General features: G+C 66.3%; 59 protein-coding genes and 1 tRNA gene (1 of these 60 cut by a window edge). 16 read left to right on the forward strand and 44 right to left on the reverse strand.

Annotated elements, in window-relative coordinates:
• Positions 1-88 precede the first annotated feature (88 nt).
• The gene (locus ASF31_RS04890; protein ID WP_055753601.1) at positions 89-1,474 is read left to right on the forward strand and encodes an alkaline phosphatase PhoX; all 1,386 of its coding nucleotides are present in this window, start codon (positions 89-91) and stop codon (positions 1,472-1,474) included.
• Here the strand turns inward: ASF31_RS04890 and ASF31_RS04895 are convergent.
• Entirely contained in the window at positions 1,443-2,543 is a 1,101-nt protein-coding gene (locus ASF31_RS04895) for a COX15/CtaA family protein (RefSeq protein ID WP_055753602.1), read from the reverse strand. The genes ASF31_RS04890 and ASF31_RS04895 overlap by 32 nt on opposite strands.
• Before the next feature lie 134 nt (positions 2,544-2,677).
• Between ASF31_RS04895 and ASF31_RS04900 the strand changes: the two genes are divergently transcribed.
• Both ASF31_RS04900 and ASF31_RS04905 read left to right on the forward strand, forming a co-directional pair.
• The gene (locus ASF31_RS04900) at positions 2,678-2,929 is read left to right on the forward strand and encodes a hypothetical protein (protein ID WP_017503900.1); all 252 of its coding nucleotides are present in this window, start codon (positions 2,678-2,680) and stop codon (positions 2,927-2,929) included.
• Complete coding sequence (locus tag ASF31_RS04905) at positions 2,929-3,123, forward strand: DUF2842 domain-containing protein (RefSeq protein WP_017503901.1); 195 nt, start codon at positions 2,929-2,931, stop codon at positions 3,121-3,123. The genes ASF31_RS04900 and ASF31_RS04905 overlap by 1 nt, the downstream gene beginning before the upstream one ends.
• Before the next feature lie 78 nt (positions 3,124-3,201).
• On the opposite strand, the gene ASF31_RS04910 is transcribed toward ASF31_RS04905, so the two are convergent.
• The 7 genes from ASF31_RS04910 to ASF31_RS04940 form a co-directional block, all read right to left on the reverse strand.
• Positions 3,202-3,278: transfer RNA gene (locus tag ASF31_RS04910), tRNA-Pro, on the reverse strand.
• Between the two features lie 59 nt (positions 3,279-3,337).
• A complete protein-coding gene (locus tag ASF31_RS04915; RefSeq protein WP_055753603.1) occupies positions 3,338-3,745 on the reverse strand; it encodes a MerR family transcriptional regulator in 408 nt (135 codons plus the stop codon).
• Between the two features lie 5 nt (positions 3,746-3,750).
• Positions 3,751-4,059, reverse strand: a complete 309-nt coding sequence (locus ASF31_RS04920; protein WP_026108237.1) for an integration host factor subunit alpha — start codon at positions 4,057-4,059, stop codon at positions 3,751-3,753.
• A 77-nt stretch (positions 4,060-4,136) separates the two neighbouring features.
• Positions 4,137-5,114, reverse strand: coding sequence for a beta-ketoacyl-ACP synthase III (locus ASF31_RS04925; protein ID WP_055753604.1), 978 nt, complete (start codon positions 5,112-5,114; stop codon positions 4,137-4,139).
• Entirely contained in the window at positions 5,111-6,154 is a 1,044-nt protein-coding gene (gene plsX, locus ASF31_RS04930) for a phosphate acyltransferase PlsX (protein ID WP_055753605.1), read from the reverse strand. Before plsX ends, ASF31_RS04925 begins: the two co-directional genes overlap by 4 nt.
• 139 nt (positions 6,155-6,293) lie before the next feature.
• On the reverse strand, positions 6,294-6,812 hold the full coding sequence (locus tag ASF31_RS04935; RefSeq protein WP_055753606.1) for a DUF177 domain-containing protein: 519 nt from the start codon (positions 6,810-6,812) through the stop codon (positions 6,294-6,296).
• A 5-nt stretch (positions 6,813-6,817) separates the two neighbouring features.
• Complete coding sequence (locus ASF31_RS04940; protein WP_055753607.1) at positions 6,818-7,342, reverse strand: ubiquinol-cytochrome C chaperone family protein; 525 nt, start codon at positions 7,340-7,342, stop codon at positions 6,818-6,820.
• Positions 7,343-7,433: 91 nt separating this feature from the next.
• On the opposite strand from ASF31_RS04940, the gene ASF31_RS04945 reads away from it, so the two are divergent.
• On the forward strand, positions 7,434-7,913 hold the full coding sequence (locus ASF31_RS04945; protein WP_017503908.1) for an outer membrane protein assembly factor BamE: 480 nt from the start codon (positions 7,434-7,436) through the stop codon (positions 7,911-7,913).
• A gap of 76 nt (positions 7,914-7,989) precedes the next feature.
• On the opposite strand, the gene ASF31_RS04950 is transcribed toward ASF31_RS04945, so the two are convergent.
• The 13 genes from ASF31_RS04950 to ASF31_RS05010 all read right to left on the reverse strand — a co-directional run bounded on the left by ASF31_RS04950 (position 7,990) and on the right by ASF31_RS05010 (position 19,376).
• Positions 7,990-10,137 (reverse strand): sodium-translocating pyrophosphatase, encoded by a 2,148-nt coding sequence (locus tag ASF31_RS04950; protein ID WP_055753608.1) that lies wholly within the window; start codon positions 10,135-10,137, stop codon positions 7,990-7,992.
• A gap of 177 nt (positions 10,138-10,314) precedes the next feature.
• Positions 10,315-10,746, reverse strand: coding sequence for a hypothetical protein (locus ASF31_RS04955; RefSeq protein WP_055753609.1), 432 nt, complete (start codon positions 10,744-10,746; stop codon positions 10,315-10,317).
• Positions 10,747-10,788: 42 nt separating this feature from the next.
• On the reverse strand, positions 10,789-11,778 hold the full coding sequence (thiL, locus tag ASF31_RS04960; RefSeq protein ID WP_055753610.1) for a thiamine-phosphate kinase: 990 nt from the start codon (positions 11,776-11,778) through the stop codon (positions 10,789-10,791).
• Positions 11,778-12,302, reverse strand: a complete 525-nt coding sequence (gene nusB / locus ASF31_RS04965; protein ID WP_055753611.1) for a transcription antitermination factor NusB — start codon at positions 12,300-12,302, stop codon at positions 11,778-11,780. The genes thiL and nusB overlap by 1 nt, the downstream gene beginning before the upstream one ends.
• Entirely contained in the window at positions 12,299-12,760 is a 462-nt protein-coding gene (gene ribH / locus ASF31_RS04970) for a 6,7-dimethyl-8-ribityllumazine synthase (RefSeq protein WP_055753612.1), read from the reverse strand. Before ribH ends, nusB begins: the two co-directional genes overlap by 4 nt.
• Positions 12,757-13,893, reverse strand: a complete 1,137-nt coding sequence (ribB, locus tag ASF31_RS04975) for a 3,4-dihydroxy-2-butanone-4-phosphate synthase (RefSeq protein WP_055753613.1) — start codon at positions 13,891-13,893, stop codon at positions 12,757-12,759. The genes ribH and ribB overlap by 4 nt, the downstream gene beginning before the upstream one ends.
• Entirely contained in the window at positions 13,893-14,483 is a 591-nt protein-coding gene (locus ASF31_RS04980) for a riboflavin synthase (protein ID WP_055753614.1), read from the reverse strand. Before ASF31_RS04980 ends, ribB begins: the two co-directional genes overlap by 1 nt.
• Before the next feature lie 66 nt (positions 14,484-14,549).
• Complete coding sequence (locus tag ASF31_RS04985) at positions 14,550-15,170, reverse strand: RibD family protein (protein ID WP_055753615.1); 621 nt, start codon at positions 15,168-15,170, stop codon at positions 14,550-14,552.
• The gene (nrdR, locus tag ASF31_RS04990) at positions 15,170-15,640 is read right to left on the reverse strand and encodes a transcriptional regulator NrdR (RefSeq protein WP_039245113.1); all 471 of its coding nucleotides are present in this window, start codon (positions 15,638-15,640) and stop codon (positions 15,170-15,172) included. Before nrdR ends, ASF31_RS04985 begins: the two co-directional genes overlap by 1 nt.
• 7 nt (positions 15,641-15,647) lie before the next feature.
• Positions 15,648-16,931: a serine hydroxymethyltransferase gene (gene glyA / locus ASF31_RS04995; protein WP_055753616.1), complete on the reverse strand. Its 1,284-nt coding sequence runs from the start codon at positions 16,929-16,931 to the stop codon at positions 15,648-15,650.
• 68 nt (positions 16,932-16,999) lie between these two features.
• Positions 17,000-17,185, reverse strand: a complete 186-nt coding sequence (locus ASF31_RS05000; RefSeq protein WP_055753617.1) for a hypothetical protein — start codon at positions 17,183-17,185, stop codon at positions 17,000-17,002.
• Positions 17,182-18,408: a 5-aminolevulinate synthase gene (hemA, locus tag ASF31_RS05005; protein ID WP_055753618.1), complete on the reverse strand. Its 1,227-nt coding sequence runs from the start codon at positions 18,406-18,408 to the stop codon at positions 17,182-17,184. Before hemA ends, ASF31_RS05000 begins: the two co-directional genes overlap by 4 nt.
• A 131-nt stretch (positions 18,409-18,539) precedes the next feature.
• Complete coding sequence (locus ASF31_RS05010; protein WP_235551248.1) at positions 18,540-19,376, reverse strand: class I SAM-dependent methyltransferase; 837 nt, start codon at positions 19,374-19,376, stop codon at positions 18,540-18,542.
• Between the two features lie 126 nt (positions 19,377-19,502).
• Here ASF31_RS05010 and hemB point away from each other — a divergent pair, with 126 nt between their 5' ends.
• Positions 19,503-20,501 carry a porphobilinogen synthase gene (gene hemB / locus ASF31_RS05015; protein ID WP_055753620.1) on the forward strand — a complete coding sequence of 333 codons (999 nt, stop codon included), beginning with the start codon at positions 19,503-19,505 and terminating at the stop codon, positions 20,499-20,501.
• Entirely contained in the window at positions 20,501-20,992 is a 492-nt protein-coding gene (locus tag ASF31_RS05020; protein WP_055753621.1) for a GNAT family N-acetyltransferase, read from the forward strand. The genes hemB and ASF31_RS05020 overlap by 1 nt, the downstream gene beginning before the upstream one ends.
• A gap of 3 nt (positions 20,993-20,995) precedes the next feature.
• On the opposite strand, the gene ASF31_RS05025 is transcribed toward ASF31_RS05020, so the two are convergent.
• The gene (locus ASF31_RS05025; RefSeq protein ID WP_055753622.1) at positions 20,996-21,856 is read right to left on the reverse strand and encodes an NAD(P)-dependent oxidoreductase; all 861 of its coding nucleotides are present in this window, start codon (positions 21,854-21,856) and stop codon (positions 20,996-20,998) included.
• A gap of 116 nt (positions 21,857-21,972) precedes the next feature.
• Between ASF31_RS05025 and ASF31_RS05030 the strand changes: the two genes are divergently transcribed.
• Positions 21,973-22,863, forward strand: coding sequence for a flagellar motor protein MotB (locus ASF31_RS05030; RefSeq protein ID WP_055753623.1), 891 nt, complete (start codon positions 21,973-21,975; stop codon positions 22,861-22,863).
• A gap of 114 nt (positions 22,864-22,977) precedes the next feature.
• Positions 22,978-23,715: an arginyltransferase gene (locus ASF31_RS05035; RefSeq protein WP_055753825.1), complete on the forward strand. Its 738-nt coding sequence runs from the start codon at positions 22,978-22,980 to the stop codon at positions 23,713-23,715.
• Between the two features lie 15 nt (positions 23,716-23,730).
• Here ASF31_RS05035 and parC read toward each other — a convergent pair whose 3' ends face one another.
• On the reverse strand, positions 23,731-25,932 hold the full coding sequence (gene parC, locus ASF31_RS05040) for a DNA topoisomerase IV subunit A (protein ID WP_055753624.1): 2,202 nt from the start codon (positions 25,930-25,932) through the stop codon (positions 23,731-23,733).
• Positions 25,933-26,065: 133 nt separating this feature from the next.
• Between parC and ASF31_RS05045 the strand changes: the two genes are divergently transcribed.
• Positions 26,066-27,796, forward strand: a complete 1,731-nt coding sequence (locus ASF31_RS05045) for a cytochrome c biogenesis protein DipZ (RefSeq protein ID WP_055753625.1) — start codon at positions 26,066-26,068, stop codon at positions 27,794-27,796.
• On the opposite strand, the gene recO is transcribed toward ASF31_RS05045, so the two are convergent.
• The 13 genes from recO to folK form a co-directional block, all read right to left on the reverse strand.
• Positions 27,793-28,524, reverse strand: coding sequence for a DNA repair protein RecO (gene recO / locus ASF31_RS05050; RefSeq protein WP_055753626.1), 732 nt, complete (start codon positions 28,522-28,524; stop codon positions 27,793-27,795). The two genes, ASF31_RS05045 and recO, sit on opposite strands and share 4 nt — an antisense overlap.
• On the reverse strand, positions 28,524-29,000 hold the full coding sequence (locus ASF31_RS05055; RefSeq protein WP_156355873.1) for a nuclear transport factor 2 family protein: 477 nt from the start codon (positions 28,998-29,000) through the stop codon (positions 28,524-28,526). Before ASF31_RS05055 ends, recO begins: the two co-directional genes overlap by 1 nt.
• A 47-nt stretch (positions 29,001-29,047) precedes the next feature.
• Positions 29,048-30,286 carry a serine hydrolase gene (locus ASF31_RS05060; protein WP_235551249.1) on the reverse strand — a complete coding sequence of 413 codons (1,239 nt, stop codon included), beginning with the start codon at positions 30,284-30,286 and terminating at the stop codon, positions 29,048-29,050.
• A gap of 15 nt (positions 30,287-30,301) precedes the next feature.
• The gene (gene era, locus ASF31_RS05065) at positions 30,302-31,249 is read right to left on the reverse strand and encodes a GTPase Era (RefSeq protein ID WP_017503839.1); all 948 of its coding nucleotides are present in this window, start codon (positions 31,247-31,249) and stop codon (positions 30,302-30,304) included.
• On the reverse strand, positions 31,246-31,956 hold the full coding sequence (gene rnc, locus ASF31_RS05070) for a ribonuclease III (RefSeq protein ID WP_055753629.1): 711 nt from the start codon (positions 31,954-31,956) through the stop codon (positions 31,246-31,248). The genes era and rnc overlap by 4 nt, the downstream gene beginning before the upstream one ends.
• Positions 31,956-32,849 carry a signal peptidase I gene (lepB, locus tag ASF31_RS05075; protein ID WP_055753630.1) on the reverse strand — a complete coding sequence of 298 codons (894 nt, stop codon included), beginning with the start codon at positions 32,847-32,849 and terminating at the stop codon, positions 31,956-31,958. The genes rnc and lepB overlap by 1 nt, the downstream gene beginning before the upstream one ends.
• Positions 32,850-32,904: 55 nt before the next feature.
• Positions 32,905-33,306 carry a holo-ACP synthase gene (gene acpS, locus ASF31_RS05080; protein WP_055753631.1) on the reverse strand — a complete coding sequence of 134 codons (402 nt, stop codon included), beginning with the start codon at positions 33,304-33,306 and terminating at the stop codon, positions 32,905-32,907.
• On the reverse strand, positions 33,303-34,043 hold the full coding sequence (locus ASF31_RS05085) for a pyridoxine 5'-phosphate synthase (RefSeq protein WP_055753632.1): 741 nt from the start codon (positions 34,041-34,043) through the stop codon (positions 33,303-33,305). Before ASF31_RS05085 ends, acpS begins: the two co-directional genes overlap by 4 nt.
• 4 nt (positions 34,044-34,047) lie before the next feature.
• The gene (pyrE, locus tag ASF31_RS05090) at positions 34,048-34,632 is read right to left on the reverse strand and encodes an orotate phosphoribosyltransferase (protein ID WP_055753633.1); all 585 of its coding nucleotides are present in this window, start codon (positions 34,630-34,632) and stop codon (positions 34,048-34,050) included.
• A gap of 50 nt (positions 34,633-34,682) precedes the next feature.
• A complete protein-coding gene (locus tag ASF31_RS05095; RefSeq protein ID WP_055753634.1) occupies positions 34,683-35,441 on the reverse strand; it encodes a TIGR00730 family Rossman fold protein in 759 nt (252 codons plus the stop codon).
• Positions 35,438-37,597 (reverse strand): bifunctional (p)ppGpp synthetase/guanosine-3',5'-bis(diphosphate) 3'-pyrophosphohydrolase, encoded by a 2,160-nt coding sequence (locus tag ASF31_RS05100; protein ID WP_082465025.1) that lies wholly within the window; start codon positions 37,595-37,597, stop codon positions 35,438-35,440. The genes ASF31_RS05095 and ASF31_RS05100 overlap by 4 nt, the downstream gene beginning before the upstream one ends.
• Positions 37,598-37,731: 134 nt before the next feature.
• Positions 37,732-38,091 (reverse strand): DNA-directed RNA polymerase subunit omega, encoded by a 360-nt coding sequence (gene rpoZ, locus ASF31_RS05105; protein ID WP_017504892.1) that lies wholly within the window; start codon positions 38,089-38,091, stop codon positions 37,732-37,734.
• An 84-nt stretch (positions 38,092-38,175) separates the two neighbouring features.
• Positions 38,176-38,739 (reverse strand): 2-amino-4-hydroxy-6-hydroxymethyldihydropteridine diphosphokinase, encoded by a 564-nt coding sequence (folK, locus tag ASF31_RS05110; protein ID WP_055753636.1) that lies wholly within the window; start codon positions 38,737-38,739, stop codon positions 38,176-38,178.
• Here folK and ASF31_RS05115 point away from each other — a divergent pair.
• Positions 38,738-39,274 (forward strand): NYN domain-containing protein, encoded by a 537-nt coding sequence (locus ASF31_RS05115; RefSeq protein WP_017504890.1) that lies wholly within the window; start codon positions 38,738-38,740, stop codon positions 39,272-39,274. The two genes, folK and ASF31_RS05115, sit on opposite strands and share 2 nt — an antisense overlap.
• Positions 39,271-39,909 (forward strand): uracil-DNA glycosylase, encoded by a 639-nt coding sequence (locus tag ASF31_RS05120; protein ID WP_055753637.1) that lies wholly within the window; start codon positions 39,271-39,273, stop codon positions 39,907-39,909. The genes ASF31_RS05115 and ASF31_RS05120 overlap by 4 nt, the downstream gene beginning before the upstream one ends.
• 3 nt (positions 39,910-39,912) lie before the next feature.
• Here the strand turns inward: ASF31_RS05120 and smpB are convergent, their stop codons facing one another.
• Together smpB and dapA are read right to left on the reverse strand one after the other, a co-directional pair.
• Positions 39,913-40,386, reverse strand: a complete 474-nt coding sequence (smpB, locus tag ASF31_RS05125) for an SsrA-binding protein SmpB (protein WP_055753638.1) — start codon at positions 40,384-40,386, stop codon at positions 39,913-39,915.
• Positions 40,386-41,270, reverse strand: a complete 885-nt coding sequence (gene dapA / locus ASF31_RS05130; protein ID WP_055753639.1) for a 4-hydroxy-tetrahydrodipicolinate synthase — start codon at positions 41,268-41,270, stop codon at positions 40,386-40,388. Before dapA ends, smpB begins: the two co-directional genes overlap by 1 nt.
• Positions 41,271-41,395: 125 nt before the next feature.
• Between dapA and ASF31_RS05135 the strand changes: the two genes are divergently transcribed.
• Positions 41,396-43,456: a lytic transglycosylase domain-containing protein gene (locus tag ASF31_RS05135; RefSeq protein WP_235551250.1), complete on the forward strand. Its 2,061-nt coding sequence runs from the start codon at positions 41,396-41,398 to the stop codon at positions 43,454-43,456.
• Here ASF31_RS05135 and ASF31_RS05140 read toward each other — a convergent pair.
• Genes ASF31_RS05140 through ASF31_RS05155 form a run of 4 tightly spaced genes read right to left on the reverse strand, consistent with a single transcriptional unit; the run spans position 43,450 to position 46,614 of the window.
• Entirely contained in the window at positions 43,450-44,205 is a 756-nt protein-coding gene (locus ASF31_RS05140) for an ABC transporter ATP-binding protein (protein ID WP_055753641.1), read from the reverse strand. The two genes, ASF31_RS05135 and ASF31_RS05140, sit on opposite strands and share 7 nt — an antisense overlap.
• Positions 44,202-45,191, reverse strand: a complete 990-nt coding sequence (locus ASF31_RS05145; protein WP_055753642.1) for an iron ABC transporter permease — start codon at positions 45,189-45,191, stop codon at positions 44,202-44,204. Before ASF31_RS05145 ends, ASF31_RS05140 begins: the two co-directional genes overlap by 4 nt.
• Positions 45,188-45,988: an ABC transporter substrate-binding protein gene (locus tag ASF31_RS05150; protein ID WP_055753643.1), complete on the reverse strand. Its 801-nt coding sequence runs from the start codon at positions 45,986-45,988 to the stop codon at positions 45,188-45,190. Before ASF31_RS05150 ends, ASF31_RS05145 begins: the two co-directional genes overlap by 4 nt.
• Positions 45,985-46,614: a TetR/AcrR family transcriptional regulator gene (locus ASF31_RS05155; protein ID WP_055753644.1), complete on the reverse strand. Its 630-nt coding sequence runs from the start codon at positions 46,612-46,614 to the stop codon at positions 45,985-45,987. Before ASF31_RS05155 ends, ASF31_RS05150 begins: the two co-directional genes overlap by 4 nt.
• A 204-nt stretch (positions 46,615-46,818) precedes the next feature.
• Here ASF31_RS05155 and ASF31_RS05160 point away from each other — a divergent pair, with 204 nt between their 5' ends.
• Genes ASF31_RS05160 through ASF31_RS05170 form a run of 3 tightly spaced genes read left to right on the forward strand, consistent with a single transcriptional unit; the run spans position 46,819 to position 49,859 of the window.
• Positions 46,819-48,135, forward strand: coding sequence for a glycosyltransferase family 2 protein (locus tag ASF31_RS05160; protein WP_055753645.1), 1,317 nt, complete (start codon positions 46,819-46,821; stop codon positions 48,133-48,135).
• A gap of 18 nt (positions 48,136-48,153) precedes the next feature.
• Positions 48,154-49,065 carry a class I SAM-dependent methyltransferase gene (locus ASF31_RS05165; RefSeq protein ID WP_055753646.1) on the forward strand — a complete coding sequence of 304 codons (912 nt, stop codon included), beginning with the start codon at positions 48,154-48,156 and terminating at the stop codon, positions 49,063-49,065.
• Positions 49,062-49,859: an RNA methyltransferase gene (locus ASF31_RS05170; RefSeq protein ID WP_055753647.1), complete on the forward strand. Its 798-nt coding sequence runs from the start codon at positions 49,062-49,064 to the stop codon at positions 49,857-49,859. Before ASF31_RS05165 ends, ASF31_RS05170 begins: the two co-directional genes overlap by 4 nt.
• Here the strand turns inward: ASF31_RS05170 and ASF31_RS05175 are convergent.
• Together ASF31_RS05175 and hrpB are read right to left on the reverse strand one after the other, a co-directional pair.
• Positions 49,856-51,133 (reverse strand): MFS transporter, encoded by a 1,278-nt coding sequence (locus ASF31_RS05175; protein ID WP_055753826.1) that lies wholly within the window; start codon positions 51,131-51,133, stop codon positions 49,856-49,858. The genes ASF31_RS05170 and ASF31_RS05175 overlap by 4 nt on opposite strands.
• Before the next feature lie 56 nt (positions 51,134-51,189).
• On the reverse strand, positions 51,190-53,616 hold the full coding sequence (gene hrpB, locus ASF31_RS05180) for an ATP-dependent helicase HrpB (RefSeq protein WP_055753648.1): 2,427 nt from the start codon (positions 53,614-53,616) through the stop codon (positions 51,190-51,192).
• Positions 53,617-53,761: 145 nt separating this feature from the next.
• Between hrpB and ASF31_RS05185 the strand changes: the two genes are divergently transcribed.
• Positions 53,762-54,760, forward strand: the 5' portion of a protein-coding gene (locus tag ASF31_RS05185; RefSeq protein ID WP_055753649.1) for an amino acid permease. 576 nt of this gene lie beyond the right edge of the window; the window shows 999 of its 1,575 coding nt (coding positions 1-999); it begins with the start codon at positions 53,762-53,764; its stop codon lies beyond the right edge, outside the window.

The raw sequence follows: 54,760 nt of genomic DNA on the forward strand, positions 1-54,760 counted from the left end.
GTGTGAGCAGCGTTACGTCGTAACACAAAACGTCATCAAACCATGATTATAGGCGGGCATCGCAACGGCGACAGCTTTGGAGCCCTTTATGATCCTTCATCGTCGCGGTCTGATCGCCACGGGCGCAGCCGCCGCCTTCTCGGGACTGGCGCATCACGCCGCCGCTCACACGGCGGGTGAAGAGACCTACGTCAACGAGGTCCATGGCTACGGCCCGCTGCTGCGCGATCCCAATCGACTGCTCGATCTGCCCGAAGGCTTTTCCTATCAGGTCGTGGCCCAGAGCGGCGACACGATGGACGACGGCCTGTTCGCTCCGGGACAGCCCGACGGCATGGCGTGTTTCCCGCTTGAAGGGTCTCGCGTGGCCCTGGTCGTCAATCATGAGCTGAAGGGCTCCAGCGGCCTGCACCGCAACCTGGGTCCAGGCGGCCTGCGGGAGGAACGGCTTGACCTGTTGGACGCCAGCCGGGGCTACGACACCTACAAGAATGGCCGCCCCCTGCCCGGCGGCTGTTCCACCATCATCTATGATCTGGCGACCCGCCAGATGGTCAGCCGGCATCTGACGCTGGCCGGCACCTCGACCAACTGCTGCGGCGGCCCGACGCCGTGGGGCAGCTGGCTGACCTGCGAGGAGACGCTGGAGACGCCGGCCGACGCCGATGTGACCAAGAGCCACGGGTGGGTCTTCGAAGTGCCGGCGACCGCGACCGGCCTGATTGATCCCGAGCCTCTCAAGGCGATGGGCCGGTTCGATCACGAGGCCGTCTGCGTCGATCCCCGCACCGGCGTCGTCTATCTGACCGAAGACGACAACGCCGGCCTTTTCTATCGCTTCATTCCCAATGCGCCCGGCAAGTTGATCGAGGGCGGCCGGCTTCAGGCAATGGCCTGGAAAGGCGCGCCCTCGGCCGACACGCGCAATCAGGACGGTCGCACCTGGGCTGTCGGCGACTGGAGGGAGATCGAATGGATCGATCTGGACGACGTCGAGTCTCCCAATGGCGACCTGGCCAAGCGCGGTCATGCAGCCGGCGCGGCCTGGGTTGCGCGGGGCGAAGGCGTCTGGTGGGGCGACGACGAGCTGTATTTCACCGCGACCTCTGGCGGGCCGATCCGCCGCGGTCAGGTCATGCGGTTGGTTCCCGGCATGAACGGCGCCGCCGATCGTCTTCAGCTGTTCGTCGAGAGCACTGATCCAAAGATGATGAACATGGCCGACAACATCACCGTCGCGCCCTGGGGACACCTGATCCTGTGCGAGGACAACTATTCCTCGGACGTCCGCAACCACCTGAAAGGCGTCACGCCAGAGGGCAAGGTCTATACGATCGGCCGCAACGTCTTCACCGGCAACTCGGAGTTCGCCGGCGCCTGCTTCTCGCCGGATGTCGAGGTGCTGTTCGTAAACATCATGTACCCCGGCATGACGCTGGCGATCAGAGGCCCATGGTCCTCGGTCCGGACATGAAGATGCGCGGCTGAGCCCGCAGCACCAACCAAAGGTTCACGGTGGCCGTCGCCAGCACGATCGCGGCGCCCGCCTGGTGCAGCACGCCCAGCCACACCGGAACGGCGTGCACCAAGGTCACGATTCCCAGCAGAGCCTGGAACCAGATCGCACCCGCAAGCGTGAAGGCGCCGAGCCCCATTCCCTCCGCCACGCGCCAGCGCCAGGCCTGGAAGGCATAGACGCTGACGGCGATCAGCAGAGCATAGGCGACCAGTCGGTGATTGAACTGCGTCAGCGCCTGATCATGCAGGAAGGCGGCCGCGCCCAGGCTCCAGTCCGCAGGCGGCAGAACGGCGCCGTTCATCAGCGGCCAGTCGGTATAGACCAGTCCCGCATGACCGCCCGCAACCAGAGCGCCCAGCAGACATTGCAGAAACACCGCGCCCAGCAGCAGGCCGGCGCCCCTCGCCCAACCCGACGGCGGCCGGCCGTGATCCTCACCGTTCCAAGCCTCTAGCCCCGTCCAGATCAGGGCGGCGAACAGAACGAACGCCAGGCCCAGGTGCGTCGCCAGACGCTCCGGCGCGACGCTAACCCGCTCCGACAAGCCGCTGGACACCATCCACCAACCGATCAGACCCTGAAGGCCGCCCAAGGCCAGGAGCAGGACACAACGCCAGATCAGGCGGTTGGGCATAGCCCACTGATGAAATACCGACCGGGCCGGCGCCAGACGGCACAGCAGGAAGATGATCAGCGGCAGGGCGAATACCATACCGACCAGACGACCGATCAGCCTGTGCAGCCATTCCCACCAGAAGATGCCCTGAAACTCGCCCAGGCTCATGCCGGCATTGACCTGCGCGTACTGCGGGATCTGCTTGTATTTCTCGAAGGCCTCAGCCCACTGCGCGTCGTTCAGAGGCGGAATGGCGCCCATGATGGGCTTCCACTCCGTGATCGACAGGCCCGAGCCCGTCAGCCGCGTGATGCCGCCGATCACCACCATCAGGAAGACGACGGCGGCCGTGGCGAACAGCCACACGGCGACGGCGCGGTTACGATCTGGATTTCCGAAACGGTTCATTCGACGCCTGACACTGACCCGGATATGGTGTCGCGTCGAACAAAGACCAGACGCGACCGGTGCGGTATGCCCGCCCCAAGCGACAAGATCGAGTCGGATTGAGTTAACGGCGCTGTCGCCGCAGGAGATCAGGGTTGCAATACGCCGATATCGCCGCCGCCGTCGCAGGCGGCCTGCTGCTGGCCTGGATCGCGGACCTTCTGACAGGCCGGCGCGGCTTCGGCGGCACAAGCCTGGTGTCCGGGATCGGCCTGGCCTGTGGATGGTTCCTGGCGGTCCGGGTCTTCGCGGTCAGCACGATGGACAGCTGGGTCTGGGTGCCGTGGGCGCTCGTTGGATCGGGCATCTGTCTGGTCGCCTTCTTCCTGTTCCGGAACAAGCGCTGATGCCGCCCCGTCTGCGTCGCTTCGTCGCCGCGATCGGCGTGCTGCTCTTTCTCGTTTTCTGGGTCTGGGGCCTGATCGCCCTGCGCGGAATGCTGCCGCCGTCGCAGTGGATCGACTTCCTGTTCTTCGGCATCGGCGGGACCGCCTGGGGCCTGCCTCTCATCCCGTTGCTGCGATGGGCCGAGCGCGGCTGAGCGCCGAACCTGCCCCCCAGATACGGCGATGGGGCCGCCCGCAAGGACGACCCCACCATCATCATTCTTTTTCAAGAATGGTCGGAGCGACAGGATTCGAACCTGCGACCCCTTGACCCCCAGTCAAGTGCGCTACCAGGCTGCGCCACGCTCCGAAGGCGCTCCCTATAGACGGGGGGACCGCTGTCCGCAAACGCTAAAACGACTTTTCCACCTACCGTGAAAGAACGGCGTCCAGACGCGCTTTGGCCTGCTCGAGATCGGCCAGAACCCGATGCAATTTCGAGGTTTCGGCCCGCGCGACATCGGAAGTCGCCGCAGAGATCGTGACATCGCCGTCGTCGATCAATGCGGCGGCCTCCGCCCCGATCAGCTTTTTCAGCCCCTGCTCCTTGTGCAGACGCTGGACGCCGCGAATCGTCAGTCCGTCATCGTGCAGCAGACGTTTGACCGCCTTCAGCACCGCGATGTCCTGAGGCCGATAGAAGCGCCGACCGCCGGCCCGTTTCACAGGCGTGACGAAATCGAACTTCGTCTCCCAGAACCGCAGCACATGCTGGGGCGCGCCGACCTCGTCGGCCGCTTCGGAAATGGTTCGGAAGGCGTCGGCGCTCTTGGCCACCGCGATCAGGCCTCGACGACGGCGTCGTGAACCCGGCTTTTCATGATTTGCGAGGCGCGGAAGCTGATGACCCGGCGCGGATTGATCGCCGCCGGTTCGCCCGTCTTGGGATTGCGGCCCATCCGTGCACGCTTCTCACGCACCTGGAAAACGCCGAAGCCTGACAGTTTCACCGTCTCGCCGCGTTCCAGCGATTCGACGATCAGTTCCAGGGTGCGCTCGACCAGGCTGGAGCATTCCTGACGCGACAGGCCAACCTCTTCATGCACGGCTTCGCACAAGTCGGCGCGCGTCACGGTCTGTTGGCCTGCCATCGTATCCCCGCTGTGCTGCGATCCGCTCGCATCCATAGGGGCGCAAAGCCCCCGAAAAATCAATGCCTCGATGTCGATTAGAGCCGAAGCGCGCAGGCGCCCCAGGTCAGGCCGCCGCCCATGGCTTCAAGCAGCACCATATCGCCCTTCTTGATCCGCCCATCCTGGATCGCAGCATCCAGCGCCAGCGGGATCGAGGCGGCCGAGGTGTTGGCGTGGGTGGCGACGGTGGAGATCACCTTGTTCTCATCCAGACCCAGCCGGTCGCCGACGCCCTTGATGATTCGCTGGTTAGCCTGGTGCGGCACGAACCAGTCGACATCCGCGATCTCGATGTTGGCGGCGGCGCAGGCGGCGGTGATGCCTTCTGCGATGTTCACGACGGCATGACGGAAGACCTGGTTTCCGGCCATGCGCAGATGGCCAACGGTCCCCGTCGTCGCCGGGCCGCCATCGACGTAGAGCAGATCGGTCTTGGATCCGTCAGCGCGCAAGGCGAAGCCCAGCATACCCTGGTCGTCCGATGTCCCCTGCCCTTCGCGCGGTTCCAGCACCACGGCGCCGGCCCCGTCCCCGAACAGGACGCAGGTGGTCCGGTCGGTCCAGTCCATCAGCCGCGTCATCTCCTCGGCCCCGATCACCAGAGCGCATTTCGACAGACCGCGCGCCACGAAGCCGTCAGCGACGCTCAGCGCATAGACGAAACCGGAGCAGACGGCCTGCACGTCGAAAGCGATGCCGACGCCCGCGCCCAGCTTGGCCTGGACGATCGACGCGACCGCCGGGAAGGTCATGTCCGGCGTGGTGGTGGCCACGATAATCAGGTCGACGTCGGACGCCGCCTTGCCCGCGTCGGCAAGCGCCTTCTTGGCGGCCTCGACCGCCAGATCGCTGGTCGGCTGGTCATCACGCGCCTTGTGACGCTGCTTGATCCCGGTGCGCTCCTGGATCCATTCGTCGGAGGTGTCGATGAACTTAGCCAGGTCGGCGTTGGTGACGATCTCGTCCGGCAGGTAAGAGCCGACGCCTGTCACGGCGCTGCGGGTGACGGTCACTGCAGGGATTCTCCCACGGCTGCGGCGGGCTTGGCGGCATGATCGAACACCGCATCCAGCTTGCCCAGGTTGTCCCCCACCTTGCTCATATAGTCGCTGCGGGCCAGATCGACAGCGATGCGGATGGCGTTACCGAATCCCTTGGCGTCCGCGCCGCCATGGCTCTTCACCACAATACCGTTCAGGCCTAACAGGGGGCCGCCGTTGATGGCGCTGGGGTCGATCTTCTGGCGCATTTTCTTCAACGCCGGCATGGCGATGACGGCGCCCAGCTTGGATTGCAAGTTGGAGGTCAGGGCCTCTTTCAGCAGGGCCGAAATATAGCGCGCTGTGCCTTCGGCGGTCTTAAGCGCGATGTTCCCGGTGAAGCCGTCTGTCACCACCACGTCCACCGTGCCCTTGGCGATGTCGTCGCCCTCGACGAAGCCGTGATAGTTCAGGTCGAACGGCCCGTCGCGCAGGATGGCGTGAGCCTCCTTGACCTGTTCGTTGCCCTTCATGTCCTCGGACCCGACGTTTAGGAGGCCGATGGTCGGGCGGGCGATGCCGCGCACTGCGGACTGGAACGCTTCGCCCATGATGGCGAACTCGATCAGCTGCTCCGCATCGCTGCCGATGTTGGCGCCGACGTCCAGAACCGCCGTGTGGCCCTTGAAGGTGGGCCAGCTGGCGACGATGGCCGGACGTTCAAGCCCGGGCGCAGACATCCGCAGAATCAATTTCGAGATCGCCATCAGGGCGCCGGTATTGCCGGCCGAGACAACGCCGCCGGCCTGACCCGTCTTCACCGCCTCGATGGCGTTCCACAGGCTGGAGCCCTTGCCGCGGCGCATGGCCTGGGCCGGCTTTTCGTCCATGGCCACGACCTTGTCGGTGTGGCGTATCTCGCAGACGTCCGCCGCCAGCCCGCAACGCGCCAGTTCCGGCGCGATCTTGGCCTCGTCGCCATGCAGCAGGAAGCGAACCCCCTCGCCGTCATGGGTGCGGATATAGCTGCGGATGCCGGGAACGACGACGGAGGGCCCGTGATCGCCGCCCATGGCGTCAAGCGAGATCGTAACTGGGGCTGGCAAATGGACCTCTTGTGGCCGCGTCGTCTTGTCGCGCGACGCTTGGCAGGATGCGCTGGACGATAGCGCCGACGCCGGGGGATGCAACCACCCGGCCCCTACGTCAACCTCAGCCTTGGTCGTCTTTGGATTTGAGCGCCCTCAGGGCCGCGAACGGAGAAATCTCCGTTGGCTCCTCAGGTTGCACGAACTCCGCGCCCGGCTTGCGCGGGAACGGATCAAGCGACAGCACCAATTGCTCGACCGCATACTGGCCCAGGTCGATCTTGCCGTCCTCGATCACGTCGGCGTCTTCTTCATCCAGCGTGACCTCAATCTCGTCGGTTTCCTCGGGCTTGGCTTCGACGAGCTGAATGGAGAACCGGCGATCCACATCGACTGGCAAGGGCTCCAGCGTCAGGCCGCAGGTCTGCACCGCATGTGCGGTCACCCTGCCCTTCATCGTCCATTCGCTGGTTGACGGCGTCGGCTTGATTTCCAGATCGACGGCGAAATCGTCCAGCCCCTGAAGATCGAGGCTGCGGGCGATTCGCTTGCGAGTGTCTGCATCCGGCTCCAGCCGGCGGCTCAGGCCCGCGCCGATCTGATTGACCCGCACCGTTTCGCTGTAGGGGAGCGTCGCGCTCATCTCGTTCAAACTTCCGCCCAGGCCGGCGTCGCCAGCACCTTGTTGAAATCCTGCGCCGCCAAGGCCGCGCGTGTCGTCAGCGCATAGCGCGCCAATGTGTCCGCATGGGGCGCTTGCGGATCCGCATAGACATTCTTCGCCATCGCCTCCGCCAAAGCCGCCGCATCGCCGGCGCGCAACGGCTGCTCATAGGCGTTCATCCGGCCGTAGAGGGCTTCGCCCAGCTTGCGCATCTTCTTGCCGACGGCGACGTCGCCCACGCCTTCTTCGCGCAGGACGTGATCCAGCGCCGAGACATAGACGTCGAACACCGCCTGAGCCGCATCCTGGCCCTGAGCCGTGTTCTCATCGCGCAGCCGCAGCACCAGCAACAGCACATGCAGCGTGTAGAGCTCGAATCGCGCGTCGATGCGGTCGTCGACCGCCAGGTGCGTGTAGAAGGCCGGATTGCGGGCCTGGCTGACGGCCTTGGCGTAGAGATCGTCGCCGAGACGGACGCCGGACCGGGGTTTGAACAGGTTTTTCAGCATGGGTTCCAACGGCCCCTTTTCCGCCGCGCCGTTGAACTAGGACGCAGGTCCGTCTAGGTCAAAGACCTTGTTCTCTCGCAGGCGCCCGACCATGTCCCGTTTCGTCCCGCTTTTTGTCGCTGTTTCTCTGGCCGGCCTGTCCGCCGCCTGCGCCCCGACCATCGGCTCCAACGGCTTCCAGGCCATCGACGCCAAGCCGCAAGACGTGGTCGCCGGCACGGACACCAAGGAAACCGTCCTCGCGAAGCTGGGTTCGCCTTCGACCACCTCGACGTTCGAGCCGGATCAGGTCTGGTACTACATCAGCCAGACGACCGAGAAATACACCTACAACCTGCCCAAGGTTTCGACGCGCACCGTGACCGAAATCACCTTCGTCCCGCAGGGCGATCAGGTGGCTTCGGTGCGCACTCTCGGCCTGACGGACGGCGAGCAGATCGCCATGAACCGCAACGAGACGCCGACGCGCGGTCGTGAGCTGACGGTTCTGGAACAACTGCTGGGCAACGTCGGTCGTGGCCAACTGCCCCGCACTGAAGACGACACGCCCGGCCAGCGCCGCCCCGACTAAGGCGGCTCTTTCCCCAAAACACAGGCGCCCCGGAGATCGCTCTCCGGGGCGTTTTCGTAAATGGCTGTGGTTTCGCCTAGCCGATGGTCCCGCTCGCCAGCACCGCCAGCAGCAGCAGGGCGACGATATTGGTGATCTTGATCATCGGGTTCACCGCCGGACCCGACGTGTCCTTGTAGGGATCGCCCACCGTATCGCCGGTCACGGCCGCCTTGTGGGCTTCGGAGCCCTTGCCGTGGACGACGCCGTTCTTGTCGGTGAAGCCTTCCTCGATCACCTTCTTGGCGTTGTCCCAGGCGCCGCCGCCTGATGTCATCGAAATGGCGACGAACAGGCCGGTGACGATCACGCCCATCAGCATGGCGCCGAGAGCGGCAAAGGCGTTCGCCTTGTCCGAAATGGCCAGCACCGCGACGAACAGGACGATCGGCGACAGCACCGGCAACAGCGACGGCACGATCATCTCGCGGATCGCCGCCTTGGTCAGGATGTCGACCGCCCGGCCGTATTCCGGCTTCACCTCATAGGTCATGATGCCGGGGTTCTCGCGGAACTGGCGTCGGACCTCCGCGACGACCGATTCGGCGGCCCGTCCCACCGCCATCATCGACATGCCGCCGAACAGGAACGGCAGCAGTCCCCCGAACAGCAGCCCGACGACGACGTAGGGATTGGTCAGATCGAAGGCGATCGGACCCATGTCGGCGAAGAACGGATAGTCCGCCGGATTGGCCGAGAAATACTGCAGGTCCGACGTATAGGCGGCGAACAGCACCAGCGCGCCGAGGCCCGCCGAACCGATGGCGTAGCCCTTGGTCACGGCCTTGGTGGTGTTGCCCACGGCGTCCAGCGCATCCGTCGAATGCCGCACGTCGCTGGGCAGACCGGCCATCTCGGCGATGCCGCCGGCGTTGTCGGTCACGGGTCCAAAGGCGTCGAGCGCCACGATCATTCCCGCCACGCCCAGCATGGTCGTCGTGGCGATGGCGATGCCGAACAGGCCGGCCAGCTGGAAGCTGGCCACGATGCCGACGATGATCGTCAGCGCGGGCAGCGCCGTCGCCTCTAGCGAGACGGCCAGGCCCTGAATGACGTTGGTGCCGTGCCCGGACACCGAGGCGTTGGCGACCGATCGCACCGGACGGAAGCCGGACCCGGTGTAGTATTCGGTCACCACCACGATCGCCGCCGTCACCGCCAGACCGACCATGCCGGACCAAAACAGCGCCATCGGCTGGATCTCCAGACCGCTGGCCGTCACGATCGGCCCCGTCACCATCTGATCGATCACCCACCAGACCGCGCCGATGGACAGGACGCCGGTGACGATAAGCCCCTGATAGAGGGCGCCCATGATGTTGTTGGACTTGCCCAGCCGCACGAAGAAGCTGCCGATGATGGAGGTGACAATACACACCGCGCAGATCGCTAGCGGCAGCACCATCATCAGATCCACATAGGGCTGCCCCCTGAAGAAGATCGCGGCCAGCACCATGGTCGCGACGGTCGTCACGGCATAGGTCTCGAACAGATCGGCCGCCATGCCGGCGCAGTCGCCGACGTTGTCGCCCACATTGTCGGCGATGGTGGCGGCGTTACGAGGATCGTCCTCGGGAATGCCCGCCTCGACCTTGCCCACCATGTCGCCGCCCACGTCGGCGCCCTTGGTGAAGATGCCGCCACCCAGGCGCGCGAAGATCGAGATCAGGGAGGCGCCGAAGCCCAGCGCCACCAGCCCGTCGATCACCTCGCGGCCTGTCGAGGCCAAGCCCAGATGCTGGGTCAGCACGATGTAGTAGCCTGACACCCCGATCAGGGCGCCGCCCGCCACGAACATGCCGGTGATGGCGCCCGAGCGGAACGCCAGGTTCAACCCCTTGGACAGACTTTCGGACGCGGCCTGCGCCGTGCGGACATTCGCCCGCACCGAGATCAGCATCCCGGCATAGCCGGCTGCACCGGACAGGACGGCCCCGATAAGAAATCCGATGGCGGCATAGATTCCGATAAGGAAGTAGGCGGCGATCAGGATCACGATCCCGACGATGCCGATGGTTAGATATTGCCGCTTCAGATAGGCCGAGGCGCCTTCCTGGATCGCGGCGGCGATCTCTCGCATCTTGTCGTTGCCAGTGCTCGCCTTCATCAGCACGGCGGTCTGCGCGGCGCCATACAGCACCGCCAGCACACCGGCCGCGAAGACCAGCGTAAGTGAGTTCGTCATTGGCGTTTCCATGCCCTTGCAAACAGGCGCGCAGGCCTTGGCGCGGTCGGGCGTTATCGCCTCTGTCCGCCTTCCGGTCCCCCCGCACGCGGCGAACGCGTCAGTGCGTTCTTTGGGATTTGCCAAGGGAGCCTGTCATGGCAGGCGGAGTGACGCAACAGCGGTCGGTCAGCCCGTTCAGCGAGCGGTCTGCATGCCCGTGCGGCGACGCGGCGACTGGCTGACGACCTCGACGCGTCGGACGGAACCGCGACCCGAGATCGCCGCAGACGCCGCCACCAGCGACGCGGACAGGGCCCGCTCGTCCAGCCGTGTCCAGTCGCCGGGCACGGTGAAAGGCGTCTTGTGAGCCGCGCGGACGACGGCGTCGCGGAAGAAGGCTTCCTTGGGCTTCATCTGTTCGACGGTCTTGCCGGCGCCCAGTTCAAGCCTGAGGGCGACGAACACGTAGTTCCGCAAACGCCCGCCCTCGATGACAGGCAGGCCGAGGCCTGCGATGCTCAGGGCCGCAGGCGCAGACTCGGTTTCGCTGGCGGAGGCGGCGGCGCGACTGGCGGCGGCGCCGGTCAGGGCGGCGGTTCCGGAGGCGATCAGGGTTCTACGGTCCATAACGACACCCTGCCGGACGGGCGTTAGGATTCCCTTGCCGCGTCAGCCGTGGGTCCAGCCGTTTCTGGCCATCGGCACGGGCTGACCGTCGTAAAGAACCGTCAGGCCCTGCCCAGCGGTGACTTCGCCGACGCGGGTCAGGCGAATCAGCCGGCGCTCGGCCTCGCGACGCAGGGCGTCCTCGTGGCGCGGATGTGCGGTGAAGGCGATCTCATAGTCATCACCGCCGCTAGCCAGGTCTTCCAAAGACAGCTGCGGATCGACCCGATCGTCGAACCAGGCCTGGGCCGCCGCGGACAGGGGCAGGACGTTGAGATTGAGCGACACGCCGACCCTGCTAGCTTGCGCGACGTGGGCCAGATCGGCAGCCAGGCCGTCCGACACGTCAACGGATGCGGTGGCGAACTCGCGCACGATGTCGGCGAAGTCGGTCCGTGGCGTCGGCATCCGGTAGTGGCTGACCAAAGCCTCTATCCGCTCAGGCGCCAGAGCCAGTTGTCCTTGCGCCGCCTTGAGCCCCAATAGCCCGTCCCCGATCACGCCGGTGACGAAGACGAGGTCGCCGACCTGCGCGCCTGCGCGAGAAACGACTTTGCCCGTCGGCGCCCAACCCAGGGCCGTCAGAGAGAAGGACAGCGGGCCAGGAGTCTTGACCGTGTCCCCGCCGAGCAGATGAACGCCGAACCGCGCCTGATCCTCGGCCAGCCCGGAAGCAAAGGCCTCGCGCTCGGGCCAGCCGCAGCGTTCCGACCAGAAGCAGGCCAGCAGATAGCCGAACGGCTCAGCGCCCTTGGCGGCAAGGTCCGACAAGTTCACTCGCAGCAGCTTCCTGGCGACCGTGTCCAGCGGATCGTCGGGCAGAAAATGCACGCCCTCGACGATGGCGTCCTTGGTCAAGACGAGGTCACAGCCGGGGCGTGACGGCAGCACCGCCACATCGTCGGCCAGCCCCCTGCCCCATTCGGGATGGGCCAGGGGCTTGAACAGCCTCTCGATCGTCTCGAACTCGCCCGCGACGTCGAGCGCCGGCATTATTTGCGCGTGTCTCTGGATACGCCGTCCAGCGCCGCGTTGACGAAGCGCGCCTCAGCGTCGTCGAAGAAAGCCTTGGCCAGTTCGACATATTCGTCGATCACGACCTCGCGCGGCGTCTCGGGATGCTTGATCAGCTCCCAGGCGCCCGACCGCAGCAGGGCGCGCAGGGTGGCGTCGATCCGCTCAAGCTTCCAGTTGGAGGCCAGACGCGCCTTGATGGCGGCGTCGATGTCGCGCTGGCTTTCGATCACGCCGCGCACGATGTCGGCGAAATAGGCCTCGTCGGCCTCGGCCAGGGCCTCGCCCTCGATGTCGGTGTCGAAGCGGAAGTTCGAGAATTCGGTGATCACCGTCTCGACGCCCTCGCCCGCAAGTTCCATCTGATAGAGCGCCTGGACGGCGGCGAGACGCGACACGGTGCGGGCGCGACGCTGTTTGGAGCTCAGATTGGGCTCGGCGCGCTGCTTTTCGGCTTCGGCGAGTTGTTCTAGGACGGCTTTGACGCTGTTCGGTTCAGTCATGCGCCGACGCCATGACGCAACCGCTTCTTCAATGCAATGAGGTCCAGGCACGCCTTGGCGGCGCCGCCGCCCTTATCCCCTTCCGAAAGACGAGCCCGATACCAGGCCTGGTCTTCGTCTTCGGTCGTCAGGATGCCGTTGCCGATGATGACGCCCTTGACGCCCAGCGCCATGATGCCGGCCGCCGACTGATCGGAGACGATCTCGAAATGATAGGTTTCGCCACGGATCACCGTGCCCAGCGCCACATAGCCGTCATAGCGGGGCGCGGTCGGGAAACGGCCGGCCTCCTCGGCCAGGGCGATGGCCGGCGGCACCTCCAGCGCGCCGGGCACGGTGATGACGTCGAAGTCGGCACCGCGCGCCTTCAGCGTCTCCTTGGCCCCTTCCAGAAGGGAGTCGGCCAGGTCGTCGTAGAAGCGCGCCTCAACGATCAGAATACGGGGGGCTTCGGTCACGCCTTGGTTTCTCCATCCATGTCGCGCCAGCCGACGATGCGCAGGCCGTAGCCTTCCAGCGCCGTCGGCTCGGGTCGCGTCGAACTCATCACGATCATGTCTCTGACGCCCAGGTCCAGCAGGATCTGGGCCCCCACGCCATAGGCGCGCAGCGATCGATCCATCGCCGCCGGCTTGTCCGCGCCCGCCAGCCGTTCGGCCAGCGAGTTCAGCGACGGATCGCGCAGGAAGACGACCACGCCGGGGCCGTCATGCTCCGTAATCTGTTTCAGGGCGCTGGGCACATAGTCCTGGCGCGCCTCGACGTGGCCCAGCAGGTCGCAGGCGAAGTCCACCTGGTGCATCCGCACCAAGGTCGGTTTGGCCGGATCGATGCGCCCCTTGACCAGGGCCACATGCTCGGCGCCCTCAATGGTGTTCTTGTACAACATCAGGCGGAACGGTCCGCCGTGAACGCTCTCGAACGGCGTATCCATGATCCGTTCGACGAAGCGTTCGGTGCGGCGACGATAGGCGATCAGGTCGGCGATGGTGCCGATCTTCAGCCCATGCAGCTGGGCGAAGGCGACCAGATCGGGCATCCGCGCCATCTCGCCGTCGTCCTTGATGATCTCGCAGATCACCCCGGCGGGGGTCAGGCCGGCCATGCGGCTGATGTCCACGGCCGCCTCAGTGTGGCCGGCGCGGACCAGAACGCCGCCGTCGCGCGCGACCAGCGGGAAGATGTGTCCCGGCGAGACGATGTCGTCCATGCCCTTTGACGCATCGGTCGCGACATGGATGGTACGCGAGCGGTCGGCGGCCGAGATGCCGGTGGTGACGCCGTCCTTGGCCTCGATCGAAACGGTGAAGGCGGTCTTCATGCTCTCGCGGTTGTCGGCGGCCATCGGCGGCAAACGCAGCTGCTGCGCGCGCTCGGCAGTCAGGGCCAGGCACACCAGGCCGCGCGCCTGGCGGATCATGAAGTTGATCTGGTCCGGCGTCGCGAATTGCGCGGGGATGATGATGTCCCCTTCGTTCTCGCGATCCTCGGCGTCCACCAAGATGTAGGGACGGCCGTTGCGGGCGTCTTCCAGAATGTCCTCGATAGGACTGATGGGGCTGTCGTTCATGTTCGCGGCCTGGGCTTGCATCACGCGGTCTCCTGCCACCGCGCGAGGTATCGCGCCAGCATGTCGATCTCCAGATTGACGGGATCGCCCACTTTCAAGCGGCCCAGGGTCGTCATGTCCCAGGTGTGGGGGATAATGTTCAGCGAGAAGACCTGCCCCTCGACGGCGTTTACGGTCAAAGACACGCCGTCAACCGTGATCGACCCCTTTGCGGCGATGTAGCGATGCAGGGGTGCGGGGGCCTCGACCTCGATCCGGTGCGATCCGCCTTCGGGCGTGATCGAAACCACCCACCCAAGACCATCGACGTGGCCGGATACGACGTGGCCGCCCATCTCATCGCCCAGCTTGGCGGCCCGCTCCAGATTGACGCCGTCGCCGGTCTTCCAGGCGCCCAGGGTGGTCTTGGACAGGGTCTCGTTCGACACCTCGACGGCGAACCAATCGGCGCCCTTCTCGGTCACCGTCAGGCAGCAGCCCGCGTGGCTGATGGAGGCGCCCAGGTCGATGCCGGCGGTGTTCCAGGCGGTCTCGATCTCGTAACGGCGGTCGCGATCGGTCTCGCGGACCTCGCGGACGCGGCCGATGTCGGTGACGATGCCGGTGAACATTTGGACTCTGGACCCCTTGGGAGAAAAATACCGTCTAATTCGTCTAATCGTCTAAATTGGACGGCGTCAGAGACGGGCGTAGCGTTCCCACAGATCGTCCCCGACGGGCTCGGCGCCCAGGCGACGGAACTTGGGGGCGTCGGTCAGCTTTGCAAGAGCCAGGGCGGCGACGCAGGGCCGCCCCTCCCCGCCCAGCAGGACCGGGGCGCGGAACCATTCCAGCACATCGACGGCATTGGCGCGCAGGAAAGACGCCGCGACCTGACCGCCACCTTCGATCAGAAGCGAGGTTGCGCCGGCGGCTTCCAAGGCTTTCAGCACGGCCGGGATGGTGGGACGACCGTCCTCGACGGCGACCTGCACCACCTTGGCGGCGCCGATACTGCGCGGTTCTGCGGCGGTCAGGATAAGGGTGTTTTCGCCCGCGACCTTCGCCGCCTGCGGCGTGCGCAGCCGGCTGTCCAGCACGACGCGCAAGGGCTGATCCACGCTGCGTCCCGGCAGGCGGGCGGTCAGTTCAGGATCGTCGTGCAGAACCGTCTCGACACCGACCAGGATCGCGTCGTGGGCGGCGCGCAGGCGGTGACCCTCCAGCCGCGCCGCTTCGCCGGTGATCCACTGGCTTTCACCCGAGGCCGTGGCGATCCGCCCGTCCAAGGAGGTCGCCAGTTTCAGCGTGACCCGCATCAGGCCTTGCCGGACGGTTCGTCGAACCCTTCGTCGCCCAGGAACTTGGCGAAGTCGCCGGTGTGGCGGAAATCCTTGTAGACCGAGGCGTAGCGGACATAGGCTACCTCATCCACGCCCTTCAGCGCCTTCATGATGAAGTCGCCGACCGTGCTGGACGGGATTTCGGTCTCGCCCAGGCTTTCCAGCTGGCGGACGATCCGGTTGACCATCTGCTCGACCTGATCGGCCTGGACCGGGCGTTTGCGCAGGGCCACGCCCAGCGAGCGTTCCAGCTTGTCGCGGTCAAAGGGCGTGCGCCGTCCGTTACGCTTCAGGATGACCAGTTCACGCAGTTGCACGCGCTCGAACGTCGTGAAGCGCCCGTTGCAGTTCGGGCAGGACCGGCGGCGTCGAATGGCCGAGCCGTCGTCCGACGGCCGGCTGTCCTTCACTTGAGTGTCCTGATGACCGCAAAAAGGGCACTTCATCAGGCGGTTATCCGTAGATCGGGAAGCGGTGCGTCAATTCTCGCACCTGGGCCGCGACGCCTGCGACCACGGCCGGATCGGCTTCGTCGCCGCCGTTCATCGACGAGACGACGTCGGCGATCCAGTGACCGATCTGCTTGAACTCTTCCTCGCCGAAGCCGCGCGTGGTGCCGGCCGGGGTGCCCAGGCGGACGCCCGAGGTGACGGTGAACGGAGCGGTGTCGAACGGCACGCCGTTTTTGTTGCAGGTCATCAGCGCCTTTTCGAGCTCGTGCTCGGTCGCCTTGCCGGTCACGCCCTTGGGCCGCAGGTCGACCAGGGCCAGGTGGCTGTCGGTGCCGCCCGAGACGATGGCCAGGCCGCGCTCGATGAGGACGCCGGACAGGGCCTGGGCGTTCTTGACCACCTGTTGGGCATAGCCCTTGAACTCGGGCTTCAGCGCCTCGCCGAAGGCCACGGCCTTGGCCGCGATGACGTGTTCCAGCGGGCCGCCTTGCAGGCCGGGGAAGACGGCGGAGTTGATCTTCTTGCCCAGATCGACGTCGTTGGACAGGATCATGCCGCCGCGCGGGCCGCGCAGGGTCTTGTGCGTGGTCGTGGTGACGACGTGGGCGTGCGGGATCGGGTCCGGATAGGCGCCGCCGGCGATCAGGCCGGCGTAGTGCGCCATGTCCACCATCAGATAGGCGCCGACGCTGTCGGCGATCTGGCGGAAGCGCTTGAAGTCGATGTGGCGGCTGTAGGCCGAGGCGCCGGCCAGGATCAGCTTGGGCTTCTCACGCTCGGCCATTTCGGCGACGTGATCGTAGTCGATCAGGTGAGTGTCTTCGCGCACCTTGTAGGTCACGGGGCGGAACCACTTGCCCGATTGGTTCGCCGGCGAACCGTGCGTCAGGTGTCCGCCGCACGCCAGATCCATGCCCAGGAAAGTGTCGCCGGGCTGCAGCAGGGTGAAGAAGACCGCCTGGTTCGCCTGGGCGCCCGAGTGGGGCTGGACATTGGCGAAGGCCGCGCCGAACAGTTGCTTGGCCCGCTCGCGCGCCAGATCCTCGGTCATGTCGACGAACTCGCAGCCGCCGTAATAGCGCCGACCGGGATAGCCTTCGGCGTATTTGTTGGTCAGGACCGAACCCTGCGCGTCCAGCACCGCCTGAGACACGATATTCTCGGACGCGATCAGCTCGATCTGTTCGCGCTGACGGCCCAGCTCGCCCTGAATGCCCTTGAAGACATCCGGGTCGGCGTCAGCGAGCGTCTTGGTGAAATAGGCGTCGTGGGTGAAGGCCGTCACGCTGGAATCCCCGAAATCAGAAGCTGGCCTATCTATCCCCAGCCGGGCCCGACCACAACATCTTGTGGTCAGCCTTTGCCCAGAGCCCGCCTCAGCTTGGCGATCGCGACCCGTTCGACGGACTTGGGTTCATTGACCGGCCCCATGGCGCTGACCTCCCGGCCCGTCGCGACATGGATGGCCGAGCATTTGAGGTAGGGGCCGTTTCGGGTGAATTCGACGATGACCTCTCCGAGGTCGTCGCCCGTCGTCATGCGGCGACGGGTCGGCGCGCCACGTTGCAGTGGGCGAACAGCTTGTCCATCGCCTGGACCAGATGATCCATCATGGCGTCGGTGTGGTTCGGCGACGGCGTGAAACGCAGGCGCTCGGTCCCCTTGGGCACAGTCGGATAGTTGATCGGCTGAACATAGACGCCGTACTCGTCCAGCAGCATGTCCGAGATCATCTTGCAGTGGACCGGATCACCGACGTGCACCGGCACGATATGGCTCTCGCTTTCCATCACCGGGATACCGGCGGCGGCGAAACGGGCCTTCAGGGTCGCGGCCCGCTCCTGATGCTGGACGCGTAGTTCGGGGTGCGCCTTCAGGTGACGCACGGAAGCCAAGGCGCCGGCAGTCAGGGCCGGCGGCAGCGATGTGGTGAAGATGAAGCCCGAGGCCCAGCTGCGCACAGCATCGATGATCATGGCGTCGGCGGCGATATAGCCGCCCATCACGCCGATCGCCTTGCCCAGGGTGCATTCGATGATGTCGATCTGGTCCAGCACGCCGTCGCGCTCGGCGACGCCCGCGCCGGTTTCACCATACAGGCCGACCGCATGGACCTCGTCCAGATAGGTCAGGGCGCCGTATTTCTTGGCGAGCGCAATAGTGCCGGCCAGATCGGCGATGTCGCCGTCCATCGAATAGACGCTCTCAAACGCGATCAGCTTGGGCGCATCGGCGGGCGCCGCCGCCAGCAGGGCCTCCAGATGCGCCAGATCGTTATGCATGAAGACGTGACGCTCGCCGCCGCCGTGGCGGATGCCGGCGATCATCGAGGCATGGTTCAGCGAATCGGAGAAGGTGATTAGGCCCGGCAGGATCTTCTGCAGGGTCGATAGCGTCGCCTCGTTGCCGACATAGCCCGAGGTGAACAGCAGGGCCGCTTCCTTCTGGTGCCAGTGTGCCAGTTCCGCTTCGAGATCGACGGCGGAGCGGGTCGTGCCGGAGATGTTGCGCGTGCCGCCGGCGCCGGCGCCCACCGCATCGATCTCACTATGCATGGCGTCCAGCACGACGGGGTGCTGGCCCATGCCGAGATAGTCGTTGGAGCACCAGATGACGACGTCCTGTTCGGAGCCATCCTCGCGGCGACGCACAGCCTTCGGAAACTGACCGCGCACGCGCTTCAGATCGGCGAAGACGCGATAGCGTCCTTCGCTGCGAACCTGCTCCACCGAGCTATTAAAGGCGGCCTTATAGTCGAACAAACTACGCGTTCTTTCGCTTATGGCGATGTCTTTGCGTTGTTTGCTCTCCCGAAGCGGGCTTGTCCATGTCCGCCGCATGGACAAAACGCCCCAAACCCTTAATTGATAACGGTTCTCAGTATCGAGATCGATCAGCCCGGCTTGCGGAAGCGATAGACGAACTGGTCCGTCTTGCCGCGGATCTTCTCGTCGAAGACGTTCAGGCTGTGGTCGTCTGCGGGATTGGCGACGGCCTGGCTCTCGCCCTCGAAGACAAAGCCGGCCGCCTCGACCTCGCGCTTCAGATAGTCGCCTTCGATGCGGTGCAGGGTCTGGACCGCCGAGATGCCCGTGCCGGGCGCGGCTTCATGGTCGATCAGAATGTAGCGGCCGCCGGGCTTCAGCGCCGCGAACGCCGCCGCGTTCATCTTGGCCACGTCAGTGTTGAAACCGGGGATGTGGAAGTCGTGGTATTCCTGGCTCATGAAGATCATGTCCAGCGGCTGGTCGAAGGTCATGGCGTCCAGCAGGCCGTTGACCCGCGTCACGTTCGGATAGGCGGCGGCCAGGGCGTCCGCGCCGGCGTTCTCGCGCGCCATCGTCCGGTTCGGCACGAAGGCGTAGACTCGGCCGTTCGGCCCGATCACGTCGGAGAACAGGCGTGTGAAATAGCCGGCGCCTGGGCGAATGTCGGCGACCTTGTCGCCCGGCTCAAGTTGGGCGAAGGCGAGAATCTCGGCCGGATGGCGCAGCGGATCGCGGGCCACTTCTTCGGCCGGTCGCTTCGGATCGGCGACGGCGTCACGATATAGTTGGGACTGACCGACAACTCTGTCCGCTTCCGCAAATGCTGCATTTGCCGCTTCATCAGCAGTGATCGCCGGAGTAACGACAGTCCGTTCCCCGCCGTCGGAAGACACGATGATACAGGCCGAAAGGCCCGCCGCCAGAGCCTGAACCGCCGCGCCGGTCGCCAATCGCTTGATCATCGTCATCTCCTGAACTTTGCGGCGATAGGCTCGCATTTCGCTGATCCGCGCAAGCCGTCTTGCGCGCGCGATTTGCGCCCCGGCCGCTGCGGCGCTAGTCCGACGCCAGCTTTCCAAGGTCTCGCCATGCTTCCCTACCAGCCCGCCCCCTTCCCGCTCGCCCGTCCGCGCCGCCTGCGGTCCAGCCCGTGGGTGCGGCGGCTGGTGGCGGAAACGACCCTGACGCCGGCCGATCTGATCTGGCCGTTGATCGTCCATGACGGCGCTGAGGATCGCGTCCCGGTCGCCTCCATGCCCGGCGTGTTTCGGCTTTCGCCCAAGGCGGCTGCTGCGGCGGCGGTCGAGGCGCGCGACCTCGGCATTCCGATGGTGGCTTTGTTCCCCAATGTCGACGGCGCGATCAAGGACGCGGTCGGCACCGGCGCAACCGACCCCGACGGCCTGATTCCCGACTGCATCAAGGCCATCAAGGACGCCGCGCCCGAGATCGGCGTCATGACCGACGTCGCCCTGGACTGCTACACCGACCACGGCCACGACGGGGTGATGGAGGGCGACCGCATCGCCAACGACGCTAGCCTGGACCGCCTGGCCGAACAGGCCTTCATCCACGCCCACGCCGGCGCCGATGTCGTGGCCCCGTCAGACATGATGGATGGCCGCATCCAGGCGGTGCGTGAGGCGCTGGAGGCCAACGGATTTCAGGACACGCTGATCCTGTCCTACGCCGCCAAGTTCGCCTCGGCCTTTTATGGCCCCTATCGCGACGCGGTGGGCTCCTCGGCGATGCTGAAGGGCGACAAGAAGACCTATCAGATGGATTACGCCAACTCCGACGAGGCGCTGAAGGAGGTGGCGATGGACCTGTCGGAAGGCGCCGATGCGGTGATGGTCAAGCCGGGCATGCCGTATCTGGATATCGTCCGGCGCGTGTCCGAGACCTTCCGCGTACCCACCTTCGCCTATCAGGTGTCGGGCGAATATTCGATGATGCAGGCGTCCATCGCCAATGGCTGGCTGGACCTGGACCGTGCGATCCTTGAAACCCTGCACGGGTTCAAGCGCGCGGGTTGCGCGGGCGTGCTGACCTATTTCGCACCGCAGGCCGCACGACTGCTGGGCTGATGGGCGTGGAGATTCGGCCGATCACGAAGGCCGACTGGCCGGCCCTTTGGCCGATCATCGAGACCGTCACCCGCGCGGGCGAGACCTATACCTATCCGTTAGACATGGACGATGCGCAGGCGCGCGCCATGTGGACCCCGCCGCCGCCCGGCGGAACCTTGGTTGCGGTCGAGAACGGCCAGGTGCTGGGCGCCGCCAAGATCATTCCGAACCAGCAGGGCAACGGGGCCCACGTCGCCAACGGCAGCTTCATGGTCGCGCCCGAGGCGCGCGGGCGCGGCGTGGCCCGCAGTCTGGCCGAAGCCGCGCTGGCTTTTGCGCGGGATGCGGGCTTCCGATCCATGCAGTTCAACGCCGTGGTCGAGACAAATACTGTCGCCGTGGCGCTTTGGAAGAAGCTGGGTTTCGAGATCGTGGGCACGATCCCCAAGGCGTTCGATCACCCGACGCACGGCCTGGTCGGCCTGCACATCATGCACCGCCGGCTCTAGGCGTCAGTCGCGGGGTTGCAGTCGCGCCGCCAGGCTGGACGTGTCCCAGCGGTTTCCGCCCATGGCCTGAACCTCGGCGTAGAACTGATCGACCAGGGCCGTCAGAGACAGGCGCGCGCCGTTCGTGCGCGCCTCGTCCAGCACCAGACCCAAGTCCTTTCGCATCCAATCCACGGCGAAGCCGAAGTCGAACTCGCCCTTGGCCGCCGTCTTCCAGCGATTGTCCATCTGCCAGCTTTGCGCCGCGCCCTTCGACACGGCCTCATAGGCGGCGTCGGTGTCCAGTCCCGCGACCTGAGCGAAGTGGACGGCCTCGGCCAGACCCTGGACGACGCCGGCGATGGCGATCTGGTTGACCATCTTCGTCAGCTGGCCTGACCCGGCCGGTCCCATATGTTTGATCGCCTTGGAATAGGCCTTCAACACGGGCTCAACCTTCGCCAGGGCGGCGGCATCCGCGCCGGCCATTACGCTGAGTTGTCCATTCTCGGCGCCCGCCTGACCGCCCGACACCGGCGCGTCGATGAACGACCGCCCCTGCCCGTTCGCCAGGTCAGCCATTTCGCGCGCCACCTTGGCCGAGGTCGTGGTGTGATCGACGATCACGGCGGCCTCCGACAGATGCGGCAAGGCCTCGGTCACCACGGCCCGCACGTCGTTGTCATTACCGACGCACAGGATGAACAGGTCGACGCCCCGGGCCGCCTCAGCCACCGTCGCCGCCGCCTTGCCGCCCGTCGCCGCCGCCCAGGCCTCGGCCTTTGCCACAGTACGATTGAAGCCGGTCACGTCGTGGCCCGCCTCGACCAGATGACGGGCCATCGGGGCGCCCATGACACCCAGGCCGGCGAATGCGATCTTCATGACAGGCTCCTTGATCCTGCCGTCGGACTAGGCCCCGCCGCGCCGGGGTTCAAGGTCAACGCCCGGTTAACCTTGGCCAGCCCACAATGGGACACCATTCGTCGGGGTGCGCGTCCATGTCCGTGAGCGATCGTCCGATCCTCATCAAGAAGGTCAAGAAGGTCTCCGGCGGAGGCCACCACGGCGGTGCGTGGAAGGTGGCCTATGCGGACTTCGTGACCGCCATGATGGCCTTCTTCCTGCTGATGTGGCTGATCAACACCACCGACCCCGAGCAGAAGCGCGGCATTGCCGAATATTTCGCGCCCGCCAGCGTGTCCGAGACGACGTCGGGTTCCGGCGGCATTCTGGGCGGCACATCGCTGGGCGACGATGGCGTCAAGAGCGCCGGCTCGCAGTCGGTGCTGGAAGAACTGGCGCCCGAGGCGCCCGCGACCGATCAGACGGGCTCCAGCCTGTCGTCCGCCAGCGACTCGGCTCTCCAGGCCGAGATCCAGAAGCGCGAGGCCGCCGAGTTCGCCAGCGCCGCCGAATCGCTGCGCCAAGCCATGCAGTCGATGCCGGAACTGGCCGAACTGTCGAAACAGCTGATCGTGGACCAGACGCCCGAGGGGCTGCGCATCCAGTTGGTCGATCAGGAAGGCCGGTCGATGTTCGACAACAATTCTGCGCGCCCCAACGCCCGCGCCCAGGTGCTGCTGCGCGCCGTGGCCAAGGTGATCAACCAGTTGCCGAACCGCATCTCCATAACCGGACACACCAGCGCCGCGCCCGGTTCCAGCCGCGCCAGCGCCCCTGCGGACTGGACCCTGTCGTCCGAGCGCGCCAACGGTTCGCGTCTGGTGCTGCAAGGTTCGGGCGTCGATCCCGACCGGGTCTATTCGGTGGCGGGCAAGGCGGGGTCCGACCCGCTCTATCCGGACGATCCGACCTTGGCCGGCAACCGCCGCATCGCCATCGTCCTGTTGCGCGAGGCGCCGGTCCTGCCGTCGGACACCTCGCTGTGACGCTGCTCGGCTGCAACGCGAACAGGCTTGCAGCCGAAGCACGGATGACGCCAAATCGCGCGATGAGCGTTGTGTCGTCGCAATATTGGCAAGATCGGATGCGGACCTGAGGCCGTGACCCAGCACGTACCGACCCGACAACTGCGCTTCTTCATGACCTCGGTCGCGCCCTGCCCCTACCTGCCGGGCAAGACGGAGCGCAAGGTCTTCGCCAACCTGCCCTTCTCGGACGGCGCGCACGTCAATGACGAATTGACGCTGGCCGGTTTTCGTCGCAGCCAGAACATCGCCTACCGCCCGGCCTGCGAGGCGTGTGATGCCTGCGTCTCGGTGCGGCTGCCTGTGCCGGAGTTCGCCTTCAGCCGTTCGCAGCGCAAGGTGCTGGCCCGCAACGCCGACCTGTCGCGCGACCTGGTCGAAGCGGAGGCGACGACCGAACAGTTCCAGCTTCTGCGCCGCTACCTGACCACGCGCCATCCGACCGGCGGCATGAGCGACATGGGCTGGCTGGATTACGTCGCCATGGTCGAGGATACGGCCGTGCGCACCCATCTGATCGAATACCGCCTGCCCTCCAGCGACGGCGGGCCGGGCGATCTGGTCGCCGTGACCCTGACGGACTTGCTGAAAGACGGGCTGTCGATGGTCTACAGCTTCTATGATCCGACGATGGAGCGGCGCAGCCTGGGCCGGTTCGCCATCCTGGATCACGTGCGCCAGGCCGCCATCGTTGGCCTGCCGTTCGTCTATCTCGGCTATTGGGTCCAGGGCTCGGCCAAGATGGACTACAAAGCCGACTTCCGCCCGATGGAAACCCTCGGCAAGCTGGGATGGTCGCGCTTGCGGCAATAGACGACCTTCGGCCGCCTATCTGAACTTCCGCAGGCCTCGCGGTCCTTGGCGACCCGCGCCGGCGCGCTTGCCAAGCCAGTCTTTCCAGTCAGGCCAGTTGCGACGACGTCCGCCGCCGTCGGCCCATTCCGGCCCGTTCTCGGCGCTGAAAACGGAGACATCGGCGAGGCCGCCCTGTTTGAAGCTTTGCAGTTTCACGCCCTTGCCACGACCCATTTCGGGCAGTTCAGTAAGAGCGAAGATCAGCGCCTTAATGTTCTCGCCAATGGTCGCGACGTGATCGCCGGTCACCCGCAGGACTGCCAGCATTTCGCCGTTCAGCACCTGTTTGCCGCCGCGCTTCTGCGCCAGCGTGTCGTCTTCCGGTGCGATGAAGCCGTATCCGGCCTTGGACGCGATCAGCAGCTTGCCGCCCGGCTGATGCGCCAGGACGTTGATGATCTCGGCCTTTTCGTCCAGATCGATCATCAGGCGCAGCGGCTCGCCATGGCCGCGTCCGGACGCCAGCTTGTCCGCGCCGATGGTGAAGATGCGTCCATCCGACGCCGCCACCAGCAGCTTGTCGGTCGTATAGGCCGGGACGAGGTAAGCGAGTTGGTCGCCTTCCTTGAACTTCAGCTCCGACGGATCCTCGACCTTGCCCTTGGCGGCGCGGATCCAGCCGCGTTCCGACAGTATGACGGTGATCGCCTCGCGCGGAATGAACGCCTCGGGCGCGACAAAGGCGGACGTATCCACCGCCTCGGCGATCGTCGTCCGGCGCGGCGAGATCAGCGCCTTGCGCACGGCCTCCAGTTCCTTGGAGATCGCCTTCCACTGCTTGCCTTCCGACGACGTCAGCGCCTGCAGGTGCGCAAGTTCTTCCGACAGCGCATTGAATTCCTTTTCGATCGCCATTTCCTCGATCCGCGCCAACTGACGCAGACGGGTGTCGAGAATATAGTCGGACTGGGCTTCGGTCAGGCCGAAGCGCGCAATCAGCACCGCCTTGGGCTGCTCCTCCTCGCGGACGATGCGGATCACCTCGTCCAGATTGAGGAAGACGATGCGCAGGCCTTCCAACAGATGCAGACGCTTTTCGACCCGCTCGATCCGCCATTGCGAACGACGGTTCAGCACCTCGCGGCGGTGATCCAGGAAGGCGCGCAGGCAGTCTCTCAGACCCATGACGCGCGGCGTGCCGCTGGCGTCCAGCACGTTCATGTTGATCGGGAAGCGGACCTCCAGATCGGACAACTTGAACAGGCTTTCCATCAGCATTTCAGGCTCGATGGTGCGGTTCTTGGGTTCCAGGATCAGGCGGATGTCTTCGGCCGATTCGTCGCGCACATCGCCCAGCAGAGGCGCCTTCTTGTGCTCGATCAGGTCCGCCAGCGCCTCGATCAGTCGCGACTTTTGCACCTGATAGGGCATTTCGGTGACGATGATCCGCCAAACGCCGCGCCCCAGATCCTCGGTCTCCCAGCGCGCGCGCAGTCGCACACCGCCCCTGCCCGTTTCATAGGCGTCCAGGATGGAAGCATGGCCTTCGACCGCAACGCCCCCTGTCGGGAAGTCGGGACCCGGCACATGCTGGACCAGGTCTTCGGTCGTCGCGTCCGGCCGCTCCAGCAGCAGCTGGCAGGCGTCGATCAGTTCGCCGACATTGTGCGGCGGGATCGAAGTGGCCATGCCGACCGCGATGCCGGACGATCCATTGGCCAGCAGATTCGGGAAGCCGGCCGGCAGGACGATCGGCTCTTCGTCCTGATCGTCATAAGTGGGCCGGAAATCGACGGCGTCCTGATCGATGCCGTCCAGCAGCAGGACCGCGGCCGGCGTCAGCTTGCACTCGGTGTAGCGCATGGCCGCGGCGCTATCGCCGTCGATATTGCCGAAGTTCCCCTGACCGTCGACCAGCGGATAACGTTGGGCGAAATCCTGGGCCAGGCGCACCAGGGCCTCATAGATCGAGGCGTCGCCGTGGGGGTGGTATCCGCCCATCACCTCGCCGACGACCTTGGCGCATTTGCGCGCCGCCGCCTGGGGGTTCAGCCGCATCTGGTGCATGGCGTACAGGATGCGCCTGTGCACGGGTTTGAACCCGTCACGCACATCCGGCAGCGCGCGGTTCGTAATGGTCGATAGCGCGTAGGCAAGATAGCGGCGGCTGAGCGCCGTCTCCATCGGCTCGTCGATGATACGGCCGCCTTCCGGCGGCGGGGCGTGGATCGTCATGGCTCTGCGAATCGGGGATCGGAAGCGGGAAGTCTAGCCCGTGCCGCCGCAGATTGGGGGATAAGCGTGTTGCGGAGTCACCAAACCGCTCCGCCGTGCGTATGTCAGAGACACACCCTCGTCAGGCCGCGCCATGATCCTGTTCCTGCTGTCCTATCTCGCCGGCGTTCTGACCATCGTCAGTCCCTGCATCCTGCCGGTTCTGCCCTTCGTTTTCGCACGGGCGGATCGGCCGTTCATCCGCAACGGTTTGCCGTTGTTGGTCGGGATGGCCGTGACCTTTGCGGGCGTGGCGACGCTGGCGGCGTTGGGCGGCGGCTGGGCGGTTCGGGCCAATGAGGTCGGGCGCTGGATCGCCCTCGCTGTGATGGCGGTGCTGGGCGTCAGCCTACTGTTTCCGGCCGTGGGCGATCGCCTGATGCGGCCGTTCGTGGCGGCGGGGTCCTGGCTGACCGATCGCGCCGAGCGTCAGGGGGGCGATCAGGGCGACGTGCGCTCGTCCCTGCTGCTCGGCGTCGCAACAGGACTGCTCTGGGCGCCATGCGCCGGACCCATTCTGGGCGTGATCCTGACGGGCGCAGCGCTTCAGGGCGCAGGCGTCGGAACGACGGTTTTGCTGCTGGCTTATGCAGCGGGCGCAGCGACATCGCTGGGTCTGGCCCTGTTGGTCGGCGGTCGCGTGTTCAAGGCTATGAAGGGCGCGCTGGGCGTCGGCGAATGGGTGAGGCGCGGCCTGGGCGTGCTGGTGCTGATCGGCGTGGTCATAATCGGTCTGGGTGCGGACACGGGACTGTTGACCCGGATTTCGGCCGCCAGCACGGGCCGGATCGAACAGGCGCTGCTGGGCGGGATCGGGCGCGGCATGCCGACGAACCAGGCCCCGGCCGATCTGGCCAATCTGCCGGTCGAAGGGGTGATGCCGCCGCTGACCGGGGCGACGACCTGGATCAACACCCCGCCGCTCACGACCGAACAACTAAGGGGCAAGGTGGTTGTCGTCGATTTCTGGACCTACTCCTGCATCAACTGCATTCGCTCCATCCCCTACGTCCGCGCCTGGGCCGAGAAGTATAAGGATCAGGGTCTGGTGGTGATCGGCGTGCACACGCCCGAGTTCGCCTTCGAGAAATCCGAGGCCAACGTCCGCCAGAACATCCAGCGCCTTGGCATCACCTATCCGGTCGCCATGGACAATGAGTTCGCCATCTGGCGGGCGTTCAAGAACCAGTACTGGCCCGCCCACTACTTCATCGACGCCAAAGGACAGATCCGTCATCACCACTTCGGCGAAGGCGACTATGCGGGCTCCGAACGCGTGATCCAGCAACTTCTGAAGGAAGCGGGCGCCGCGAACGTCGCCAGCAACGTCGTCACAGTCCAGGCTGAGGGCGCAGAGGCCGCCGCCGACATGGCCCGGGTCGAATCGCCGGAGACGTACGTCGGCTATGGCCGCGCCGAGAACTTCCGCTCTCCCGGCGGCCTGGCCAACGACGTGATCAAGGACTATGTCGCCGCGCCGCTGGAACTGAACGGATGGAGCCTATCGGGCCGGTGGCGCGTGACGCGTGAGCATGCCGACCTGCAGACGGCCGAGGGCCGTATCGCCTTCCGCTTCAAGGCGCGTGATCTCCATCTGGTCATGGGGCCCAGCAAGCCGGGCGCACCAGTCCGCTTCCGTGTCCGGATCGATGGCGCGGCGCCGAGCGCGAACGCCGGCAGCGACATCAACGCCCAGGGCCTCGGCCGGGTCGACGGCGAGCGACTGTACCAACTGGTCCGGCAGACGGGCGCGGTGCGCGAACGGACGTTCGAGATCGAGTTCCTGGATCCCGGCGTTCAGGTCTTCGCCTTCACCTTCGGCTAGATGCGGCCGGCGTCGCCCAGCTTGTCCAGCATCCACACGCGCGCGGGTGGCAGGGGCTTGTTCTGCGGGTGGAAGACGAACTGCTCCAGGAAATGACCCGTCAGGTCGAACCCGGCCCGGACGTCGCCCTCGATCAGACCGGATTGGGCGCCCAGCATGAAGGGCGGCAGGGTCAGCATCTTGTCAGCATAGGGTGCGCCGGCGTCGCGGCTGACCGCCCGGCCGGTGCGAGGACTGACGTAGATCAAGTCGTCGACCGTGCCGGTCGCGGCGCATTTCGACAGGTCCAAGCCGAAGCCCAGGTCTTCCAGCAGCCCTGTTTCGAACCGCACGAAGATCGCAGGCCAGACCGCCGGCATCTCGAACGCCGCCATCAGCGCCTCGAACGCAAGAAAGACGCCGGGATGCGGCTCACGCTCGGGCAACGCCCCTTGTGTCACGCCTGCCGCCGCCGCCAGTCCGGTCAGGGCCAGGGCGTCGTCGAAGAGGGCGCTGGGCCCCTCGCCTACCGGCTCCAGCCGCACGGCGCCGAGGTGATCCGAGGTGCGGGCGCGGTAATCGGCCATGACCCGCGCGCCCGCCTGCAGGAACGGCTTCATCTTGCGTGACGCGCCGCCGGCTACATAAGCAGAGCGCCTGCCGTGGTTCTCGGTCAGCAGATCGACCACGGCGCCCGTATCGCCGTGGCTGCGCGCCGACAGGACGAACGCCTCTTCGTGAAAGTCCATCAGTCCGCCGGACCTTCGGCGATCAGCCCGACCACGCTCTTGGCCTTGTCGTTCGGCACGGTGAAACTGAGCACATATTGCTCTATCTTCCATCCGTCGTCGGTCAGGCGCAGCACGCCTGAGCCTCGCGTCAGTCCGTAGGCGTCGTTGTTTAGCAGCTCATCGAACCAGACGATGCAGCGGCAATCGCCCGGCGCCAGGGTCGCCACCCGGTCATGCGGGTGATAGGTCCAGCCTTTCCCTTGCGAGAAATAGGGCGTGGCGTAGGCGCGAAACTGAGCCAGAGACCAGCGCTCGCTCGCATCCGTGCCGATGAACCGGGCGTCGGGCGTGAATAGATCGAAATAGGCGTCGCTGTCCGCATGCGAGGCCGCCGCGTGCATTCGGTCGAGAACAGCGCCCGCCTCGAGGACGGGATCGCCCGCAGCCTGCGTGGACGAAGCGGAGAAGACGAGAGCGGCAAGAAGAGCGATCATAATTCTGTTCTACTCCTGTTCTCCTCGCCGGAAAACCGTCGGATGTCTCAGCGCGCCAGCGTCGTCGGAAACTCGTGACCCAAGGCCTCGGCCATCGCCTGCTGGCTGATCAGGAAGACCTGGTCACGCAGGTGATAGTTGTTGGACAGGACGATCACCGTCACGTCGGCGTCCGGCTGATAGAGCATCAGGTTGCGGAACCCGCCCCAGCTGCCGGTATGATAGATCTGGCGGTCCTGGAAGCTGGGTCGCACCTGATCGCCCAGGCGATTGGCGAAGATGCCGAAACCCCAGTCCCGACGCGGATGGCTGCGTTCGTTCGGTTTTGTGTCGGCCGGCGCGTGATCGGCCAGCATCTGTTGATAGCTGGCGGGGGTCAGCAGGCCGCCGCGGTGCAACGCCCTTTGCCAGACCAGCAGATCGTCCAGCGTCGAATAGACCGCGCCGGCGCCCGCCACGATGGAGGTGTTGGCGTTCGGCTGGGCCGCCAGACCGCCGGGGAAGTTGGCGTAGCCCATGATGACGCCGTGATCGCCGCCATCGAGATCAAGCCCGCTATCCTTCATGCCGAGGGGCTTGAAGAAGGTTTCGCGCATATAGGTCTGGAAGGGCTTGCCGCTGGCCGTTTCGACGATGGCGGCGGCCAGATTGAAGCCAGCGTTGTCGTACTGAACCTTGGCGCCCGGCTCGAACTGAAGACCGAAGCGTTTCGAATCCTCGGTCAGTTCGTCCAGCGTCGCCGGCGTCGTGCGGCGCATGCCCCAACCGGGCCGCGCCATCAGGTCGGGAATGCCCGAGGTATGCGACAGCAGGTGGCTGATACGGATCGGCGCCCAGGCCTGCGGACAGGGCTGGATCCATTTGCAGACCGGATCGGAGACGTTCAGCTTGCCGTCGTCTTGAAGCTTCAGGATCGCCGTCGCCGTGAACTGTTTGGAGATCGAGGCCAGGCGGAAGCGCGAACCCAGCGCCAGCGGCTGGTCCTGCTCGTAGTTGGCCTTGCCATAGACCTGGCGGAACAGGACCTTGTCGCCCTTGGCCACCAGAACCGCGCCCATGAAGCGGCCTGCCGCCGCCTCGCGATCCAGGCGCGCCGCGAGCTGCGGCAAGTCCTGAACCACGACCACGGGTGGTCGCGGCGGCGCATCGGCACGCTCGGTCGCCAGTTCCACATCGGTCTTGGGCGCCACGGCCGTGGTGATGCCGCCCCAGACCGCGCCGCCGAGGATCAGCGCCCCAAGGACGCCCAGAACGAGCCGAGGATGCCCCCCGGCGGTACGCGGCACATCAAACACAGGAACTCAGACGTCGAAATCCAGACCGAACTGGGCATAGAGGGCGCGGCTGTCCTGCCATTTCGGATCGACCTTAACGGTCAGGAACAGGTGCACCTGACGGCCGAGGATTTCGTTCAGCTCCTCGCGCGCCTTCTGGCCGATCCATTTCAGCGTCTGGCCGCCCTTGCCCAGGACGATGGGCCGTTGGCTCTCGCGCTCGACATAGATGGTCTGCTCGATCCGGGCCGAGCCGTCGGCGCGATCCTCGAAACTGGTCGTCTCCACCGCCGCCGAATAGGGCAGCTCCTCATGGACGCGCAGATAGACTTTCTCGCGCGTGATCTCGGCCGCGAGAACCCGGACCGGCACGTCGGCCGCCTGATCCTCGGGATACAGCCACGGCCCCTTGGGCATGGACAGGGCCAGACGTTGCTTCAGGTCCTCGACGCCGTCGCCATTGGCCGCCGAGATCATATAGACCTCGGAGTAAACTCCGCTTTCGAACAGCTTCTGCGACAGCGCCAGCAGGGTGTCGCGGCGCATGCCGTCGATCTTGTTCAGCGCCAGAACAACCTTGGTCCCGGTGGCCTGCAGGTTGGCGATGATGGTCTCGGTGTCCTCGGCCGAGCGACGATCGGCCGCCGTGCCCTCTCGGCCTTCGGCGTTGATGTGCGACTGGGCGTCGATCAGGTGAACGACGATGTCCGCATCTTCTGCTCCGCCCCAGGCTGAAGCGACCATGGCTCGGTCCAGGCGACGACGCGGCGTGAAGATGCCGGGCGTGTCCACCAGCACGATCTGGGCGTCGCCTTCCATGGCGATGCCGCGCACGGGAAAGCGCGTCGTCTGCACCTTTTGCGTGACGATCGAGACCTTGGATCCGGTCAGCCGGTTCACCAGCGTGGACTTGCCGGCGTTGGGTGCGCCGATGATGGCGGCAAAGCCTGCGCGCTGGTTTTCGATATCGGTCAAATGACGCCTTCACGTTTGAGGAGAGCCGTTGCGGCCGCCTTCTCCGCCTCCTGACGCGAACGCCCTTGCGCGGTCAAGGGCTGCACGTCCTGCACGGACACTTCGACGGTGAATGTCGGCGCATGGTCCGAACCCGTCCGATCGGCGACGCGATAGGTCGGCAGCGGCCGCCCCAACCCTTGCGCCCATTCCTGAAGCGCCGATTTCGGATTGGTCACGGTGCGGGATGGCGGCGCCGACAGTTCGTCGGACCAGGCCCGTTCGAACACGGCCTTGGCGGCATCCAGCCCGCCGTCCAGATAGACCGCCGCCAATACGGCCTCGACCGCATCGGCGATGACGCCGGCCTTGCGGCGCCCGCCGGTCTTGGTCTCGCCGGGCGATAGCCGCAGCGCGGGCCCCACGCCCAGCGCCTCACCGACGCGGGCGCAGGCGCCCTTGTCGACCAGGGCGTGCAGGCTGGACGACAGCTTGCCCTCGTCCGCCGTCGGAAACTGAGCCGACAGGCGCTCGGCGACCAGCAAACCCAGCACCCGGTCGCCCAGAAACTCCAGCCGCTCGTTGTCGCGTGGACCGTGGATGCCGACCGGCGCCCCCTCGCCCACGCTGGCGTGTGTCAGGGCGCGCTCCAGCAGGGCCTTGTCGTTGAACCTGTATCCCAGGCGCGTTTCCAGCGCCGCGACCGCTTCGGCTCTCAGATTGGCCATCAGTGCAGAACGTTGAAGAACCGGTCGAGCCGCACGTTGAACCAGCTGACCGGGTTCCACAGCGACGAACCGGGCTTCCACGAGAACAGGATGATCTGCGCCTTGCCGACCAGGTTCTCGGCCGGGACCATGCCCACGCCGCTGGACTGTTCGACACGGCTGTCGATCGAGTTGTCGCGGTTGTCGCCCATCATGAAGTAGTGACCGGCCGGGACCTCATAGACGGGGGTGTCGTCCAGGTCGTTTCCGGGACCGAAGTCCTGGGTCATGAAGCTCTTGCCTTCCGGCAGGGTCTCGCGGACCTCCGTCACCGGGCGCGGGCCGAAGATGTCGTTGATCTCCTGCTCGCTGACCACGACATCCTGCACCGGCTTGTCGTTGATATACAGCTTGTTGGCGATCATCTGGATGCGGTCGCCGGGCAGGCCGATCACGCGCTTGATGAAGTCGGTCTTGGTGTCGCGCGGCAGTTTGAACACGACGATGTCGCCGCGCTTGGGCGCCGAGCCCATGATCCGCCCGTCGAACAGCGGCGGGCTGAACGGAATCGAGTGTTTGGAGAAGCCATAAGACCACTTCGAGACGACGATATAGTCGCCTTCATACAGATTCGGCTCCATCGACGCCGACGGAATGGTGAAGGGCTGGAACAGGAATATCCGCAGCACCATCGCGATCAGCAGGGCGAAGACGATGGTCTTGAAGATTTCGCCGGTCTCGCTGGCCGCCGAGGTTGCCTTGTCGCCGCCCTTGGGCGTCTTGGCGTAGACCTTCTGGTTCGCCGTCGTGGGCTCCTGCACCGACTTGATCGGAGCGTCAGCTTCCGAGGCCGCAAATCGTTCTTCGGGCGTGGCGTCGCGATTGGCGTCGTCGGGCTTTTGGTCTTCGCTCATGCGATCAGGCATCCTCGCCGCGTCCGCGCGGTCATCGCGCACGCCTATAACCTGATTACGACTGCGGCAAGGCTTCGATCACCACGAAGGCGAGCGCATAGGGATGTTCGTCGCTCAGCGTCAGGTGGATTTTCACCTCGTGTCCGGGCGGCGTCAGACGCGCCAGATGCTCAGCCGCATGCCCGGTCAGCGCCATCGTCGGCTGACCCGAACGCAGGTTCACCACCCCCATGTCGCGCCAATAGACATCGGCGCGCATGCCGGTGCCCAAGGCCTTGGCGCAGGCCTCCTTGGCGGCGAACCGTTTGGCGTAGCTCCAGGCCGGGTCCGGCTTACGATCCGAGCGGGTGCGTTCCAGTTCGGTGAAGCAGCGGGTCTTGAAGCGATCTCCAAACCTATCAAGAGACGCCTGGATGCGACGGATGTCCGACAGATCCGCGCCGACGCCGATGATCATTTGGCCGCATCCATCGCGGCCCGCATCCGTCGGATCGCGCCATCCAAGCCGATGAAGATCGAGTCGCCGATCAGGAAATGGCCGATGTTCAGCTCGCGGATTTCCGGGATCGCCAGCATGCGCGGAGCCGTGTCGTAATCCAGCCCGTGGCCCGCGTGGACTTCCAGCCCCAGGATGTCGGCCTGGGCGGCGGCCGCGGCAAGGCGTTCGAACTCGACCTCCCGCTCGCCGGGATCGATAAGGTGGCAGTAGCGGCCGGTATGGAACTCGATCACCTGGGCGCCGACGGCAGCGGCGGCCTCGACCTGCGCTTCGGTCGGTTCGATGAAGAGCGAGACCCGGATGCCGGCGTCCGCCAGCGCCTTCACCAAAGGCGCGATCCGGCCTTCGTGACCGGCGACCGCCAGACCGCCTTCGGTCGTAACCTCCTCGCGCCGCTCGGGCACCAGACAGGCGGCGTGCGGCTGGTGGCGCAGAGCGATCGTCAGCATCTCATCCGTCACCGCCATTTCCAGGTTCAGCGGCTTGCCGGCTCGCGCGCATAGGGCGCTCAGCACGTCGATGTCGGCGTCGGTGATGTGGCGGCGGTCTTCGCGCAGGTGAGCGGTGATTCCGTCTGCTCCGGCCGCCAGCGCCGCCTCGGCCGCACGCGCAGGATCGGGATGCGTCCCTCCCCGCGCATTTCGCACCGTGGCGACGTGGTCGATGTTGACGCCCAGCCTGACCCGTTCGCGCATGGCTCTACTTCGACAATCTGCGGCTGCCGGGATCTTCCACCGGAAGCGCGGCCAATTCCGGCGGAAGAGCGTCGGCTGGGTAAGCGGGCACGTCCAGCGACGCCAAGGCGATCAGCGGCACACCCACATCCGCCTTGCCGCCCGACCGGTCGACGATACAGGCGGCGGCGATCACCTCACCCCCGGCGGCCTGGATCGCGGCGATGCATTCGCGTGACGACAGGCCTGTCGTGACGATGTCTTCGACCATGACGACCTTTTCGCCCGGCTCGACCGAGAAGCCGCGACGCAGTTTGAAATCCCCGCCCTCGCGCTCGACATACATCGAACGGACCTTCAGATGTTTGGCCGTCTCGTAACCGGGGATGATGCCGCCCACAGCCGGCGAGATGGCGACATCGACTGGGCCAACCGTGGTCGTGATCTTGTCCGCCAGCGCCTTGCACAAACGCTCGCATCGCGCGCCGTCCATGAAGACCAGGTTTTTCTGCAGGAAGACCGGGCTGTGCAGACCCGACGACAGGACGAAATGGCCTTCGCGCAGGGCGCCGGCGTCGCGAAACTCGTTGAGGACGTCTTCAGTGTTCATGACAGGGTTCTAGACCCGGATCGCGCGCGGATGAACCCTGCGGCGACGCTTCATTCGATGTTTTCGTTCGGCCGAAGCCCGCGCGAGAGCAGTTCAGCCCAGACGCCCTCCGCGTCCTCGGCGAAACCGATCAGGTCCAGGTCGGACGCGGCGATCATTCCGTGCTCGACCAAGGCGTCGAAACCGATGACCGAGGTCCAGTAGGCCTTGTCCACCAGAACGACCGGAACCGGCGGCGCCTTCTTCGTCTGGCGCAGGGTCAGCATTTCGAACATTTCGTCAAAGGTGCCGAAGCCGCCGGGAAACACCACCAGCGCATTGGCGCGCATCGCCAGATGCATCTTCCGCATCGCAAAATAGTGGAAGCGGAACGTCAGCTCCGGCGTCGAATAGGCGTTCGGCTCCTGCTCATGCGGCAGGGTGATGTTGAAACCGACGGACGGCGCTCCCGCGTCCACGGCCCCGCGGTTGGCGGCTTCCATGATGCCCGGGCCGCCGCCGGTGGTGATGACATTGTCGCGGGGTTCGCCAACTCGACCGCGCAGCGCTCCGCCGCGCTCGGACGCCAATCGACCAAAGGCGCGGGCCTCTTCATACCAACGGTGCCCTTCGCGGATGCGCGCGCTGCCGAAGACGACGAGGGTCGAGCGCACGCCCCAGGCCCTCAACGCCTCCTCAGGCTTGGCGTATTCCATCAGGAACCGCACGCCGCGCATCGAATCGCCCAGCAGGAAGTCCTGATCCATCGCCGCCATGCGATAGGACGGCGAGGCCATCTGCGCCGCGTTCGGCTTTATCGGGTCGCTCATTCGCCGCGCGCGCGCTCGACGGAATCGACCGACGGATTGGCCCTCAGCGCCGCCATGATCATGGTCGCATGCTTGGCGTCTTCGACCTCGACATCCACGTCCACGTCGAAGAAGTCCTGCTGACGGTGCGCCATCGACAGGTTGATGATGTTGCCGCCGGCCTCCCCGATCAGGGTCGTGACCTGACCCAGCACGCCCGGCGCATTGCGAATCGTCGCGCGAATGCGGGCGGCGGCGACCGCGTCCGTCTCAGCCTGAGGCGTCCATTGCAGGTCGTGCCAGACCGAATCGTCATCGGCGAAGGCGGCCAGGGTCTGGCAATCGATGGTGTGCACCGTCAGGCCTGACTCCGGCTCCAGAATGCCCACGATCCGGTCGCCCGGCACGGGCGTGCAGCATTGGCCGAAATGAACCGACACGCCGGGCGTCAGCCCCCCGCCGCGCACGAACAGCCGCGCCTTGTCGCCCTCGATGCGCTGCTTCTCCGGCCCGGCCTTCAGCCGTCCCTTCAGCGCGGGGAACAGGATTTCGGCCGCCGTCGTCGGCGACAACCGCCCGCGACCCAGGCCTTCGAACAGATCGTCGTCGCTCGCGACCGCCAGCAGCTCCAGAACCGGCTTCAGCGACACGTCGGTCAGGGTCTTGTCGACCCGGCCCAGGGTCTGATCCAGCGCGACGCGGCCCAGCTTGATGAACTCTTCGCGCTCGGAGGTGCGGATATGGCGGCGAATGGCCGAGCGCGCGCGGCCCGTCACCGTCAGGCTGCGCCAGTCGGCAGGCACTTCGCGCTTGGAGCCCCGAATGATCTCGACCACGTCGCCGTTTTGGAGCGGCGTCCGCATGGGCTTCAACTCGCCATTGACCTTGACCCCTACGGCCGTGTCTCCGACCTCGGTGTGGACGGCATAGGCGAAGTCCAGAGGCATTCCCCCGCGCGGCAGGGTCACCAGTTGCCCCTTCGGCGTGAAGACGAAGACTTGGTCCAGATACATTTCAAGTTTGGCGTGCTCGACCCAGTCCTCGCCGCCCTCGCCGTGCTCGATCACCTGAACCAGGTGGCGCAGGTTCTGAAGCGGGTCGCGCCCGCCGCCCTGCTCCATCGCCTCGCGGTCGAAGCCGTAGGAATGGTTCTTGTAGCGCCAGTGGGCGGCGACGCCGTCCTCGGCGATCCGGTCCATGTCCTCGGTGCGGATCTGCATCTCGATCCGCAGACCCCGGGGGCCGACGACGGTCGTGTGCAGCGAGCGATAGTTGTTCGACTTGGGCGTCGAGATGAAGTCCTTGAACCGCTCGGGCACCATCGGCCATTCGCGGTGGATCACACCCAGCGCGCGATAGCAGTCGTCCTCCGCCTCAACGATGACGCGGAAGCCATAAATGTCCGACAGGGACGAAAAGCCGACGGACTTGCGCTGAAGTTTGCGCCAGATCGAATAGGGCGTCTTTTGCCGGCCATAGACATTGGCCTTCAGGCCCGCCTCGGACAGGACGCGCTCAACCTCGCTCGCTACACCGTCGATGGCGCGACCGTGCTCCAGCTTCAACGCCTCCAGCCGCCGCTCGATGGCGGTCTTGGCCGTTGGGTTCAGATGGGTGAAGGCCAGTTCTTCCAGCTCGGACGCGATCGAGTGGATTCCGATTGACCGGCCCAGGGGCGCATAGACTTCCAGCGTCTCGCGGCTGATCCGCTCGCGCTTCTCCGGCTTCACGAACTGGAGCGTTCGCATATTGTGCAAGCGGTCGGCCAGCTTGACCAGCAGGACCCGCACGTCACGGCTGATGGCCAGGATGAACTTGCGCAGATTCTCGGCCTGACGCGTGTGTTCCGCCTGAAGCTCCAGCCGCGACAGCTTGGTCACGCCCTCGACCAGGACTGCGACCTCTTCGCCGAACATGCCGGCGATATCGTCGCGCGTCGCGGAGGTGTCCTCGACCACGTCATGCAACAGCGCGGTGACGATGGTGGCGGTGTCGAGCTTATAGTCGGTCAGGATCCCCGCGACTTGGATCGGGTGGGCGAAATAGGGATCGCCCGAGGCTCGCAACTGCGAACCGTGCATTTTCATCGCATAGACGTAGGCGCGGTTGAGAAGCGCTTCGTCGGCGGTAGGATCATAGGCCTTGACGGCCTCGATCAGCTCGAACTGACGCAGGATCGGCGCACGCTTGGGCTGCGGCGCCGGATCGACGAGCGCCGTCTGAGGGTCGTTTTTGTTTGCAGCTTGGGGCGCCGGCGGAACCGTCTCGGTCCGCGCCGGCAGGATAGTGACGCCAGGGGCTCCCTCGGGCGTCAGTACCGCTCCTCCTGACCGCCGTCGCGGTCGCTTTGCAGGGCGCGGATCAGTTCCGCCTCGGCCATGTTCATGTGCTGCGGCGAGGCCAGCAGAGCGACCGTTTCGGCCTCATCCTCGGCTTCCGTTCGCTCATCGACGCGTTGCAGCGTGGTGATGATGGTCTCGCGCAGTTCGTCCGGCACGACAGTGTCGTCGGCGATCTCGCGCAGGGCGACGACAGGGTTCTTGTCGTTGTCGCGGTCGATCGTCAGGGCGGCGCCGTTGGCGATGCTGCGGGCGCGGTGGCCAGCCATCAGCACCAGACCAAAGCGGTTCGGAACCTTCTCGATGCAGTCTTCGACGGTGACGCGGGCCATGAAATTCCTCGAACGCGGGGGAGAACCGCGTCAAATACAGATGAGGACGGCTTTTTGCAACGCCACAGGGGCGGAAGTTGGGCGTCAGGTCGGGCGGGCGTCGACGCCGACGGGGGCGCAAGCGGCCAGATCGCTCGCGGCCCCGCCATGCGGATGCGTCCATGCCGGCGCGATCTCGGCGATGGGGCCCATGACGAACCGCCGCTCGGCCGCGCGGGGATGGGGCAGGATCAATCCCCGAAGATCACCGCTCGATCGTCCGTAGGCGATCAGGTCCAGATCTAGCGTCCGCGGCGCATTGCGAACCGACCGCTCGCGGCCGAACGCGTCCTCGATCCGGCCGAGCGCCGCCATCAGGGCATGGGGATCGTGTTCAGTGCGGACGATGACCACGCCATTCAGAAAGGCTGGATCGTGCGGATCGGGCCAGGCCTGAGACGACCACCACGACGAGCGTGCGACGACATCAATCCCTTCGCTGCGAAAACGCGCGATCGCCGCCTCCAGCGCTTCGGTGCAGGACGACCATGCCCCCTTGTCATTGCAGCCCAGGGCCACGATGACTGCATCATTCAGGTCGAACCCGTCATCGATTCCGACGGCGACCGCGCGATCCGATTTTTCATCTCTTTCGACGGCTTCGACCATGTTTCATCCCACCGACCGGTTGGCGATCTTTATCGACGGCTCGAACCTCTACTCCGCCGCCCGCGCCCTGCAGCACGACATGGACTTCCGGCGGATGCTGGACTGGTTCCGCGAGAGGTCCATCCTGACCCGCGCATACTACTATACGGCCGTGGTCGAGGGCGAAGAATTCTCGCCGGTGAAGCCGCTGGTCGACTGGCTCGACTACAACGGCTTCTCGGTCGTCACCAAGCCGGTGAAGCGGTTCACGGACAATAGCGGCCACAGCCGGATCAAGGGCAATATGGACATCGAGATCGCGGTGGACATGCTGGAGCTGGCTCCGCACATCGACCATGCGGTGCTGTTCTCCGGCGATGGCGACTTCCGGCGGGTGGTTCAGGCGATCCAGGCCAGGGGCGTGCGGGTGACTGTCATCTCGACCCAGAAGACCCAGCCGCCGCATATCGCTGACGAACTGCGTCGTCAGGCCGACGCCTTCCTGGACCTGAACGATCTGATGGCCGACTTCGGCCGCCCGAAGGCCGCCCAATGACCCTGACGCCCGAACCGCCCCGCGACTGCCCATTGTGCCCGCGCCTGGTCGCCTATCGTCAGGAGAATGCGCGTCAGAATCCAGACTGGTGGAACGGGCCGGCCGCCTCGTTCGGCGATCCGAACGCGCGTCTGCTAATCGCCGGCCTCGCGCCCGGCCGTACCGGCGCCAACCGGACGGGACGTCCCTTCACCGGCGATCACGCCGGCTGGCTGCTGTACGACACCCTAAAGAAGGCCGGCTTTGCGCACGGCCATTACGATCCCAACGGCGACGATGACCTGACGCTGACGGACTGCATGATCACCAATGCGGTCCGATGCGCCCCGCCCGGGAACAAGCCTCTGCCGATCGAGGAGACGACCTGCCGTCCCTTCCTGATCGACCGGCTCAAACTGCTGCCGAATCTGAAGGTGATCGTGACCCTGGGCGACGTCTCGCGCCGCAATATCCTGAAAGCCTTCGGGCGGCCTGCGTCAGCGATGCCGGCGGGTCACAGGGCGCAGGGCGAAGCCGGCGGATACGTCATTCTGAACAGCTATCACTGCTCCCGGTTGAACACGAACACCGGTCGCCTGACGCCGCAGATGTTCGAGGACATCTTCGCGCGCGCCCGAACCCTGATCGAGGCCTGAGCCTCAGCCCTTGTCGCGCATCAGGCGGGCCTTGTCGCGCTGCCAGTCGCGTTCGGCCGAAGCCTCGCGCTTGTCGTGCAGCTTCTTGCCCTTGGCCAGCGCGATCTCCAGCTTCGCCTTGCCTGCATCGTTCAGGTAGAGCTTCAGCGGAATGATGGTCTGACCGTCGCGCTGGACCGCCCCCATCAGCTTGTCGATCTGCTTTCTGTGCAGCAGCAGCTTACGGGGCCGGCGTGGCTCGTGGTTGAAGCGGTTGGCCTGTTTGTAAGGCGGGATGTCGGCGTTGATCAGAACGATCTCGCGTCCCTCCACCGCCGCATAGCTTTCGGCGATATTGGCCCGGCCGTCGCGCAGGGCCTTGATCTCGGTGCCCAGCAACTGAATGCCCGCCTCGATATTCTCTTCAAGGAAATAGTCGAACCTTGCACGGCGGTTCTCGGCGATGACCTTGGATTTGGACTGGGGTTGTGGCGCCATCAACCGACGCCCGCATCCGCCATGGCGCGGTCGATGATCGGCTTGACCGCATCCGAGGTCGGCGACAGCGGCAACCGAGCCTCTTCGCTGCACAGGCCCAGCCGGGCCAGGGCGTATTTGGCCGGCGCCGGCGAGTTGTCGAGGAACAGCGCCTTGCACAGGCCGATCAGCCGGTCCTGCCAGTCGCGAGCGGTGGCGTAGTCGCCCGCCGTCATCGCATTGTGCAGGGCGACCATGGCTTCCGGCGCGACATTGGACGCCACCGAGATCAGTCCGACCCCGCCATGGGCGTGATAGCCCAGATAGCTGGGATCATCGCCAGAGATCAGGTCGAACTGGCCGCCGATATTGGTCCGCATCCAGCTGACCCGGCTCATGTCGCCGGTGGCGTCCTTGATGCCCACGATGTTCGGATGGGCCGCCAGGCGCTCCACCGTCTCATTGGCCAGATCGGCCCCGGTGCGTCCCGGCACATTGTAGAGCACGATCGGCAACTGAACGGCGTCGGCTACGGCCTCGAAATGCGCCGCCATGCCCGCCTGCGACGGGCGGATGTAATAAGGCGTCACGATCAGCGCCCCATCCGCGCCCACCGTCTTGGCGTGGCGGGTCAGGTCGATGGCTTCCTTGGTGTAGGGCGAGCCCGTGCCGGCGATGACGCTGACGCGCCCGGCCGTCAGCCGCACGCACAGTTCGATCACATGCTTGTGCTCGTCCAGGTCCATGCTGGCGCCCTCGCCCGTCGTGCCCATCGGCACGACGCCGTGGACCCCTGCGGCGATCTGGCGCTCCAGCAATCTGGCGAATGCGGCTTCGTCCACGTTTCCGTCACGAAGTGGTGTGATCAGGGCGGTGATCACGCCCTTGAACAAGGGGGCGGTCATGGGACTAAACTTGGCCTGCGTGGGGAGGGACGATGGATGGATGTTCATCGCCTTTGCAATGAGCGCGGGACGTTAGGTCGCCAGCGGCTCCGCCGCAACCGGATTGAATGAGAACAGGACAGATCATGATAGCGACCAGTCTGGCGGCGGCCCTCGCCGTCCTTGCGCCGAACCCGCAGGACGCCCTGCCAACCCAGCCTGTTCCCTACGCCTCGGCGTCTTCGTCCGTGCCCGGCTATTCCGCCACCTATCAGGGCCGCGTGCTGAATGATCAGGACACGGCGCTGTTTCGCCAAGGCCTCGCCGCCGCCCGCGCCCGCGACGTCTTCGGCGCCCAGTCCGCCATGTCCCAGATCCGCGACGCCTCGGCGCGCAAACTGGTCGAATGGGCGCTGATCGACACCTCGGGCGAGCAACTGTCCTATGCGGATCTGGCGCGCGGTCAGAGCGATCTCGCCGGCTGGCCACGCGGCGAATCACGGCGCGCCGCCGCCGAGAAGGTGCTGGACCGGTCCGGCATGGGCGCCGATGCGGCCCTGTCGCTGATGTCCGACGGCAAGCCCACCACCGTGGAAGGCGCCATCGCCTATGCCTCGGCCCTGGAGCAACGCGGTCGCCAGGACGAGGCCCGCGCCCTGGTCCGCGACTGGTGGCGCACCCGCTCGTTCGACGACGCGCCCCAGTCGCGCATTCTCGGCCGTTGGGGCTCCTGGCTGACGTCCGCCGATCACGAGGCGCGGCTGAACATGCTGTTGCTCGGTCCGCACGGCCCGGCGACGCGCAGCATGGTCAATCTGGTCTCGCCTGATCGCGCCGCCATCGCCAACACGGTCATGACCCTGCGCTCGGCCTACAGCCCCGACGCCGTCATCGCCAATCTGACGCCCGCGCAGGCGGCCGATCCTGCCGTCGTTCTGGAACGCGTGCGCCTCCTGCGGTCGCAGAACCGCCAGTCCGAGGGTTTCGCCCTGCTGGCCAATCTGCCGCCCGCACCCGCCCATACGGTTGGCGACAACACCCTGTGGAGCGAGCGTCGCAACTATTTCCTCGACGCCTTGCAGCAAGGCAACTGGCGCGCCGCCTATGACGCCATGAACGGTCACGGCTTCACCTCGGGCGACCGGATGGTGGATGCCGAGTTCTTCGCCGGCTGGGTCGCCCTGACCAAGTTGAACCAGCCCGAGGTCGCCGCCCGCCACTTCGAGGCCCTGCGTACCGCCTCCTCCACGCCGATCACCCAAGGCCGCGCCTTCTACTGGCTGGGCCGGGCCGCAGAGGCGCGCGGCGAACGCGACGCCGCCCTCGCCTACTATCGCAACGGCGCCCAGCACTGGCAGACCTTCTACGGTCAGCTGGCGGCCGAGAAGGCGGGCATGACCACGCTTCAGTTGCCGGGCGAACCCGTCCCGTCACAGTCGGACATCGCCCGCTTCGAAGGCAACGAGATCGTCCGCGCCACGCGCATCCTGGGCGAGACCGGCGAGACCAGCCTGCTGCGCGTCTTCGCCTATCAGCTCGATAACGACCTGCCGACCATCAACGACCTGGCCCTGCTGATGGATCTTTCGCGCGGCTATGGCGAAGGCTTCACCGCCATGATGGTCGGTCGCGCCGCCAGCCAGCGCGGCTTCGTCATGCCCGAGCGCATGTACCCCATCCGCATCCCGCCCCAGGTCGCCGGCGCCGCGCCGCTGGAGTTCACCCAGGCCATCACCCGCCAGGAATCCAGCTTCGACCCCCGCGCCCGTTCCGGCGCCGATGCGCGCGGCATGATGCAGTTCCTGCCGTCCACCGCCTCGGGCGTCGCGCGCCGCCTGGGCATGGGCTATTCGGCCGACCAACTCTGGGATCCCGACTACAACATGACGCTGGGCAGCTATCACCTGGGCGAGCTGATGGCGGCCAACAACGGCTCCATGCTGCTGGCGACTGTGGGCTACAACGCCGGACCCGCGCGCCCCAGCCAGTGGATCGCCCGCTGCGGCGACCCGCGCGGCGATGCGGTCAAGACGATCGACTTCATCGAATGCGCGCCCTTCACCGAGACGCGCAACTATATGATGCGGGTGATGGAGAACATGGCCGTCTACAAGGCGCGGCTGAACGGCGGAACGGCGCCGCTGACGCCGTCGGCCGACATTTCGCGCGGTTCGGCGACCGGCGCGCGGCCCTACGTCGCCTACTGAGCCCGGCGGGCCGCCAACAGCGGCCCGTTCGGCCCCTCGATCCAACCGCCGTCCAGCCCGAACACCTCGCGCAGGACGGCGGGTGCAAGCGCCTCCATCGGCGCGGCGTCGGCGACCACCCGACCTTGGTCCAGCACCACGACGCGATCCGCCACGGTCCCGGCCAGGGTCAGGTCGTGCAGGCTGACCAGCACCCCTGCCCCGCCGTCAGCGCGCGCCCTCAGCCGTTCCAGCACCAGCCGCTGCGCATCCGGGTCGAGCCCCGCGATCGGCTCGTCGGCCAGCAGCAGCGGCGCATCGACCACCAGAGCCCTGGCGAGCAGGACACGCGCCCGCTCGCCCCCCGACATTTCGGCAACGCCTCGATCCGCCAGATGACCGGCGCCCACCTCGTCCAGCGCCGCCCCGGCCCGCGCCAAGGCTTCGGCGCCCGACAGGAAGGGCGCGCCCAGGGCCGCCACCTCGACCGCCGGCAGGTTCCAGGCGATCCGCCGCTCTTGCGGCAGATAGGCCGCCCGTTCCGCCCGCTGACGATGGGACAGGTCTGCGATGGGCTTCTCGCCCAGCCTGACCTGACCGCCGGTGGTCGCCAACAGGCCCACGGCCGCACGAATAGCGCTGCTCTTGCCCGCCCCATTCGGGCCGCACAGGGCGACGACCTCGCCGGCCGAAACCGACAGATCGACCCCATCCAGAACGACAGCCTTGCCCAGCCGGGCCTGAACCTTCTCCAGCGACAACAGGCTCACAGTCGCCACTCCCGCGCTGCGCGCCAGGCGATCAAGGCGAACAGGGGCGCACCGATCAGGGCCGTGAACACGCCCAGCTTCAGCTCCTGATCCGTCGGCGTCAGCCGCGCCAGCAGGTCCGCCACGATCAGCATCAACCCGCCCGCCAGCGCTGAGGGCGCCAGGATACGCTTCGCATCGCTCCGCACCGCCGCCCGCACCAGATGCGGCGCGGCCAGCCCCACGAAGCCGATGACACCCGCCACCGCGACCGCCGCCCCGGTCGCCACCGCCGCCGCGATCAGGGCGAACAATCGAATTCGCCCCATGTTCAATCCCGACGTCGCCGCCCCCTCGTCGCCCAGGGTCAGCATCCGCAGGCCCGATCCCGACAGAGCGGCGAACACCGCCGCGACGATCACCGCAGGCGTCACCCAGGCCACATCGACCCAGCTTCGGTTCTGCACCGATCCCAAAAGCCACGACATCACCTCGGCCGAGGCGATCGGCGACGGCGACAGGTTGAAGATCAAGGCTGTCGCCGCGCCTGCGAAACTGGACAGGGCCACGCCGAACAGGATCAGTGCCTCCGGGGCCCGCATGGCCCTGGACGCCGCGATCAGCAGTCCGCCCGCCAGCGCTGCGCCCGCCAGGGCCGAAAGCTCGACCAGTCCCGGCACGGCCGCAGCGCCGAGGACGATGGCCAGCGCCGCACCCAAGGCCGCCGTCGCCGACACGCCCAGTACGCCGGGATCGGCTAGCGGATTGCGCAACAGCCCCTGCATCACCGCGCCTGCCAACCCCAGGGCCGCGCCGACGACTAGGGCGCAGACCGCGCGCGGCGCTCGCACCTGCCACAGCACCTCGGCCGGACCGGATGTCGGATCGCCGAAGGCAGCCGCATACTGATCGACGCTGAACGCCGTCTCGCCTGCCAGCACCGCCAGAGCCAGCGCCGCGACGATCAAACCGGTCAGAACCAGGCACAGCCGAACCGTTCTGTTCACGGTCGCCCCTTGGCCATCATCTCAACCGCTTCGGCGGCGAACCATGCGGGGCAGGTCAAGGTCGCGGCGGGCAGGCGCGCCGCCGTTCGGCCCTCGGCCGCCCGCGCGACAACCGGATGCCGCCCCGGTCCGCGCAGGTCGGCGCGCAGCTGATCGAAAAAGCCGAGCACAAATCGCACCGGCGGATTCATCGCGATCCGCTCGACGCTGAGTGCGCCAAAACCGGGCGCGGCCGACAGATTTCTAAATCCGGCCGCCCGCATCATTGCATCCATCAGCGTGCCTGGGCCCGCGGTGAAGCCCCCCGAGGTCAGATAGACTGCCCCCGGCGCCTCAGCCGCGCGCTTCACCGGCGCCGCTTTGGCCAACTTCCCGTCCATCTGTCGCTCTAACGCCTGTCCGCGCTCAGCGTGTCCCAGATCCCGCGCCACAGTCCGGATATTCCGTCGTACGCCCTCCAGATCAACCGCATCATCGATTGTGACCACCTTGACGCCGCGCTGCGTCAGCGCGGACAGCAGGCGCGGCTCGCCGCCCCAGTAGCGCACCACGACGTCAGGCTGAAAACCCACGGCGGCCTCAAGTGTCGGACGCAAACGCTTGTGACCGACAGCCTGCTGACGCAGCCAGGCGTCCGGATCGTCGGCGCGGGGCGACAGCGCGAGGTCCGCGTCCGGCGCCAAGGCCAGCACATATTGATCCGCGCATTGATCCAGCGCCATGATCCGCAAGGGCCGCGCCTCAGCCACGCTGCTGCTGAACGCCAGAGCCGCCAAGGCGACGCAGATACGCTTCATCCTTCGATCAGACCGGCGAACAGGGCGTCCAAAGTCGTGCGAACCAGCGCCTGCCGATCGGACCACGGGAAGTAGGGTTTGGTGATCGTGAGAGACACGATCCCATGCGCCGCAGCCCAGATCGCCTGGGCGATCGTGGCGGGATCGCCTTTCATGCGTCCGGCCGTCACGGCGTCGCTGACGGTCGCTTCCAATGTCGTGAACAGGCTGGAGCCGAGCTCGCGCGCCGCGTCCTGGGCGCCCTCTCGCGCCTCGACAGGTCTTGTCAGATAGATCAGGCGATAGGCGTTGGGATGGGCGAAACCAAAGTCGATGTAGCCCTCGATCATCCGCCGCAGCCGCTGCTCGGGCGGCGCGGCCTCATCGGCGACGGCGGCGTTTGATGCAATCAACCGGGCGAAGGCGTCACGGCAGATTTCCTGCAGGATCGCACCCTTGTCCGGGAAATGCATATAGAGCGCCGTCGACGACAGCCCGACCTCGTCCGCGATCTTGCGAATCGTCGCGCCTTCATAGCCGTGCTCGACGAAGATGCGCTCGGCCGCGGCCAGGATTTCGCCCCTACGCGAATGGCCTTCGCCCTTGGGCTTTCGGGTCGTGCGCGAGGCGTTCGAAAGTTCAGACAAGCCGCTGCTCCGGGTGAGGCGCCCTGAATAGCGACAATCCGTCCCGGACGCCAACCGACTTGCAGAACACGGTTGTTTCAAATAGCGATTAGGGGTTGTGGCGCTTTGGAGGCGGATGCGGTGAAGGATTGGGCGCATCCGGGGATCAGGCCCCGCAGAAACGGCGCCTCACGACGCACGTGGAGCGGTTTCCAGATCACGACCTTGATCCTGCTTACCCTGACCTCCGTTGTGGCGCTGATCCGCTGGCCGGAAACCGCTTTCGACGTCGCCTTGGTGTTGTTCCAAGCCGCCTTCGTCGTGTGCGCGCTGTGGAAGACCGTTATCGGCGTCGCCAGCCTGCGACGCCCCGCGCCGGTCCCGCGTCCGATCGAATGGCCGCGCTATACCATTCTGGCGGCGCTTTATGATGAGGCGGCTGTGGCCTCGCAGTTGATCGCCAACCTCAGCCGGATCGACTATCCGGCGCACAGGTTGGAGGCCTTCATCGTGTTGGAGGCGCATGATGACGTCACACTGGCCGCAGCCCAGGCGACGCCTAAACCGCCGTGGCTGAAAATCCTGATCGCGCCGCCGGGCAGTCCCCAGACCAAGCCGCGCGCTTTGAACTACGCCCTGGGCCACGCGCGAGGCGATCTGGTCACCATTTATGACGCAGAGGATCGACCGCATCCGCAACAACTCCGTCAGGCGGCGGCCCGCTTCGTCGCCCAGCCCCGGCTGGGTTGTCTTCAAGCGCCGCTGCGTATCCGAGCATCCGGCAAGACTGGCTCGTGGTTTTTAGATCGGCAGTTCGCCTTTGAGTATGCGGCCCTGTTCGAAGTGACCTTGCCGGGCATGGCGCGGCTGGGCCTGCCCTTTCCGCTGGGCGGCACCAGCAATCATATCCGCATGACGGCTCTGCGTGGAGCTGGCGGCTGGGACGCGCACAATGTCACCGAGGACGCGGACCTGGGCTTTCGGCTGTGGTCGATGGGCTGGAGGCTCGGCGCCATCGACAGTCCGACGTGGGAGACGCCGCCGGGCGCGATGGACCGATGGCTGCCCCAGCGCACCCGATGGCTGAAGGGCTATATGCAGACCTGGGGCGTGCATACGCGGCGTCCCAACGCCCTGGGCCGTCGCGGAAGCTTGTCGCTGGTCATGACCTTGGGCGCGGCGATCCTGTCGGCGGCCGCCCATGCCCCGACGCTGGCCTGGCTGGTTCTAGCCATCGCCGTCTGGGTCCTGTCCGGCACCCTGCCGCCCCTGCCTAGTGGCTCGCTGGGGGTGCTGGCGCTAGGCGTCATCGCTGCCTGGATGAGCTGTGCGGTTGGAGCACGACGCGCCGGGCTCGATTATAGACTGGGCGATGTGCTAATTGCGCCAGCCTATTGGGCGTTGCTCAGCCTCGCCTTCGTCCATGCGGCCTGGCGGCTGGCGGTCGAACCGCACGTCTGGGACAAGACCCCGCACGATCGCGACGATCAGATGCCGGAATTGACTGTCGTGGCGCTGGACGCTGGACGCGAGGCGGCCTGAGCGCCTATCAGCCCGACGATGGCGCCCGTCCTTTCCAAAACTCCCGAAACCCTCGTGACCTCCGGCTGGTCCGACTATGCCCTGCTGGACAGCGGCGACGGCAAGAAGCTGGAGCGGTACGGCCGCTACACCGTCGTTCGGCCCGAGCCGCAGTGTTTCTGGTCACCCCGCGATCCGAAAGCCTTCGAAAACGCGACAGCGACGTTCGATCCGCAGCAGGAAGAGGAAGACAGCGGTCGCTGGCGGTTCGACAAGCACGGCCCCATCGACGCCTTCCCTTTGAGATGGCGCGATGTGAAGTTCACCGGCCGCTTCACCCCATTCCGCCACCTCGCCTTCTTCCCTGAACAGGCGGCCAACTGGGAATGGCTGGACGGACGGGTGCGGGACTTCACACGTTCAGCCGGCCGCGCGCCGAAGATCCTGAACCTGTTCGGCTATACCGGCGTCGCCAGTCTGGCCGCGGCCGCCGCAGGCGCCGAAGTCACCCACGTCGACGCGTCCAAGAAGTCGGTCGCCTATGCCCGCGAGAACGCCGAGCAGTCGGGCCTGGCCCAGCATCCGATCCGGTGGATTGTCGAGGACGCCCGCAAATATGTCGCGCGCGAAGTTCGTCGCGGCTCAAAATACGATGGCGTCATTCTGGATCCGCCCAAATACGGGCGCGGCCCCACGGGGGAAATCTGGCGCCTGTTTGAGGACATGCCGGGTCTGCTCAAGGACTGCGCCGCCTTGCTGGCGGACGATGCCGACTTCCTGCTGCTGAACGCCTATGCGGCCCGCGTGTCCGGCCTGTCGCTGGCGCATCTGATGGTCGAGGCGACCCAGAATCGGGGCGGCCGGATCGACTGGGGTGAACTGGCCCTGTCCGAAGACGGCCCTGGCGCCCGCGCCATCGGCCTGTCCTTCTTCACACGGTGGAGCCGATGACCGAACGCGTCATCACCTCCCTGACCAACGACACGGTCAAGGGCGTCCGCGCCCTGCATATGCGCAAGGAACGCGACCTGACCGGCACCTTCCTGGCCGAAGGTCTGAAATTCATCGGCGAGGCGCTGGACCAGGGCCGTGCGCCCCGCATGCTGCTGATCGGCGATGACGCCCGTCCTCATCCGTTGCTTGACCGCGCCAAGGCCGCCACTCTCAAGGCTGGCGGCGATATCATCGTCGTCACCCACGCCATCCTTGAAAAGATCAGCCGCCGGGACAATCCGCAGACTGTGCTCGGCGTGTTCGAACAGGCCTATGCGCCTCTCGACAGCCTCAACCCCGCCTCGGCGCCCTGCTGGGTCGCGTTGGAGCAGGTGCGCGATCCGGGCAATCTGGGCACCATCATCCGCACGGCGGACGCGGCCGGTTGCGGCGGAGTCATTCTGATCGGCGATTGCGTCGATCCCTATTCAGTTGAGGCCGTGCGCGCGACCATGGGCTCGGTCTTCGCCGTCTCGATCACCAGGACGACGCCTGAGGCTTTCCTGACCTGGCGCAAGACCTGGCCCGGCAGCGTCGTCGGCACCCGTCTGGACGCCAAGGTTAGTCACCGCTCGGCGGTGATGAAACAGCCGTCGCTGATCCTGATGGGCAATGAACAGGCCGGCCTGACCGACGCCCTGGCCGCCGCCTGCGACGTCAACGTCAAGATTCCGATGCGCGGCCGGGCCGACAGCCTGAACCTGGCCATCGCCACCGGCATCATGGTCTATGCCGCGACGGACGAAGCCTAGCGCTTCTCCTCCGGCGCCACGCGGCCCATGCCCCACAGGGCCACGATGGTGATCAGGGCCGAAATCGCCAGATAGCCGCCGACGGCTCCCGGCCCGAATCGCTCGGCCAGCTTCAGCGCAATGTAAGGCGCAAGCGATGCGCCCAGGATGCCCGCCAGATTGAAGGCCATCGACGCGCCGGTGTAGCGCACCGGTGTCGGGAACGGCCGCGCCATGGCCGCGCCGATGGGGCCATAGGTGCAGCCCATCAGGGCAAACCCGAGCGCAAAGAAGATCAGAAGGCCGCTGAGGCCGCCTCCGAACAGTGGCGCGAACAGAAAGCCGAACAGGCCGATCCCAACCGACGAGGCGATCAGCACCCTGACCTGCCCGTATCGATCCGCCAGCAAGGCCGTCACCGGGATGAAGGCGGCGAAGAACAGCACGCCGATCAACTGGATGGGCAGCACGTCAGCCCGCGCCAGCCCCATTCCCGTCGTCGCCCAGCCGAGTGCAAAGACGGTCATCAGATAGAACAGGGTGAAGGTCGTCACACCGCTGAACGTCCCCAGAACCAGCGCCGCCTTGTGATGGGCGAACAGGGTGACGGCCGGCGCCTTGACCCGTTCGTCGCGATCCACGGCCTTCTGGAACTCGGGCGTTTCGCTGATCTTCAACCGCACCCACAGGCCGCCGAACACCAGTATGGCGCTGGCCAGGAAGGGAATACGCCAGCCCCAGCCCTCGAAAGCACTCTCGCTCATGGTCGAGGTCAGCACGATGAAGGATGTCGTCGACAGGATGAAGCCAATGGGCGCGCCCAACTGGGGGAACATGCCGAACCAGGCCTTCTTTCCGGGCGGCGCATTTTCGGTCGCCAGCAGCACCGCCCCGCCCCACTCGCCGCCCAAACCCAACCCCTGACCGAACCGGCACAGGGCCAGCAGCATCGGCGCCAGCAGGCCGACCTGCTGGTGCGTCGGCAACAGGCCGATGGCCACGGTCGACAGCCCCATGGTCATCAGGGCCGCGACCAGCGTCGCCTTGCGTCCCACCCGGTCTCCGAAATGCCCGAAGGCCAAGGCGCCGATGGGCCGCGCGAAGAAGGCGATGGAGAAGGTCGCGAACGAGGACAGCAGCGCCGTCCCCGGATCTTCGCCGGGGAAGAACAGCGTCGGGAACACCAGGACGGCCGCCGTGGCGTAGATGTAGAAGTCGAAGAACTCGATCGTCGTGCCGATCAGGCTGGCGAACAGCACGCGGCCGGTGGAGTTCTTCGGCAGGACATCGGACATCTTCTTCTCCCGGTTGTCCCAGCGATGCCCGTTTCCCGCCCGCCGCGTCAAGGCGATCAGGTGCCGCGCGGCTTGACCCGATTCGTCGCTTGCGCCTCGGCCGGGTTTTCCGGCCAAGGATGGCGGGGATAGCGGCCGCGCATCTCCGTACGCACCGCCGCCCATGAGCCAGACCAGAAGCGCGGCAAGTCCTTGGTGACTTGCACCGGCCGTCGCGCCGGCGACAACAGGGCGAGGGTCAACGGCATGCCGCCGACGGTCGGATGCGTCGTCACGCCGAACAGTTCCTGCACCCGAATATCCACGCGCGGCCCGCCCTCGGCGGCATAGTCGATGGCCGCCGAGCCCAGGGGCGTGACCAGACGCGGGGGCGCCAGCTCGTCCAGACGGCGTCGCAGATCCCACTGGATCAGGCTGCGCAGGGCTTCGGCCAGACGGCAGTCAGCTATCCCCTCCAGCGACTTGGCCCCTTCCAGCAAGGGCCACAGCCAGTCCTCGCGCGCCGTCAGCAGGGCGCCGTCCGATACGTCAGGCCAAGCCGGATCGCGCTCGTGCAGAAAGGCCAGCCGTGCGCGCAGGCCCGACGCCTGCTCGCCCCATTTCAGCGCACCAAGCCCGTCCGCCTCGACCTGGGCCCTGAGCGCGGCGGCCAGCGTCTTCGCATCCGGCGCACCGACGATCTTTTCATCCAGCACGATGGCCCCGATGCGCCGCGACCGGCGGATCACAGACCGCCCCGACGGCTCGCGCACCAGCCGATCCTCGACCGCGACTAGCCGCGCCAGATCGGCCTCGATCCGGTTCGCATCCAGTGCCGCCGCCAGTCGCACACGATCGCGTGCGTCGCCGCCGCCCAGTTCCGCCACCGCCAGCCAAGGTTCGCGCGCCAGATGATCCGTCGCCTCCAGCACCGCACCTCGCCCGCTGGCCAGCAACAGTTCGCCGGCCTTGCCCCGCGCCTTGGCGATCCGCTCCGGGAAAGCTTCCGCCAGCAGCAGGCCCGGATCGATCGTCCGACCGGACCCGCCGCCCGCCGCCCGCGCCCAGCGCTCCGCCAGCTTGATCGAATCGCGCGCTCTCTGCGTCCGATCGCGCTCCAGCCCAATCAGGCGATCCGCCAGATCGACGCTCGATCCACCCAGACCCGGCTCGCTCAATACGGCCGCGATCCGTGCGCCCGTCACCGCATTGCCGGCGTCGGACGCCACAGCCACCATATGGGCCAGCCGCGGCGACAGCGGGATCTTCGTCAGGCGCAGCCCGTGTTTCGACAGTCCGCCATCGGCACCCAGCGCCCCCAACCGTGTCAGCACCTTGCGCGCCTCGGCCATGGCCCCAGCTGGCGGCGGGTCAAGCAGGGCCAGCCCCTCCGCCGAGCGTGCGCCCCACCGGGCCAGGTCCAGGGCCAGCCCGGTCAGGTCCGCCTCCTGTATTTCCGGCCGTTGATGCGGGACCAACCCGCGCGTCTGTTCCTCATCCCACAGGCGGTAGCAGACGCCCGGCTCGGTGCGCCCGGCCCGGCCGCGCCTCTGTTCCGCGGAGGATCGGCTGACCTTGACCGTCGCCAGCCGGGTCAGGCCGCTGGAGGGTTCGAACCGCGGCACGCGCGACAGGCCGCCGTCTATCACGACCCGCACGCCTTCGATGGTCAGACTGGTTTCCGCAACCGAGGTCGCCAGCACCAGCTTGCGCCGCCCCACAGCCGCCGGTTCGATAGCCCGGTCCTGTTCGGCCCGGTCCAGTCCGCCATACAGGGGCACGACATCGATGTTCGGTAGCCGCAGCCGGTCGTTTACCAGCCGCGCGACACGATGGATCTCGCTCTGCCCCGGCAGGAAGACCAGCACCGACCCCGTCTCGTCCCCCAGCGCGGTCATACAGGCGCGCGCCACGGCCTCTTCGAACCGCTCGGACGGGTTTCGTCCCAGATACCGGGTCTCCACCGGCCAGGCCCGACCCAACGCCTCGATGACCGGTGCGCCGTCCAGCAGGCGCGAGACCCCGACCACATCCAGCGTCGCGGACATGACCAGCAGCCGCAGATCGTCACGCAGCAGCTTTTGCGTGTCTCTCGCCAACGCCAGCCCGAGATCGGCGTCCAGGCTGCGTTCATGAAATTCGTCGAATAAGACCGCGCCCACGCCGTCCAGCCCCGGATCGTCCAGAATCATTCGCGTGAAGACGCCCTCGGTAATCACCTCAATCCGCGTATTCGGCCCGATGCGGCTCTGCAGCCGGGTGCGATACCCCACCGTCCCGCCCGGCTGTTCGCCCAGGGTCGTCGCCATCCGCTCGGCCGCCGCCCGTGCGGCCAGGCGTCGCGGTTCCAGCACCAGCACCTTGCCCTCCAGCCAGGGCTGATTCAGCAGAGCCAGCGGCACGACCGTGGTCTTGCCCGCACCCGGCGGCGCCGCCAACACGGCCGTATTGCCCGCGCTCAGGGCGACTTTCAGCGGTTCAAGCACGGCGTGGATGGGCAGCATGCGTCGCCTCTAGCCTGCCGACGTGTGATCACGAAAGCGTCGTCGCGCCTTAACCACCCCGTCATGCGCGTTGCGCGCCGCCTCATCCGTCGCTAGCGTCCGCCCCAAGCAGCCGAGGGGCTGCATCAAAACGTGGGGGTATTTTATGTGGCGCGTTAAGTCGCTCGACGCGATCCTTGCCACGGCCGAGAAGAAGTCGCTTCACCGGTCGCTTGGTCCTATTCAACTGACGCTTCTGGGGATCGGGGCCATCATCGGCACCGGAATCTTCGTCCTGACCGCTTCGGCCGCCCAAAAGGCCGGACCGGGCATGATGATCAGCTTCGTCATTGCCGGCGCCGTCTGCGCGGTCGCAGCGCTCTGCTACTCCGAACTGGCGTCGATGGCCCCGGTTTCGGGCTCGGCCTACACCTACACCTATGCCGTTATGGGCGAACTGCTGGCCTGGACGGTCGGTTGGGCGCTGATCCTGGAGTACGCCGTGGCGGCCTCCGCCGTGTCGGTCGGTTGGTCGGGTTATGTGCTGGGGCTGATAGAACAGGGGCTGGGATTCGATTTCCCCGACCTCCTATCCGCCGGGCCGACCTGGTCGATGAACGGCTTCATCCCCACGCCCGACTTCTCGGCCGGGATCGTCAACATCCCCGCCATCGTCGTGGCCCTGCTGGTGACGGCCCTGCTGATGGTCGGCACCACGGAATCGGCCCGGGTCAATGCAATCCTGGTCGCGATCAAGGTCGTCGCCCTGACGGTCTTCATCGTCATCACCCTGCCCGTCGTCAAATCGGCCAACCTGTCGCCGTTCGCTCCCAATGGCCTGTTCGGCCAATATTCGGGGATGGGCATCGTCGGCGCCGCGGCCTCGATCTTCTTCGCCTATGTCGGCTTCGACGCCGTTTCGACGGCGGCCGAAGAAACCAAGAACCCGCAGCGCAACGTCCCCATCGGCCTGATCGGCTCTTTGGCCATCTGTACGGTCTTCTATCTGCTGGTCGCGCTCGGCGCCGCCGGCGCCATCGGCGCGCAGCCGGTTCTGGGCGCCGCCGGTGAAGCGGTCCAGCCGGGCTCGCCCGCCTTCGTCGCCGCCTGCGCCCTGCCTGCCAACGCCGAAATGCTCGTCTGCTCCAATGAGGCCCTGGCCCAC

This window comes from Brevundimonas sp. Leaf280, assembly GCF_001422455.1.
In the GTDB taxonomy this organism is placed as follows: Bacteria; Pseudomonadota; Alphaproteobacteria; order Caulobacterales; family Caulobacteraceae; genus Brevundimonas.

What these genes read in the sequence shown, in the direction of transcription:
- ASF31_RS04890 (WP_055753601.1), top strand. Translation starts at nt 89, where the DNA reads ATGATCCTTCATCGTCGCGGTCTGATCGCCACGGGCGCAGCCGCCGCC.
- ASF31_RS04895 (WP_055753602.1), bottom strand. Translation starts at nt 2,543, where the DNA reads ATGAACCGTTTCGGAAATCCAGATCGTAACCGCGCCGTCGCCGTGTGG.
- ASF31_RS04905 (WP_017503901.1), top strand. Translation starts at nt 2,929, where the DNA reads ATGCCGCCCCGTCTGCGTCGCTTCGTCGCCGCGATCGGCGTGCTGCTC.
- ASF31_RS04920 (WP_026108237.1), bottom strand. Translation starts at nt 4,059, where the DNA reads ATGGCAGGCCAACAGACCGTGACGCGCGCCGACTTGTGCGAAGCCGTG.
- plsX (WP_055753605.1), bottom strand. Translation starts at nt 6,154, where the DNA reads ATGGGCGGCGATCACGGGCCCTCCGTCGTCGTTCCCGGCATCCGCAGC.
- ASF31_RS04935 (WP_055753606.1), bottom strand. Translation starts at nt 6,812, where the DNA reads ATGAGCGCGACGCTCCCCTACAGCGAAACGGTGCGGGTCAATCAGATC.
- ASF31_RS04940 (WP_055753607.1), bottom strand. Translation starts at nt 7,342, where the DNA reads ATGCTGAAAAACCTGTTCAAACCCCGGTCCGGCGTCCGTCTCGGCGAC.
- ASF31_RS04945 (WP_017503908.1), top strand. Translation starts at nt 7,434, where the DNA reads ATGTCCCGTTTCGTCCCGCTTTTTGTCGCTGTTTCTCTGGCCGGCCTG.
- ASF31_RS04950 (WP_055753608.1), bottom strand. Translation starts at nt 10,137, where the DNA reads ATGACGAACTCACTTACGCTGGTCTTCGCGGCCGGTGTGCTGGCGGTG.
- ASF31_RS04955 (WP_055753609.1), bottom strand. Translation starts at nt 10,746, where the DNA reads ATGGACCGTAGAACCCTGATCGCCTCCGGAACCGCCGCCCTGACCGGC.
- thiL (WP_055753610.1), bottom strand. Translation starts at nt 11,778, where the DNA reads ATGCCGGCGCTCGACGTCGCGGGCGAGTTCGAGACGATCGAGAGGCTG.
- nusB (WP_055753611.1), bottom strand. Translation starts at nt 12,302, where the DNA reads ATGACTGAACCGAACAGCGTCAAAGCCGTCCTAGAACAACTCGCCGAA.
- ribB (WP_055753613.1), bottom strand. Translation starts at nt 13,893, where the DNA reads ATGCAAGCCCAGGCCGCGAACATGAACGACAGCCCCATCAGTCCTATC.
- ASF31_RS04980 (WP_055753614.1), bottom strand. Translation starts at nt 14,483, where the DNA reads ATGTTCACCGGCATCGTCACCGACATCGGCCGCGTCCGCGAGGTCCGC.
- ASF31_RS04985 (WP_055753615.1), bottom strand. Translation starts at nt 15,170, where the DNA reads ATGCGGGTCACGCTGAAACTGGCGACCTCCTTGGACGGGCGGATCGCC.
- nrdR (WP_039245113.1), bottom strand. Translation starts at nt 15,640, where the DNA reads ATGAAGTGCCCTTTTTGCGGTCATCAGGACACTCAAGTGAAGGACAGC.
- ASF31_RS05000 (WP_055753617.1), bottom strand. Translation starts at nt 17,185, where the DNA reads ATGACGACGGGCGACGACCTCGGAGAGGTCATCGTCGAATTCACCCGA.
- ASF31_RS05010 (WP_235551248.1), bottom strand. Translation starts at nt 19,376, where the DNA reads ATGATCAAGCGATTGGCGACCGGCGCGGCGGTTCAGGCTCTGGCGGCG.
- hemB (WP_055753620.1), top strand. Translation starts at nt 19,503, where the DNA reads ATGCTTCCCTACCAGCCCGCCCCCTTCCCGCTCGCCCGTCCGCGCCGC.
- ASF31_RS05020 (WP_055753621.1), top strand. Translation starts at nt 20,501, where the DNA reads ATGGGCGTGGAGATTCGGCCGATCACGAAGGCCGACTGGCCGGCCCTT.
- ASF31_RS05025 (WP_055753622.1), bottom strand. Translation starts at nt 21,856, where the DNA reads ATGAAGATCGCATTCGCCGGCCTGGGTGTCATGGGCGCCCCGATGGCC.
- ASF31_RS05030 (WP_055753623.1), top strand. Translation starts at nt 21,973, where the DNA reads ATGTCCGTGAGCGATCGTCCGATCCTCATCAAGAAGGTCAAGAAGGTC.
- parC (WP_055753624.1), bottom strand. Translation starts at nt 25,932, where the DNA reads ATGACGATCCACGCCCCGCCGCCGGAAGGCGGCCGTATCATCGACGAG.
- ASF31_RS05045 (WP_055753625.1), top strand. Translation starts at nt 26,066, where the DNA reads ATGATCCTGTTCCTGCTGTCCTATCTCGCCGGCGTTCTGACCATCGTC.
- recO (WP_055753626.1), bottom strand. Translation starts at nt 28,524, where the DNA reads ATGGACTTTCACGAAGAGGCGTTCGTCCTGTCGGCGCGCAGCCACGGC.
- ASF31_RS05055 (WP_156355873.1), bottom strand. Translation starts at nt 29,000, where the DNA reads ATGATCGCTCTTCTTGCCGCTCTCGTCTTCTCCGCTTCGTCCACGCAG.
- rnc (WP_055753629.1), bottom strand. Translation starts at nt 31,956, where the DNA reads ATGGCCAATCTGAGAGCCGAAGCGGTCGCGGCGCTGGAAACGCGCCTG.
- lepB (WP_055753630.1), bottom strand. Translation starts at nt 32,849, where the DNA reads ATGAGCGAAGACCAAAAGCCCGACGACGCCAATCGCGACGCCACGCCC.
- acpS (WP_055753631.1), bottom strand. Translation starts at nt 33,306, where the DNA reads ATGATCATCGGCGTCGGCGCGGATCTGTCGGACATCCGTCGCATCCAG.
- ASF31_RS05085 (WP_055753632.1), bottom strand. Translation starts at nt 34,043, where the DNA reads ATGCGCGAACGGGTCAGGCTGGGCGTCAACATCGACCACGTCGCCACG.
- pyrE (WP_055753633.1), bottom strand. Translation starts at nt 34,632, where the DNA reads ATGAACACTGAAGACGTCCTCAACGAGTTTCGCGACGCCGGCGCCCTG.
- ASF31_RS05095 (WP_055753634.1), bottom strand. Translation starts at nt 35,441, where the DNA reads ATGAGCGACCCGATAAAGCCGAACGCGGCGCAGATGGCCTCGCCGTCC.
- rpoZ (WP_017504892.1), bottom strand. Translation starts at nt 38,091, where the DNA reads ATGGCCCGCGTCACCGTCGAAGACTGCATCGAGAAGGTTCCGAACCGC.
- ASF31_RS05115 (WP_017504890.1), top strand. Translation starts at nt 38,738, where the DNA reads ATGTTTCATCCCACCGACCGGTTGGCGATCTTTATCGACGGCTCGAAC.
- folK (WP_055753636.1), bottom strand. Translation starts at nt 38,739, where the DNA reads ATGGTCGAAGCCGTCGAAAGAGATGAAAAATCGGATCGCGCGGTCGCC.
- ASF31_RS05120 (WP_055753637.1), top strand. Translation starts at nt 39,271, where the DNA reads ATGACCCTGACGCCCGAACCGCCCCGCGACTGCCCATTGTGCCCGCGC.
- smpB (WP_055753638.1), bottom strand. Translation starts at nt 40,386, where the DNA reads ATGGCGCCACAACCCCAGTCCAAATCCAAGGTCATCGCCGAGAACCGC.
- dapA (WP_055753639.1), bottom strand. Translation starts at nt 41,270, where the DNA reads ATGACCGCCCCCTTGTTCAAGGGCGTGATCACCGCCCTGATCACACCA.
- ASF31_RS05135 (WP_235551250.1), top strand. Translation starts at nt 41,396, where the DNA reads ATGATAGCGACCAGTCTGGCGGCGGCCCTCGCCGTCCTTGCGCCGAAC.
- ASF31_RS05150 (WP_055753643.1), bottom strand. Translation starts at nt 45,988, where the DNA reads ATGAAGCGTATCTGCGTCGCCTTGGCGGCTCTGGCGTTCAGCAGCAGC.
- ASF31_RS05165 (WP_055753646.1), top strand. Translation starts at nt 48,154, where the DNA reads ATGGCGCCCGTCCTTTCCAAAACTCCCGAAACCCTCGTGACCTCCGGC.
- ASF31_RS05170 (WP_055753647.1), top strand. Translation starts at nt 49,062, where the DNA reads ATGACCGAACGCGTCATCACCTCCCTGACCAACGACACGGTCAAGGGC.
- ASF31_RS05175 (WP_055753826.1), bottom strand. Translation starts at nt 51,133, where the DNA reads ATGTCCGATGTCCTGCCGAAGAACTCCACCGGCCGCGTGCTGTTCGCC.
- hrpB (WP_055753648.1), bottom strand. Translation starts at nt 53,616, where the DNA reads ATGCTGCCCATCCACGCCGTGCTTGAACCGCTGAAAGTCGCCCTGAGC.